44 protein-coding genes (2 of these 44 cut by a window edge) are annotated in these 57,671 nt (G+C 63.4%); 24 read left to right on the top strand and 20 right to left on the bottom strand.

The genetic code is table 11. The annotated features are described in order from the left end of the window. The 7 genes from EK16_RS08305 to EK16_RS08275 form a co-directional block, all read left to right on the top strand. A protein-coding gene (locus tag EK16_RS08305; RefSeq protein ID WP_038035811.1) for a 2-hydroxyacid dehydrogenase crosses the window boundary here: on the top strand, nucleotides 1–114 show its 3' portion. 879 nt of this gene lie to the left of the window's left edge; 114 of the gene's 993 nt are visible here — the last part of the coding sequence; its start codon lies beyond the left edge, outside the window; the stop codon is at nucleotides 112–114. Between the two features lie 599 nt (nucleotides 115–713). Next, complete coding sequence (locus EK16_RS08300) at nucleotides 714–1,283, top strand: hypothetical protein (RefSeq protein ID WP_038035810.1); 570 nt, start codon at nucleotides 714–716, stop codon at nucleotides 1,281–1,283. A gap of 213 nt (nucleotides 1,284–1,496) precedes the next feature. Next, nucleotides 1,497–3,299 (top strand): fatty acyl-AMP ligase, encoded by a 1,803-nt coding sequence (locus tag EK16_RS08295; RefSeq protein WP_081910385.1) that lies wholly within the window; start codon nucleotides 1,497–1,499, stop codon nucleotides 3,297–3,299. A 153-nt stretch (nucleotides 3,300–3,452) separates the two neighbouring features. Further along, on the top strand, nucleotides 3,453–4,484 hold the full coding sequence (locus tag EK16_RS08290) for an NAD-dependent epimerase/dehydratase family protein (protein WP_051929098.1): 1,032 nt from the start codon (nucleotides 3,453–3,455) through the stop codon (nucleotides 4,482–4,484). Nucleotides 4,485–4,498: 14 nt separating this feature from the next. After that, complete coding sequence (locus EK16_RS08285; protein ID WP_038035808.1) at nucleotides 4,499–4,741, top strand: acyl carrier protein; 243 nt, start codon at nucleotides 4,499–4,501, stop codon at nucleotides 4,739–4,741. A 45-nt stretch (nucleotides 4,742–4,786) separates the two neighbouring features. After that, entirely contained in the window at nucleotides 4,787–5,995 is a 1,209-nt protein-coding gene (locus tag EK16_RS08280; RefSeq protein ID WP_038035806.1) for a serine palmitoyltransferase, read from the top strand. Nucleotides 5,996–6,199: 204 nt separating this feature from the next. Then, entirely contained in the window at nucleotides 6,200–6,685 is a 486-nt protein-coding gene (locus EK16_RS08275; protein ID WP_038035805.1) for a tRNA (cytidine(34)-2'-O)-methyltransferase, read from the top strand. Here EK16_RS08275 and addA read toward each other — a convergent pair. The 6 genes from addA to EK16_RS08245 form a co-directional block, all read right to left on the bottom strand. Next, nucleotides 6,630–10,307 carry a double-strand break repair helicase AddA gene (gene addA / locus EK16_RS08270; RefSeq protein WP_038035804.1) on the bottom strand — a complete coding sequence of 1,226 codons (3,678 nt, stop codon included), beginning with the start codon at nucleotides 10,305–10,307 and terminating at the stop codon, nucleotides 6,630–6,632. The genes EK16_RS08275 and addA overlap by 56 nt on opposite strands. After that, entirely contained in the window at nucleotides 10,304–13,486 is a 3,183-nt protein-coding gene (gene addB / locus EK16_RS08265) for a double-strand break repair protein AddB (protein ID WP_038035802.1), read from the bottom strand. Before addB ends, addA begins: the two co-directional genes overlap by 4 nt. Further along, the gene (locus EK16_RS08260; RefSeq protein WP_038035801.1) at nucleotides 13,483–14,241 is read right to left on the bottom strand and encodes a nucleotidyltransferase family protein; all 759 of its coding nucleotides are present in this window, start codon (nucleotides 14,239–14,241) and stop codon (nucleotides 13,483–13,485) included. The genes addB and EK16_RS08260 overlap by 4 nt, the downstream gene beginning before the upstream one ends. After that, the gene (gene tsaE, locus EK16_RS08255; protein WP_081910422.1) at nucleotides 14,238–15,797 is read right to left on the bottom strand and encodes a tRNA (adenosine(37)-N6)-threonylcarbamoyltransferase complex ATPase subunit type 1 TsaE; all 1,560 of its coding nucleotides are present in this window, start codon (nucleotides 15,795–15,797) and stop codon (nucleotides 14,238–14,240) included. The genes EK16_RS08260 and tsaE overlap by 4 nt, the downstream gene beginning before the upstream one ends. Before the next feature lie 96 nt (nucleotides 15,798–15,893). Further along, complete coding sequence (locus tag EK16_RS08250; protein WP_197059655.1) at nucleotides 15,894–18,605, bottom strand: sensor histidine kinase; 2,712 nt, start codon at nucleotides 18,603–18,605, stop codon at nucleotides 15,894–15,896. 399 nt (nucleotides 18,606–19,004) lie between these two features. Beyond that, nucleotides 19,005–20,252 carry a penicillin-binding protein activator gene (locus EK16_RS08245; RefSeq protein WP_051929095.1) on the bottom strand — a complete coding sequence of 416 codons (1,248 nt, stop codon included), beginning with the start codon at nucleotides 20,250–20,252 and terminating at the stop codon, nucleotides 19,005–19,007. Nucleotides 20,253–20,807: 555 nt separating this feature from the next. On the opposite strand from EK16_RS08245, the gene rsmI reads away from it, so the two are divergent. Continuing rightward, nucleotides 20,808–21,755 (top strand): 16S rRNA (cytidine(1402)-2'-O)-methyltransferase, encoded by a 948-nt coding sequence (gene rsmI / locus EK16_RS08240; RefSeq protein WP_038035799.1) that lies wholly within the window; start codon nucleotides 20,808–20,810, stop codon nucleotides 21,753–21,755. A gap of 266 nt (nucleotides 21,756–22,021) precedes the next feature. On the opposite strand, the gene EK16_RS08235 is transcribed toward rsmI, so the two are convergent. Then, on the bottom strand, nucleotides 22,022–23,245 hold the full coding sequence (locus EK16_RS08235; protein WP_231573639.1) for an ammonium transporter: 1,224 nt from the start codon (nucleotides 23,243–23,245) through the stop codon (nucleotides 22,022–22,024). Between the two features lie 449 nt (nucleotides 23,246–23,694). Further along, nucleotides 23,695–27,150, bottom strand: coding sequence for an acyl-[ACP]--phospholipid O-acyltransferase (locus EK16_RS08230; protein ID WP_081910381.1), 3,456 nt, complete (start codon nucleotides 27,148–27,150; stop codon nucleotides 23,695–23,697). 627 nt (nucleotides 27,151–27,777) lie between these two features. On the opposite strand from EK16_RS08230, the gene EK16_RS08225 reads away from it, so the two are divergent. From EK16_RS08225 to EK16_RS08210, 4 genes are all read left to right on the top strand, one after another. Next, nucleotides 27,778–30,729 carry a TIGR02302 family protein gene (locus EK16_RS08225; RefSeq protein WP_197059654.1) on the top strand — a complete coding sequence of 984 codons (2,952 nt, stop codon included), beginning with the start codon at nucleotides 27,778–27,780 and terminating at the stop codon, nucleotides 30,727–30,729. A gap of 181 nt (nucleotides 30,730–30,910) precedes the next feature. Next, nucleotides 30,911–32,041, top strand: coding sequence for a Re/Si-specific NAD(P)(+) transhydrogenase subunit alpha (locus EK16_RS08220; protein WP_038035797.1), 1,131 nt, complete (start codon nucleotides 30,911–30,913; stop codon nucleotides 32,039–32,041). Nucleotides 32,042–32,048: 7 nt separating this feature from the next. Then, nucleotides 32,049–32,495, top strand: coding sequence for an NAD(P) transhydrogenase subunit alpha part 2 (locus EK16_RS08215; RefSeq protein WP_038035796.1), 447 nt, complete (start codon nucleotides 32,049–32,051; stop codon nucleotides 32,493–32,495). Nucleotides 32,496–32,505: 10 nt separating this feature from the next. Further along, nucleotides 32,506–33,903: an NAD(P)(+) transhydrogenase (Re/Si-specific) subunit beta gene (locus EK16_RS08210; protein ID WP_038035794.1), complete on the top strand. Its 1,398-nt coding sequence runs from the start codon at nucleotides 32,506–32,508 to the stop codon at nucleotides 33,901–33,903. Nucleotides 33,904–34,002: 99 nt separating this feature from the next. Here the strand turns inward: EK16_RS08210 and EK16_RS08205 are convergent, their stop codons facing one another. Further along, on the bottom strand, nucleotides 34,003–34,992 hold the full coding sequence (locus EK16_RS08205) for a threonine aldolase family protein (RefSeq protein ID WP_369793089.1): 990 nt from the start codon (nucleotides 34,990–34,992) through the stop codon (nucleotides 34,003–34,005). Nucleotides 34,993–35,131: 139 nt separating this feature from the next. Then, on the bottom strand, nucleotides 35,132–35,713 hold the full coding sequence (locus EK16_RS08200) for a hypothetical protein (protein ID WP_038035790.1): 582 nt from the start codon (nucleotides 35,711–35,713) through the stop codon (nucleotides 35,132–35,134). A gap of 253 nt (nucleotides 35,714–35,966) precedes the next feature. Between EK16_RS08200 and EK16_RS08195 the strand changes: the two genes are divergently transcribed. From EK16_RS08195 to EK16_RS08180, 4 genes are all read left to right on the top strand, one after another. Next, complete coding sequence (locus tag EK16_RS08195) at nucleotides 35,967–37,193, top strand: argininosuccinate synthase (RefSeq protein WP_038036345.1); 1,227 nt, start codon at nucleotides 35,967–35,969, stop codon at nucleotides 37,191–37,193. Between the two features lie 261 nt (nucleotides 37,194–37,454). Next, the gene (gene trxA, locus EK16_RS08190) at nucleotides 37,455–38,411 is read left to right on the top strand and encodes a thioredoxin (RefSeq protein ID WP_051929141.1); all 957 of its coding nucleotides are present in this window, start codon (nucleotides 37,455–37,457) and stop codon (nucleotides 38,409–38,411) included. A 21-nt stretch (nucleotides 38,412–38,432) separates the two neighbouring features. Then, nucleotides 38,433–38,669 (top strand): Trm112 family protein, encoded by a 237-nt coding sequence (locus EK16_RS08185; RefSeq protein ID WP_038035788.1) that lies wholly within the window; start codon nucleotides 38,433–38,435, stop codon nucleotides 38,667–38,669. Nucleotides 38,670–38,718: 49 nt separating this feature from the next. Beyond that, nucleotides 38,719–39,096: a gamma-butyrobetaine hydroxylase family protein gene (locus EK16_RS08180; protein ID WP_038035787.1), complete on the top strand. Its 378-nt coding sequence runs from the start codon at nucleotides 38,719–38,721 to the stop codon at nucleotides 39,094–39,096. A 51-nt stretch (nucleotides 39,097–39,147) separates the two neighbouring features. On the opposite strand, the gene ddpX is transcribed toward EK16_RS08180, so the two are convergent. Together ddpX and pncA are read right to left on the bottom strand one after the other, a co-directional pair. Further along, entirely contained in the window at nucleotides 39,148–39,759 is a 612-nt protein-coding gene (gene ddpX / locus EK16_RS08175; RefSeq protein WP_231573638.1) for a D-alanyl-D-alanine dipeptidase, read from the bottom strand. 25 nt (nucleotides 39,760–39,784) lie between these two features. After that, nucleotides 39,785–40,393, bottom strand: a complete 609-nt coding sequence (pncA, locus tag EK16_RS08170) for a bifunctional nicotinamidase/pyrazinamidase (protein WP_038035786.1) — start codon at nucleotides 40,391–40,393, stop codon at nucleotides 39,785–39,787. A 204-nt stretch (nucleotides 40,394–40,597) separates the two neighbouring features. Here pncA and EK16_RS08165 point away from each other — a divergent pair, with 204 nt between their 5' ends. Continuing rightward, on the top strand, nucleotides 40,598–41,314 hold the full coding sequence (locus EK16_RS08165) for an ABC transporter permease (RefSeq protein ID WP_038035784.1): 717 nt from the start codon (nucleotides 40,598–40,600) through the stop codon (nucleotides 41,312–41,314). A gap of 59 nt (nucleotides 41,315–41,373) precedes the next feature. Beyond that, nucleotides 41,374–42,201, top strand: a complete 828-nt coding sequence (locus tag EK16_RS08160) for an ABC transporter substrate-binding protein (RefSeq protein ID WP_038036340.1) — start codon at nucleotides 41,374–41,376, stop codon at nucleotides 42,199–42,201. Between the two features lie 12 nt (nucleotides 42,202–42,213). Here EK16_RS08160 and EK16_RS08155 read toward each other — a convergent pair whose 3' ends face one another. Together EK16_RS08155 and EK16_RS08150 are read right to left on the bottom strand one after the other, a co-directional pair. Continuing rightward, nucleotides 42,214–43,164, bottom strand: a complete 951-nt coding sequence (locus EK16_RS08155) for a hypothetical protein (RefSeq protein WP_038035782.1) — start codon at nucleotides 43,162–43,164, stop codon at nucleotides 42,214–42,216. A 50-nt stretch (nucleotides 43,165–43,214) separates the two neighbouring features. Then, entirely contained in the window at nucleotides 43,215–44,141 is a 927-nt protein-coding gene (locus tag EK16_RS08150; protein ID WP_038035780.1) for a prenyltransferase, read from the bottom strand. Between the two features lie 236 nt (nucleotides 44,142–44,377). On the opposite strand from EK16_RS08150, the gene EK16_RS08145 reads away from it, so the two are divergent. From EK16_RS08145 to EK16_RS08135, 3 genes are all read left to right on the top strand, one after another. Then, nucleotides 44,378–45,358, top strand: a complete 981-nt coding sequence (locus tag EK16_RS08145) for a DnaJ C-terminal domain-containing protein (RefSeq protein WP_038035778.1) — start codon at nucleotides 44,378–44,380, stop codon at nucleotides 45,356–45,358. A gap of 6 nt (nucleotides 45,359–45,364) precedes the next feature. Continuing rightward, nucleotides 45,365–45,694, top strand: a complete 330-nt coding sequence (locus EK16_RS08140) for a chaperone modulator CbpM (RefSeq protein WP_038035777.1) — start codon at nucleotides 45,365–45,367, stop codon at nucleotides 45,692–45,694. 198 nt (nucleotides 45,695–45,892) lie between these two features. Beyond that, entirely contained in the window at nucleotides 45,893–47,413 is a 1,521-nt protein-coding gene (locus tag EK16_RS08135) for an AMP-binding protein (RefSeq protein WP_038035776.1), read from the top strand. 33 nt (nucleotides 47,414–47,446) lie between these two features. Here EK16_RS08135 and EK16_RS11550 read toward each other — a convergent pair whose 3' ends face one another. The 4 genes from EK16_RS11550 to EK16_RS08115 form a co-directional block, all read right to left on the bottom strand. Next, nucleotides 47,447–49,600: a heme biosynthesis HemY N-terminal domain-containing protein gene (locus EK16_RS11550; RefSeq protein ID WP_051929094.1), complete on the bottom strand. Its 2,154-nt coding sequence runs from the start codon at nucleotides 49,598–49,600 to the stop codon at nucleotides 47,447–47,449. Nucleotides 49,601–49,777: 177 nt separating this feature from the next. Continuing rightward, nucleotides 49,778–51,475, bottom strand: coding sequence for a COG4223 family protein (locus EK16_RS08125; protein ID WP_038035775.1), 1,698 nt, complete (start codon nucleotides 51,473–51,475; stop codon nucleotides 49,778–49,780). Between the two features lie 417 nt (nucleotides 51,476–51,892). Then, nucleotides 51,893–52,546, bottom strand: coding sequence for a L,D-transpeptidase (locus EK16_RS08120; protein WP_051929093.1), 654 nt, complete (start codon nucleotides 52,544–52,546; stop codon nucleotides 51,893–51,895). A 139-nt stretch (nucleotides 52,547–52,685) separates the two neighbouring features. Further along, nucleotides 52,686–53,141, bottom strand: a complete 456-nt coding sequence (locus EK16_RS08115; protein ID WP_156098532.1) for a hypothetical protein — start codon at nucleotides 53,139–53,141, stop codon at nucleotides 52,686–52,688. A 441-nt stretch (nucleotides 53,142–53,582) separates the two neighbouring features. Here EK16_RS08115 and EK16_RS08110 point away from each other — a divergent pair, with 441 nt between their 5' ends. Beyond that, nucleotides 53,583–54,419 carry a DUF1223 domain-containing protein gene (locus tag EK16_RS08110; RefSeq protein ID WP_051929092.1) on the top strand — a complete coding sequence of 279 codons (837 nt, stop codon included), beginning with the start codon at nucleotides 53,583–53,585 and terminating at the stop codon, nucleotides 54,417–54,419. Nucleotides 54,420–54,466: 47 nt separating this feature from the next. Here EK16_RS08110 and gluQRS read toward each other — a convergent pair whose 3' ends face one another. Then, nucleotides 54,467–55,336 (bottom strand): tRNA glutamyl-Q(34) synthetase GluQRS, encoded by an 870-nt coding sequence (gene gluQRS, locus EK16_RS08105; RefSeq protein WP_038035770.1) that lies wholly within the window; start codon nucleotides 55,334–55,336, stop codon nucleotides 54,467–54,469. 130 nt (nucleotides 55,337–55,466) lie between these two features. On the opposite strand from gluQRS, the gene EK16_RS08100 reads away from it, so the two are divergent. Together EK16_RS08100 and ispG are read left to right on the top strand one after the other, a co-directional pair. Further along, nucleotides 55,467–56,033, top strand: a complete 567-nt coding sequence (locus EK16_RS08100; RefSeq protein ID WP_156098531.1) for an HNH endonuclease — start codon at nucleotides 55,467–55,469, stop codon at nucleotides 56,031–56,033. Nucleotides 56,034–56,241: 208 nt separating this feature from the next. Then, the gene (gene ispG, locus EK16_RS08095; protein ID WP_081910421.1) at nucleotides 56,242–57,480 is read left to right on the top strand and encodes a flavodoxin-dependent (E)-4-hydroxy-3-methylbut-2-enyl-diphosphate synthase; all 1,239 of its coding nucleotides are present in this window, start codon (nucleotides 56,242–56,244) and stop codon (nucleotides 57,478–57,480) included. Between the two features lie 163 nt (nucleotides 57,481–57,643). On the opposite strand, the gene acnA is transcribed toward ispG, so the two are convergent. Further along, nucleotides 57,644–57,671: the final stretch of an aconitate hydratase AcnA gene (gene acnA / locus EK16_RS08090; protein ID WP_038035767.1), read on the bottom strand. The gene runs 2,666 nt beyond the window's last position; 28 of the gene's 2,694 nt are visible here — the last part of the coding sequence; its start codon lies off the right edge, out of view — the gene reads right to left on this strand; its stop codon occupies nucleotides 57,644–57,646.

Here is a 57,671-nt window from a genome sequence, read left to right as displayed (position 1 = left end):
GGTTCGGCCACCATCGAAGGCCGCATCGACATGGGCGAGAAGGTCATCATCAACATCAAGACCTTCGTGGACGGCCACACCCCGCCCGACCGCGTTCTGCCGTCCATGCTGTGAGAGCGCATAGTGCCTGCGCGCTTCCGAAATGGAGCGATCCAAGCTTCGCGCATGCACGGGAAAACTATCAACTGCGCCCTTTTGAACGGTGGGCCCTGATCAACCACGGCTGTCAAGAATATTAGAATATTATCATATACTTGCCGCCATGCTCCTCTGATGACGTGCCTTTACCACCCGAATCGCAAAAACGGCGCGTGCTGTCCACGGATTCCTTAAGAGTTTGACATGACGCAAGAATCTTCATGAAGTTCCTGTAATGTTCGGAGCACATTGTCGCACCATCTCCCGGCCCGCTTGCAATTTATTCAAGAGCCTGCGAAATACGGCTCCGCAAGGCCGGAACGCACTTTTCCGTCCATGCAATGCCCTTCCTGGGCGTTTCCTCCCTAGACTTGGGCCGCGCCAACCAACGCGGCCCCTTTTCTTTTCGGGCGGGAGAACAGAACTTTCCTGCAACCGCACACCAGACATGACATCTGGCACAGATCCTGCTTTTCATTCACAACCGTAAACGGTTTTCATGCCCCGTGTGCCAGATCGAAACGCCGGGCATGAAGACCGCCCGTTGAACATGCACATGGGCCAGGGAAGGCAACGTGACACGGGCGAAGAGCGAAAGGGACATGGAACAGGTGGCACGCGAGGAACTGCGCCGCGCCCGCGAGGCCGAGGCCGCCTGGCAGGATGCCAGGCTGGCGGTGCAGGATGCCGCCACCTTGCGCCTGTTCTCTCTGGAGCAGGAGCTGCGCCCTTATGTCTCCGCCATGCCGGAAGCCAAAGGCTTTATCGACCTCTCCCTGGTGCCGTCTCATCCGCCTCGCCTGTGGATCGACCTGTCCTCTTACGTTCAGATGGACGAATCGGGACGGCAATACGAGCTGGTGCAAGAGACAATGGACAGCCGCAAGGTGCTGTTTTCCTCTCCGCGACTGGAGGACATGACCGCCTTCGTGCGCCGCTTCATCGCCCATCGCGTCGCCCGTCGTCACCGCTATATCGCCGAGGATGCGCCTCTCGTCGTCGAGTTCGCCTCGGCAGCACCAGAAAAACCTTCCCCGTCTTCTCCGGCGCCCGTGTGGCTTGCCTGGCTTGCCGGCCTGATCAGCGGCATTCTCCTGCTCGCTGCCTGGATTGCGGTCTTCGGCCTGCCCTCCTGGCTGCGTTGAAACCGCCTTTCATGTTCAAAACGGCTCTTGCGGCCTGATGTTTACAAAATGAAACACGGTTTGATTTGAGCCCTTTTTCCCTTGCTGATACAAATCCTCCCGCGGGATGAGGGGCGTAATGTCGCAACGCATGGGCGTTTTCGTTAACCCTTTGCTTACCTTCTCGCTGTTAGCGCCATGCAGGTGATTATCGGTCGGAGAATGACTAAATCCATGAACAGCCGGAGTGAGGAGACGGCGGAGGCGTCCTTGCCGGAAAAGGCGGCGCCGCAGGCGGTGGAAGGCCCGCGGCGCAATGGCGGTTTTTCCACCCTGATCGAGGGCCTGGAATTTGCCGCCCGCACTAATTCCGGCTATGTCTTTCACGCGCCGCGCGGCAAGGTGGAGCGCGTGCTGTCCTATGCCGAGCTCGCCGATGAAGCGCGCGCCATGGCCGGGCGCCTGAAGGCCGCCGGCCTTAAGCGGGGTGATCGCATCGCCGTTGTCGCCGAGACCACGCCGGCGTTCATGATCCTCTTCTTCGGCTGCCAGTATGCCGGCATGTTGCCCTGCTCCATGCCTTATCCCATGCACATCGGCGGCAAGGACGCCTATATCGAGCGCATCGCCGCCATGATGCGCGCCGCTGATGCCGCTGCCGCTGTCGGCCCTGCGGAATTGAAGGATCATCTGCAAAAGGCAGCCGAGCGCGCCGGGGTTTCCCGTGTCATCACCCATGAAGAGCTGGCCGCGCTCTCTCCGGCCGCCGATGCCCTGGCCCCCTTCTCCGCGGATGAAGCCGCCTACATCCAGTATTCTTCCGGCTCCACTTCCGCGCCCAAGGGGGTGCTCATCTCCCAGCGGGCCATCTGCGCCAACACCACCGGCATTCTCCGCCACGGGCTGAAGATCCGCAATGAGGATCGCGCCTTTTCCTGGCTGCCGCTCTATCATGACATGGGCCTCGTCGGTTTTTGCCTGGCGCCGATGATGGGACAGGTGCCCGTGCACTATCTGCCCACGCCCGCCTTTGCTCGGCGCCCTGCCCTGTGGCTGAAGCTCATGTCACAGTGGCGCTGCACCATCGCCTATGCGCCCTCCTTCGGCTACGATCTTGCCGCCCGCCGCATCAATGGCGAGGCAAAAACGCTGGACCTTTCCGCATGGCGCATCGCCGGCATCGGCGGCGACATGGTCCGCGCCGACGTGCTTGAATTCTTTGCCGAAAAGCTGGCTGTTGCCGGGTTCCGCCCCGAGGCCTTCCTGCCCAGCTACGGCATGGCGGAAATGTCTCTGGCCATCACCTTTTCCGATCTCGACAGCCGCTTTAGCACCGACACCGTGGATCGCGCGATGATGAAGCTGTGCCATCGCGCCGTGCCCGCCCGGAGCACCGATCCGCATCGCGCCCGCACCTTCGTCGTCTGCGGCCGCCCGCTGCCTGATCATGAGGTGCGCATCGTCGATGCCGAGGGCCGTCCGCTGCCGGAGCGTCACATCGGTCACATCTGGGTAAAGGGCCCCTCCATGATGGACGGCTACTATCGCAATCCCGAAGCCACGGCGGCGGTGATGCGCCCCGACGGGTTCATGGACACCGGCGACATGGGCTATCTCCTGAACGGCGAGCTTGTCATCACCGGCCGCGCCAAGGACCTCATCCTCTATCACGGCCGCAACATCTGGCCGCAGGACATCGAATGGGCGGCGGAAAAGGTTGCTCCTCTGCGCTCCGGTGATGTCTGTGCCTTTTCCGTGGAGAACGAGGACGGCAGTGAACGGATCGTCGTGCTCGCCGAATGCCGCCTCAACGATCCTGCAGACCGTGCCGATCTGAAAAAGCGCATTTCCGCCGCCGTGCATCAGGCCGCCGGCGTGGAATGCGACGTGGTGCTGGTGCCGCCGCATTCCCTGGCCTTCACCTCCTCCGGCAAGCTGGCCCGCGCCCGCACCCGCGCGCTCTATCTCGCCGGCGACATTGAGCCCCTGCCCGTGCCCACTGGAACGGAAACCATGGCCAGCGCCGCCGGGGCGTAAGCCTGGCAATGCCTGTGAGCGGTTGACAGGCCGGGGAAAACGAGGGCTTCCGCCATGCTGCCAAGATCTTCATGGGCATAACCAGCCTCGGCAGAACCAGGTCAGGCGCAAAAAAGTGTCTGGCTGCCAAAGCAGAAAAGACGACGAAAAACCGTGTCCCGCAAAACCTGCATCGCTCTCACCGGCGCCACGGGCTTCGTCGGCTCTCATGTTCTCGCCGCTCTCTTGAAACAGCATCACCCCTTGCGCCTCCTGGTGCGCAATCCGCAGAAACTGCGCCTGCCACAGGAGGCGAAAGGGCGGCTTGAGATCATAACCGGCGATCTCACTGACAAGGACGCCCTGCGCCGGCTCGTTGACGGCGCTGATGCCGTCATTCACATCGCCGGCGCCGTGGCCGCCGCCCGCCCCGCGGACTTCTTTCGCATCAATACCGAAGCGGCGGTCAGTCTGGCCGAATGCGCCGAAAGTTCGGGCGTGCGCCGTTTCGTGCACGTCTCCTCCCTGGCCGCGCGCGAGCCACACCTTTCCGCCTATGCCGCCTCCAAGGCCGAAAGCGAGCGCGCTCTTATCGCCCTGGCCCGGAGGGATGATGATGCCATGCGCATCGCCATCGTCCGCCCCCCCGCCGTTTATGGCCCGGGCGATCCCGCAACCCTTGGCCTCATAGATCAGCTCTCGCGCAAACGCGCCCTTTTGCCCGGACACGAAAACATGCGCTTCTCGCTCATTCATGCCGCCGATCTCGCCGAGGCGCTTGTGCGCATCGCCACGGATGAAGCAGAGCGCATTGTCCAGGGAGAAATCCTGGAAGTGGACGACGGCCGCCCCGGTGGCTATACGTGGCCGGACATCGCCGCCATCGTTTCAGATGTGATGCGGCGCCCGGTGCGGGTCATCCACCTGCCGAAAGGGCTCGTTGCCCTTGCCGGACAGGCCGCGAGCCTCTATGCACGTCTCACTGGCCGGGCCGTCATCCTCTCGCCCGGCAAGGTGCGCGAGCTTTATCATCACGACTGGCTGGCCCGTTCGCCCAAGGTTCAGGACCGGCTGGACTGGACAGCCCGCCGCCAATTTGCTGAAGGTTTTGCCGAAACCCTTTCCTGGTATTGCGCCGAGGGCTGGCTGCCGGCCAATCGCCTGCCCGCGCATCTGCGCAAGACCAGCGCTGCGGACCATCACTGAGGACGGGATGCGTCATGACCACGCGTGACGAAATCATCGCCAGGCTTACCGAGCTTCTCGCTCCCTTCAACAAGGAAGGCGTGCCCTTGACCCCGCAGACGGACATCGCCGCGGAGCTCAACATCGATTCCGCCGGCGTGATGGATTTCATCATGGAAGTGGAAGACACCTTCGATATCGACATTCCCTTGAATGTCCTTTCCGAGACACGCACCATCGAGGATCTCGCCCGCGTGGTCGAGGAACGCCTCGCCTGACATGCCAAGGAAAACGAACTTACGGACAAGACAGGACGCCCCCGCATGAAGGATCTTCTCGAAAAGCATCGCCCCGTCTTTGAGCGGCACGAAGTACTTGTGCAAGCGGGCGCCGATGCCGTCGGCCTCGTCAACGATCGCGTCCTCTCCCCCACCCGCGCCATCATCGGCGGGCGGGAGGTGATCCTGGCCGGCACCAACAATTACATGGGCATCACCTTTGATCCCGACTGCATCGAGGCCGGAAAGCGCGCTTTGGAGGAATACGGCACCGGCACCACCGGCTCACGCATCGCCAATGGCACCTATGCCATGCATCGCGAGCTGGAACAGGCCCTGGCCCGCGTTCTCAACCGCAAGCACTGCATCGTCTTCTCCACCGGTTACCAGGCCAACCTCGGCATGATCTCCGGCCTTGCCGGCCCGGAAGACACCATCTTCATCGATGCCGATTCTCACGCCTCCATTTACGATGGCTGCAAGCTCTCCGGCGCCCAGGTCATTCGCTTCCGTCACAATGATCCGGACAATCTCGCCCGCAAGCTCTCCCGCCACGATCCCGGCAAGGGCGGCCGGCTCGTGATCCTTGAGGGCATCTATTCCATGCTGGGCGACCGCGCGCCGCTTGCCGAGTTCATCGCGGTGAAGCGCGAATACGGCTTTCAGCTCCTGCTGGATGAGGCGCACTCTTTCGGCGTGCTGGGCGAACATGGCCGCGGCCTGGCCGAGGAAGCCGGCGTGGAAAGCGAAGTGGATTTCGTCGTTGGCACCTTCTCCAAATCCATAGGCGCCATCGGCGGCTTCGGCGCCGGCGATCATCCCCTCTTCGAGGCCCTGCGCTGGGCGGCCAAGCCCTACATGTTCACGGCCTCCCCCTCGCCCGCTTCCATCGCCACCTCCCTGTGCGCCGTGCACAAGATCGAAAACGAGCCCTGGCGACGGAAACAACTGATGGAGAATTCGCGCCGCTTGCATGAGGGCTTCAAGAAACTGGGGCTCAAGCTGGGCTGCGAGGAGGTTTCTCCCGTCATCGCCGTTCAGTGTCCGGACGAACCGTCCACGCTTGCCATGTGGAACGCCCTGCTCAAGGCCGGCGTTTACGTCAACATCGCCCTGCCGCCCGGCACACCCGGCGGCGTGCATCTGCTCAGATGCTCCGTATCCGCCGCCCACACCGAGGAGGACATCGACCGCATCATCGCGCTCTTCGCTCAGGTCGTTGCCGCCCAGCCGGGCATGGTTGCCGAAGCCTGATCCTCCTCTTATACCAGTTGCGCTAAGGCTGACCGGTAAAATCGCCCCGCGCCCCCGCCCAAGCCCTTGTTTATAATAATTGGGGGGTTGGGTGGGGGCGCGGGGCGGCGGGTGGTTCATTATGCAGATTGGTATTATGCCGGATACCGTGGCGCATACCCCTCGGAAGAACAGGCCTTTCCGTGCCGAGCCATGTCACCAGCAATGGAGAACGCAACCGCCGCTCCCATCGCCGTGGCGCTCTATCAGCCGGACATTCCGGCTAACCTCGGTGCCACCGCGCGCATGTGCGCCTGCTTCGGCCTGCCTTTGCATGTCATAGAGCCCGCAGGCTTTCCCTGGTCGCACAAGGCCTTGAAGCGCGCCGGCATGGATTATCTCGATCACGTGCGCATCATCCGACATGACAGCTGGCAGGCCTTTCTGAAGGCCATGGGCGATCGCCGCCTCATCCTCGCCAGCACGCGCGCCGCCTTTCCGCATCATGCCTTCTTCTATGCGCCGGGAGACATTCTGCTCTTCGGACGGGAATGCTGCGGTGTTCCGCAGGAGGTGCATGATGCAGCCCATGCCCGCGTGCGCATTCCGCTGCGGCCAGGCTTACGCTCGCTCAATGTCGCCATGAGCGCCGGCATCATCGCTGCGGAGGCTTTGCGGCAGCTTTCAGCCTTTCCGGAGGAATCTCGATAATTTCCGGCTCAGCCGTGTAAATGAGCAGGGCCCGCACCGGCCGATCCGGCCAGAGGGAGCGCATGGCCAGCGCATAAAGCGCAAGCTGCCGGATATGGTCCTCAGGCACTTTGTCGATGCTCTTGGGCGGCGGGCGCATGGTCTTGTAATCGGCAACGATCACCTCCCGCTCCGTCACCACCAGCCGGTCGATCTGACCGGCCACCATCATCTCCCCATCCGCGCTGGCAATCCGCGCCGCTAAGGGCACTTCTGCCCGGCTGTCCGGCCCGAAAAGCGCTGCATAATCTGGGTTATCAAGAAGCCGCTTCACTTCCCCCCAGATGTCCTGCGCCTCCTGATGAGAAAGCGACCGCGGCGGTCGCATCAGCCAGGCAAGCGCCCGCTCTTCGCGCGTTTCCGGCGCAATCTCCGGCAGAAGCTCCAGCAGCCGGTGAATGATGCGCCCGCGCCCGAAGCGGGCCTTTTTCTTCTGCTCGGCTTTCAAGGGGGAAAGCACGCGCTCTGTCTCAGAAACAGCGCCCGCCGCATCCTCCTCCATCCCCGCCGGACGCAGCGCCCGCGAAGGCGCCAGCCACTCCTGCGCCACCGGCTGCGCTACCGGCTGCATCGCCCATTCCGGCAAGGCCGCCTCGGCTGTCTGTTCCTGATCTGCGGTCATGGCCGAACGGAACATATCGCCTTCCGCCATGCGCCAGCCCAACAGCTGCCCCGCCGCATCGCGCAGCGCATGCGCGCTATTCGCCCCTTCGGAAAACAGGGCCTGCAGCATGATGCGATACCAGCTGTCGCGGGGAAGGCGCTCAATGAGTTTAAGCGCCCGTTCCTCATCGCTCAGGTCGCCATCTTCCTTCTTCGCGCGCTGGGAAGGCGCCGCTGCAATATAGAGCCGGTCCCGCGCACGGGTCATCGCCACATAGAGCAGCCGGTGATGTTCGGAAAGCTGCCGCCGCATCCAGGCATCGAACATCACATTCGCCTGTTCATTGCGGTCAGCCGAAGACAGAACCCAGAAGGGAATTTCCACCTGATGCTCCAGCTCCTCCGGCTTGAGCGGCACGCGAATGATCTTGGTCTTGCGCCTGTCAAAAGGATCATCACAGGTATCGGGCAGAAAGACCACCGGCGCCTCAAGCCCCTTCGCCCCGTGCACGGTCATCACCCGCACCTCGTCGCGACGCCCCTCGTCCGTATCCGTCTCGCGCCGGATCTCGGGCGCGGCCATCTCAAGCCAGTCGGCAAATCCGGCCGGCGCGCCGCCATGCTCCATCTCATAGGCCCGCGCCATATCAAGCAGCGCATCCAGCGGCTCCGCCGCCTCTTCGCCCAGCCGCTCAATGAAACGCCGCCGGCCGCCATCGCGCCCCAGGACCCGCGCCAGAAAGGCGAAGGGAGAGAGAAAGCCTGCTTCCGACCACCAGGCATCCAGCTGCGCCACCGCTTGAGTGTAAGGCCTGCCTGCCTTGGCCGCGTTCTGCAGCCGTCGCCACAGGCTCGCCTCCTCCGCCCGTCCCCGTTCACTCAAGGCAATGAGGTCATCGTCATCAAAGGGACGGCCGTCATCACGCGCCAGCAAGGGGCTTTTCAGCACGCAGGCCAGGGAGAGGTCATCCTCCCGGTTGGCGAGAAAGCGCAGAAGTGCCAGCATATCCTGCACCGCCAGATAATCCGGCAGCTTCAGGCGATCCGCGCCCGCCACAGGAATACCGCTCTGTTTCAGAACGCTGATGATCGTTTCCATGAAATCGCTGCGCGAGCGCAAAAGGATGAGCACATCGCCATAGCGCACCGGCCGATAGCTCTTCGGCCCCTCCCGCACCGGTACGCCCTCGGCAATGAGCCGGCGGATGGTCTGTGCCATGCGCCGCGCCAGCCGCATGCGCGCATTTTCCCTCACCCGCAAGGAATCGGGCGGCGCCCAGGGGCTGCGGGATTCTTGCGCATCCGCCACTTCCGGCAGCCACATCTCAACAAGCCCCGGCGCATCGCCCCAGGCGGAGCGATGCCCTTCGCCCCCTCCGCCATGATCGATCAGGGGCGGATCAAGGTGTTCCAGCACCGCATCCACCGCCTTGAGGATCACCGGTGCGCTGCGGAAGGAGACACTCATCTCCACCGCCTTGAAGGTCAGGCCCGCATCGGAAAAGCAGGCGCGATAATGCGCCTCCATCTCCTTGAAGACTTCCGGCTCCGCCCCCTGAAAGGAATAGATGGACTGCTTGTAGTCACCCACGGCGAAAACCGTGCGCGGCAGATGCGCCGAATTCTCCTCATAACGCCCCCGGCCTGCGCAGAATTCTTCCGTCAGGCGTTTGATGATCTGCCATTGCTGCGGTGAGGTATCCTGCGCCTCATCCACCAGCACATGTTCAATGCCGCCGTCGAGCCGATAGAGCACCCAGGCGGCATCGCCCCGCGCCGGATCCAGAAGATGCAGCGTGCGCGCAATAAGATCATCATAATCGACAACACCCATGCGCCGCTTCAAGGCGGCATAGGTCTCCATCACTGCAAGCCCCGCATTCAGCAGCGCCCGATTGGCATCGCGCACCACACACCCGCGCTCCTGTTGCGCAAACTCGTAAAACTGATCACGAAGATCAAAAAGCTCCTGTGCCAGCCCCGAATGATCATTCCGCACATCCTTGGTGAGCATGCTTCTGTCGGCACGCGGTTCCCCTTTCTGTGTGAGGAACAGACCATCAGCAAATTTCCACAGGAGCGAAACATCATCGCCCTCGGCCAGCGCAAGCAGCTGACGCAACTGTGCTTGCCGTTCGACATCGGTTTTCTTTGAATAACCATCGAGATGCGCAATCAGCTCATCCAGTGCATCACGCACCTTGAGCACCTGCGCCCGCCATGCCTCGCGAAGCTGCTGCTTATTCGTCGTGGCATCATCCACTCCCAATTGTGCGCTCAAGACCGCGTGCCAGGCTTCAAGCAGCGTCTCATTCTCCAGAAACGGCTGCAGCCTGTGGCGATGGCTCAGCAGCTCATTGAGCAGCTCATCCAGCGTCTCTTCCCGCAGCCGCAAGGAGAGCGCGGCCAGATCATCCTTCAGTTTCTCGAGCCGCACCGGATCAAGCGGCGCGGTGCCGGCCAGCACCATGTGCCGCGCTTCCGTGATCAGCTCGCGCGCGCCCTTTTCATCCAGAACCTCAAACCCGGGCGGCAGGCCGGCCTCCACCGGAAAGGCCTTCAGCAAGCGCTCACAGAAGGCGTGAATGGTCTGAACCTTCAGCCCGCCCGGCGTTTCCAGCGCCCGCGCAAACAGCTGTCGCGCCCGCACCAGCGAATCCGCCTCATCAAAGCGCAGGCTGCCGCCGGTGATGTCATAAATCGCCTGCCGCAGCCCCTCATCGTCGAGATCGATCCAATCGGACAGGCGCTTGAAAATGCGCGTTTTCATCTCCGCCGCCGCCGCCCGCGTGTAGGTCAGGCACAGGATGCGCTGCGGATCCACACCCTCCAGCAGCAGGCGGATCACCCGCCCGGTCAGGACATGCGTCTTGCCCGAGCCGGCATGAGCGGAAACAAAGGCGGCGATTTGCGGATTGGCCGCCTCCAGCTGCCGCAGTGTCGCCTCCCTGATTGGATCAGTCTGCCCCCGGGCGCTCATGTTCCGCGCTCCTCATCTTCGCCGGCTCTTGCGCCTTCTTCGGCCTCATCGGCGAGGCGATGCCGCCATTCCTGCCAGCGCGCCAGATGGGCAAACGGCACAAGATAGGGCTTCGCATCCTCAAACCCCACCGGCAGATAGGCCTGATCCTCACGGGCATAGGCACCCATCAGCTGCGCAAGCCCGTTCAGGGCCTCCCGCGCCCGATCATTCGCCTCGTCCGAGTTGCCAAGCCGCTTCACCTCTCCGGGCGGCACGCCACCGGTGAGCCGCACATAAGCAAGTTCCTCAATCGCCCTTGCCGGGCCGATGTCGGCAAAGCCGCCTTTGAGGGCCATGGCCCCTTCAAGATCCAGCTGCGGATCATAGTCGGAGGAATCCGGTTTCTTGCCTGGCGCCTGTCCCGTCTTGAAATCCAGAAGGCGCACCGCACCATTCTCAAGCAGATCAAGCCGGTCCGCCCGCGCCGTCAAGGTGAATGCGCCCCCGCCGTCAAGAGAGAGAACAAGCCGCCCTTCAATTTCCGCATGCACCCGCCGCAGGGATGCGCGCCAGCTTTTCTCCTGCTCCAGAATCCATGCTGCCATGCGCTCAAGCCGCGGCGACCACCAGTGCAGGCGCATCTCATCATCAACCGCTTCCAGAAAGGCCTCCTTGAGAAACGCAAACAGCTGTTCTTCGGCATTCTCCGGCAGATCGGGGCCGGAATGAGCCCTGAAAAACCGCTCCAGCGCCGCGTGAATGGCCGTGCCCAGCTCCCTTGCCCCCATGCGGCAGACAAGATCATCCAGCGGCTCAAGCCCCAAAACCTGCTGCGCGAAAAAGACATAAGGCGCGCGCATCAAAAGCCCCACCCGGGTGACCGACAGGCTGTCCGGCCGCAGGCGCACAGGCGGTCGCGGGCATGGCGGATCAACAGGCCGCGCTCTACCTTTCGGCCGGTCGAGCGCCCGCGCCCATGCAAGCAGATGGGGCTGGGGCCGATCCGCTGCTTCTTGTTCAAGGCTGGATCGCAGCGCCTCAAGACGCAGAATCCAGCGCGAGGGCACCGCCGGCTGCTGATCCACCCGCTTCGCCCAGGTCAGCCAGACCGTGCGGTTGCCCGCCGCCTGCACGAAATCATGTGCGGTCAGCCCAATGCGCCGCTCCGGCACCGGCAGGTCGATGCGCCTCTTGTCCGGCCGGTTGAGGAACGGATCCACCTCCGCCGCCGGCGGCCAGATATCCTCGTTCAACCCGCCGAGGATCTTCACATCCGCCGGCACCAGCCGCGCCTCCAGCAATCCGAGGATGAACAGCCGCACTTGCGCCTTCTGCGGCGGGCGCACCGGCCGCCCCGAAAGTTCCGTGATTAGATAGAGCGCCAGATCCTGCAGCGTCAGCCGCGGGCCGAGATCGGCATGATCGATCAGATCGGAAACCGCCTCCGCCAAAGCCTCGCCCGCCTCGCCTTCCCACAGCAGGCAGCGGCCTTCATCATTGGTGCACAAGCCTTCCGCCGTCTCGAACAGACACCGCAGAAGCGTGCCAAAGTCCACAGGCTTCGCCTGCCGCCCCGCCGCCTGCCGGGCAAGGCTCGAAAGCGCCGTGCTGAGCGCCCGCGCCACCTCGTGCATCGCCGCCCAGTCCTCCGGCGAGAGCGCCCGCACCGCCCTGTGCGCCTGAAAGGGTTCATTTTGCACCGCTTGCTTACGCTGTTGCACCAGCGCCTCCAGCCGCTCAATGCCGGGCCAGGAAGGCAGCGCGCGCAAAACGGCGTTTTCCAGATGGGTGAACCGCTCAAGAAACACCCCGCGCCCCATGCCGCAGCAAACGAAGGGATGCGCCGCCAGCGGCGCCAGCTTTTCCGGTGGAAAGCCATTGAGGGCGGCATCGAGCAACAGTTTCAGGAATACCCCGGGCGGCGCATCGGCCAGCGGCAGCCCCGCAGAATCATCAACCGCAATCCCCCAGCGCGTCAGCTCCTCACGCACCTGCTGCGCCAGCGCCCTGTCCGGCGTGATCAGCGCGGCCGTGCACGGCCGCTTCTCGCCGGTGAAGGCATCCACCACCTCCCGCTCCAGCGTCTCGCGCATGAGAAGCGCAATGGCGCGCGCCTCCTCATGCCGGTCATCGGCGTCGAGAAGATTGAGCCCCTCGCTTCCCTTGAGCAGCACATCGCGCTTCTTGCGCACGATGTTTGGCCATTGATCACTCGTCTCCGCCGGGCGCATCACTTCCGAGAGAAGAAACGCCCGCGCACAGCCCGTATCCGTCCGCCACTCGTCAAGCCCGGGCAGGTCCTCCACCTCCTTCCGGTCGGCGCCAATGGTCTTTAGCAGCCGCTTCATGCCATATTGCGGATGCCCTTCCGGCAGCACATCCCAGCTCTTTTCATCCATGTTCCTGTCAAGCCCGGGCAGGATCACGCAGCCGAGAGGCATATGGGCGATCACCTTCAGCAGCTGCGCCGTGGCCGGGATCGTGCCGGTGGAACCGGCGGCAATCACGGGTGCATCAGGCGGCGATGAGCGATAGCGTTCCGCCTGCGCTTCAATCAGCCGGCTGCGCCGCGCCGCGGCATCCATATAGCCGCGCTCGGCAAGCCGATTGGCATATTCGGCCCGCACATGCCGCAGAAGCGCCCGCGCCGCCAGCCTGTGCTGCGGCCTGTCGTCGTCAAGCAGCGCATCGAGAGCATCAAGGGGCAGATTCTCAATGGCGAAGGCATCGATCAGCCGCGCCAGCGCCCGCGCCATTTTCAACGCCTCGCCGGGATGGGTGCGGATCAGCTCGGACAAGGGCCATTCCCGGTCACTTTCCGCCCATTCCCGCACCAACTCCGCCAGCAGGAAATGCCGCACCACCGGCGGAATGGGCTGCGGCAGATCGGCAATGACCTCCTGCCCCGCCGCATCGAGAAGCGCAAGCTCATCCTCATCAACATCGCCCAGGGGATGAATGCGCGCCAGCACCTGCGCCCCGGACGGCGCCACCGTCATCAGCTCGGCGGCCAGCAGGCGCGCCGTGCGCCGCGTAGGCAGCCAGATGGTCCAGTTGACCAGATCCAGCGGCGAGGGCGGCGCGCCACCCGGCACCGGCAGATTGCCGGAAAGGATCGCCCGCGCCAGCGCCGGAAGAAAGGCGACATCGGGGGGGATAGTGTATACACGCGGTCTGCCGCGCGCCGTTGTCGTCATGCCGTTTGTTCAGTCCTGTTCCATCGGGCAAGCGCCGCTTCCGCCCCGGCGATGGCCTCAGGCGTGCCCACGTGCAGCCAGAGGCCGTCATGGAGAAGACCATACATCCTTCCCCGCGCCAAAGCGACATCGAACAGCACATTCATGGAAAAGGCAGGTGCATCCGGCGCCTGCGCAAACAAACGCGGATGCACCACATAAATCCCGGTAAACGGCAGGGCCTCGCCTTTCGCGCGCGCTTGCGCATCGGCCCGCGCAAGCCGCCCGTTATCGTCCATGATGAAATCACCCTGCCCTTCATAGCCCACGGCCCGCGCAAACGGCGCCAGAACGGCCAGACAGTCCATGCGGGCATCGTCCCAGGCCGCTTGCAGGCGCACAAGCAGCGGCTCCTGGCCATCACACCAGAAGCTGTCGGTATTGAACACGAAAAAGGGCGCATCCCGCTCCAGCAGCCCCGCATCAAGAGCCTTGCGAATGCCACCGCCCGTTTCCAGCAAATGCTCACGCTCATCAGACAGCAGGATCTCCGGCGGCGGCGTTCGCGCCTCTGCCCAGACCTCGATCTGATCCGCAAGCCAGTGCACGTTGACCACAACGCGCGCAACGCCATGCCGTCCGGCGGCATCCACCACCCGATCGAGCAGCGAGCGCCCGGCCACCTTGATCAGGGGCTTGGGCGTTTTCAATGTCAAAGGGCGCATGCGCGTGCCCAGACCGGCCGCCAGCGCCATGGCCGTCTTGATGCCCGTCATGCCCCGTTTCCTTCCGCGCTCTTCTCCGGCGTGATTGCTTCCGGCAGGTTCTGCTCCATCCATGCCCGCAGTTCGCCAAGCGCCGGATGGGCCAGATTGCGCGCAAGCAACCCCTTCACCCGCGGCAGATGCCGAAGATAGCCGGGCTTGCCATCCCGCAGCTTCAGCCGCACGAAAATGCCGAGAACCTTTGCCGCCCGCTGCGCGCCCATCACGGCATAGGCGGCCCGGAAGACCTCTTCGTCAAAGCCCGCCTCCTGCTGTCGCCGCAAGGCAAAATAGCGCTGCAACATGGCCTCCTCGAGCGCTTGCGGAATGCTCACCCGCGCATCCTGCAAAAGCGAGGCCAGGTCATAGGCCGCAGGGCCAAGCACGGCATCCTGTGTGTCGATCAGACCCACGCGCGCAAGCCCTTTTCGCTCAGGAAGCCAGATGAGATTGGGCGAATGATAATCCCGCAAGCACCACACCGGCGCGCCAGCCTGCGTCAGAGGCAGCGCTTTCGCCCAAAGCTTTCGGTATTGCGCCTTCGCCGCTTCATCCGCCGGCGTGCCTTTCACGAAGGGCCAGAACCAGTCCAGCAACAGCTCCGCCTCGATGAGAAAGGCCTCTTCGTCATAGGGCGCGATCACGTGCTCTCCGGCCGGAGTCGCGACCACCTGCGGCCAGGATTGCGCGGCCATCGCCGCCAGAACGTCCACCGCCGCCGCTAGGGGCTCTTCCATGATCCCTTCGGCATAGAGCCGGCCATAGACGGCATCACCCAGATCCTCCAGCACGAGCAACCCGTGCCTGAGATCCTCCGCCAGAATGCGCGGCGCGGAAAAGCCCCGCTCAGCCAGAACCGTATTGACCGCCCACACCGCCCGTGCCGAACGGGCGAGATGCGCGATTTCGTCATAACTCCTGCCGTCGCGGATTGGCGGACCATCCGGCCTTTCCGGCATATCCATGAGAATGCCCGCAGCCCGCCCCTCTTCCACGAGACGCTCATAGCGCCGCGCGGAGGCATCCCCCTGCAGGAAGCGCCTCTCGATCTTTCGCCCCTTGGCGAAACGCTCGACAAACTGTCGCGCCCTCTCCATGCGCGCAAGGCGCTCCGCCCATGCGCCATGCCCCGCAAGGTATGCGCTTCGTCCTGCCGCGACATCATCGCTCAGCGCAATCTCCAGTCGGTCGGCAGGCAGACGCTCCAGCCGGTCCGGCCATTCAACCAGCATGAGATGCGTGCGCGCCAGATCCTCCAGTCCCAGCTCGTCCACCTCATAGGGATCGGCAATGCGATAGAGATCCACATGCGCAACCGGAATGCGCGTAAAATCATAGGGCTGCACCAGGGTGAACGTGGGGCTGGGCACTTCGAAGGCACCATGCTCCGGCGCCAGAGCATGAATGAGCGCCCGCGCCAGTGTGCTCTTGCCCGCGCCCAGAGGACCGGACAGCAACAGCCAGTCCCCCGGCTTCACAAACAGGGAAAGCTCCCGGCCCAGCGCCACCGTTGCCGCCTCGTCGGGAAGGTCACGCGTAATCTCGTAAAAATCCTGCTGCTCGGTCATATTGGAAAGATGCCGCCATTCGATCGTTTCTGCCCCGTCCTCACGGGCAGGGCGAAGCGGATGTTTCCCTTGCATACCATCATTGAGATGACGGGCTCATGCCTGCGCCTTGCCATTGCGGCCGCTGGCGCGAATGATCACCTTCGGCCGCCCGGCCGCACCTTTGGCGCTTTTGGCAGGTGCTGATCTTTTTTCCTCGCCACCGCCTGCGGGCCGGATGGTGATGCGCGCCGCGGCGGAGCCGGCCTGCTCCCTTGCTGCTTCGGATGCCTCCCGTGCAGGCAAGGCTGTGGCCTCGCCCCGCACCGCGCCATCTTTCTTGCCAGCATCACCACCGCCCGGCGCGCCGCCCGCCTGTGCCGCGTCAGGAAAATGGCAGATCACCAGCGTGCCCTTGCCCTTGCGCGTTTCCAGCAGCACCTGCCCGCCATGCAGCTCCACCAGGCTTTTCACCAGAGGCAGCCCCAGCCCCGTGCCGCGATGACCGCCCGGTGCATGCCGGCTGGTGAAACGCTCAAAGGCGGTCTTGGCGAATTCCGGATCCATGCCGGGGCCTTCATCAGCCACCCAGATGTCCACGCCGCCTTCGCCGCGCCGCGCGCCCATGTGCACCTGTCCGCCTGGTTCGGAAAAGCTGATGGCGTTGGAGAGAAGATGATGCAAGACCTGCAAAAGCCGCCGCCTGTCGGCCCGCACCGTTTGCACATCCTCGGCAATATCGATGTGCAGCACCAAATCGCGCTCCTCCAGCCGCCCGGCCATGGCCGCCGCCGCCTCCTGCAAGGCATCCTCCACCGGCACCGGCTCAATGGCAAGCTCCATGCGCCCGGCATCGATGGTGGTGAGATCGAGGATGGTGTCGATCACCGAAAGCAGCTCCGAAGAAGACAGCCGGATATAGCCCACATATTCCTTCTGCTGCTCAGAAAGCGGCCCGGCCAGACCAAGATCCAGATATTCGGTAAAACCGATGATGGACGTCAGCGGCGTGCGCAGCTGATAGGAAATCGATTCCAGGAAGCGGGATTTCAGCCTGTCCGCCTCCATCAGGGCCTCGTTTTTCTCCTGCAGGGCGCGCTCCGCTTCCGCCTGCGCGGTCATGTCCACCCAGGTGAGCAGGGTATTGCCATCCGGCAGCGGCACTGCCACGTGATCATAGACCCGCCCGTCCTTGAGCATCTTGCGGCCGGAGAAGCGCTCGCGCCGCTCGCTCATGCCGGTGACGGTGTAGCGCACATCATCCCAGAAGGCCGGATCATCCAGCAGCCGGCTGGCCTGTTCAATGAAGGCGTTCACATGCGGCCGCCGCGCCAGCATCTCTTCTTCCACGCCCCACATCCTGGCAAGCATGGGGTTGTAAAGCCGCAGGCGGCCATCGGTGCCAAACAGCGCAATGCCCTGATGCAGATTGTCCAGCGTTTCGCGATAGGCGGCCATCAGCTCCTTGAAGCGCTGCTCCAGCCGCATCTTCTCGGTCAGGTCCTCGAAGATGTAGAAGACGCCGCCGTCGGCATGCGGTTCCGCAATCACGTGAATGGAGCGGCCGTCCGGCAAATGCCAGCGCTCCTCAAAGCCCTCCGGCGAGGTGTAAACGGCAAGGTGCTCCTCCCGCCAGATGGGATAGTCCGCCTGTTGCGGCAGCCGGCCAAGATCATGCAGGCGGTCCAGGATCTCGCCATCCTTCGGCCGCTGGCGCAGCCAGTCCTCATCCAATCCCCACATGCGCACATAGGCGCGGTTGAAATAGGCCAGTCGCTGATCGGCGCCGAAAATGGCCACCGGCACCGTCAGCCGGTCCAGCATGCCGATCTGGGTTTCCTGCTGATGCTTCAGCTCCTTCTTGAGCGCATCCAGCTCCGTGATGTCCCGCGCCCAGTAGGCCATACCGGATTCATGCGGCACGCCCACGATCTCAAGAATGCGGCGATCTCCGGCGATGACCGCCTTGGCCTGCCAGCGCCGGCAGCCGTCCTCTTCCGCAATGGGCGCCAGCTCATCGAGCGCCACCAGGCGCAGCCCCTCCCGCATTGCCGCATCCAGATCCTCGGCCTCCACCGCCTTCAGCCAGGCGCGATTGGCCCAGAGCAAGCGCCCGTGCTTCGATTCCAGCCATACAGGCTCCGGCGCATCATCGAGCAGCCCCGCCAGCTTCGACAGCCGCCTTTGCAGCCGCCGCACGGCATCGGCCGTGCGCAGGGCCGCCTCCCGCTCGCCGAAAACGGGGCGAATGCGCAGCGCCAGATGCGTGCCGGAAACCCGTCCGTCCGCTTCCAGCACCGTTCCGGAAAGGGTAATGATCGCGATGTTGAAGGCCTCGCCCCGCTCCTTCAGACGCGCGATCCTGCGCCGCAGACGCAAGGCGGAATCGCCCTGCAGCCAGGTTTCGAACTGCAAGAGCTCTGCCGCCACCCGCGGCACGTCCTCCACTTCCGGCATCATCACCGAGACATGCTGCGGAGCATCCGCACCCCCCTGCCACAGGATCAGCGCATGCGGCTCTGATGCCAGAAGCGCCTCCGCTTCATTCAGGCGCGCTTCCAGCGAGCGCGCGCGTGCCTTTAAGGACTCCACCTGACGCTTAAGCGCGCGATGACGCATGAACAGCACACCGCCGATGAGCCCGGCAATCGCAAGGCCGGAAAGGCCGACGGCGAGAAGGGAGACATCGAAAGCTCCGGCGTTCTCAACCGGCATCGCCTGCCCCCACGCCGGAGCCGCCGCCGCAACAGCGGACAGGCAGGAGAAAGACGCCACAGCAGGAACCGAATGCCGGCGCTTCATCGGCCCGCCCGCTGGCTTTCTGTCCATGTCGCCTCGCCTGCCCCGTTTCATGCCGTAAAAATCGCCTTTTGAAGCGCAAAAATGGCCCGATACGCCCTGAATCCGTCATCGACCCGTCCGCCCGCTGTGGCGACAGGTCCGTTCTTCTACGCGACGGCACACACCGGAAAGAAAAATCGCAAGGGAGGATCGGCCCCGGTTTGCGGCCCTGTAAAAGCCGGGCCGCCGGCCTCATGCCGGACGGGCTATCGAATCACCCCTCACCCCGTTGTGGGGATAGATTACCCGCAAATCGGCCAAATGCCCACATGAACAAAACCGGGCAATTTTTACGCAAACACCTCTTTACCGATCCGGGGCCCATCAAAAGGAAACGCCCCGCCAGAAATGAGAGCCGGCCGCATCGCGCATTCACAAGAGGCAGCTTCAGTAGCCGGCCTCAAAGCGCTGCGGCGCCGGCGCCACCACTTCCGGCCCCGTCGGCGTCACCTTCAGGATGGCAAGTCCGCGCTGGATAAGCCCGTTCTTGCGGAAGCGGAACAGGCCGTTCATGCCCTGATAGCCTTCGGGATTGGTGATCTGCCGCACCGAGAACGTGCCCTGCCCATCGCCGTGGCCAAGCGCGATGGCCAGCGAGGTGGCGTCATAGGCAAGCGAGGCGATGCGCGGCGGCTTGTAGCCATAGGACTTGCTGAAGTGATCGTTGAAGTAGTTCACAAGCCGCGGCTCCACGCCGGCATACCAGCCGCCAAAGGCCAGTTGCGCGGTGCGCATGCCCACATCATCCCACAGGCCGGTGCCGAGAAGCTGCACCCGCCCGGCTGTCACCCCCTCGCTGGCGAAGGCCTTGCCCGCAGCCTTCATCAGCTTCGCCCCTTCGGGGAAGAACAGGGCATCGATCCTCCGCGCCGGATCGGCCAGCTTGCGCGCCATGCGCCGCGCCGGCGTGGCAATTCCCACTGCGGTGCGCACATAGCGCTCCTCATCCACGATCTGCACCCGATGGCGCTTGGCGGAGGCCTGCAATGCGCGCTCCACGATCGTGCCATAGCTGGAGCTGGGAATGAGGGCGGCGATCCGCCGCTTGCCCACGCGCGCGGCATAACGGATGACGTTGTCCACCTCCTCCTCCGGCAAGAAGCTCATCAGGAACACGCCATTGCCCGCCACCGACGACATGGAGGAAAAGGCAATGACGGGAATGCCCGCCGCTTTCGCCTCCGGCGCCACCGCACGCACGCTGTTGGACAGAAGCGGCCCCAGGATCAGCCGCGCCCCTTCGCTCACCGCCGCCTGCGCCGCCAGCCGCGCGCCTTCCGGCGTGCCGCGCGTATCCTTAACCACAAGGGTGATGCCCGGCTTGCCGGCATCGATCATGGCAAGCTCCGCCGCCTGCTTCAGCGCCTTGGCCACGCGCCCCGTCTGCCCCGGCGCGCTCAGCGGCAAAAGCAGCGCCACCCGCGGCGAACCCGCCGCCGGCGGCTGCGTGGCGTTCAGGTTCGGCTGCTGCCCTGGCGTCTCTGCATCGGAGAACAGATCGCCCACGCCCATGCCGCCGGAACATCCGGCCAGCGCAAACACCACCGTCAGATACATCAGCGGCCGCAACAGATGCCGCAGCCGTTCCTCAATCCATTTCTCAAGCCGGAAAAGGGCAGCCACCACCTGTTTCACCGGACATTCCCTCCACTGGGCCTGTTTTGCCAACGGGGCATACAGCCGGATTCTTTCCTGCGCCCGCCGCTTCGATGGACAGAGGCTTGAGCGCCTGAACCGAAAAAGTATTACGGAAACGTTGACGGGCTGTTAACCTCAAGAGTTCCTGAATGCCCCTGAAAGACATCGAGAAGAAGCAAAAGGCCGCATCATCTGGCCGCGCCAATGCGGCAATTTTGCGGCCCGAAACACCCGACACGACCGCAACGAACAGACCTGCGGGCACAATCCGCAACCCGGGCGCAAATGGCATGATACCAGGTTGCGCAAAGGCTGACCGGTGAAGTCACCCATAGGACACGACACAACATTGCCATCTTCCTCGTCACCCCGGCGAAAGCCGGGGTCTCGTGCCATAATCTCATGAATTTGTGGTCTGAGATACCGGCTGATCTACGGTATGACGATGCATGTGTCATGTAGTATGGAAAATCGCTCCGCAGCACGATCAAGCCCTTTTTAATTTGGGGAGAGCGAGGGCGGTGGGTGGTTCATTATGCAGGCTGACATGACATGACGCACGACAACGAAAGCGAAAGACGTTTCATCATCGAGGGCTGTGCAATTCCGGCGCGGCCCATCCCTTCCGGCCTGCACATTGTGGCCACGCCCATCGGCAATCTCTCTGACATCACCGTGCGCGCGCTCGCCACGCTTGCCGCTGCCGATATCATTCTCGCCGAGGACACCCGTCACAGCGCCCGCCTTCTGCATCATTACGGCATCCATGCCCGCCAGCTCAGCTATCATGAGCACAACGCCGCGCGCATGCGCCCGCGCATTCTGTCCCTGCTTGACGAAGGCAAGGCCCTCGCCCTCATCAGCGATGCCGGAACGCCCCTCATCTCCGATCCCGGCATGAAACTGGTGCGCGAGGTTCTGGCCCGCGGTCATGCCGTCTATGCCATCCCCGGGCCGTCCGCCGCCATCACCGCGCTCACGCTCTCCGGTCTTCCCACAGACCGCTTCCTCTTCGCGGGCTTTCCGCCCGCAAGGTCCGGCGCCCGCCGCCGCTGGTTGCAGGAGCTGGCCGGCATTTCCGCCACCGTGATCCTTTACGAATCCCCGGCGCGCATCCGTGCCACCCTTGCGGACATCATCGACATCTTCGGCGACCGCCCCGCCGCCCTGTGCCGCGAGCTCACCAAGCTGCATGAGGAAGTCCTGCGCGGCCGGCTCTCTGAAATCGCAGAAGAATTGCACGCCCGGGAAGCCATCAAGGGCGAGATCACCCTCGTTATCGCGCCGCCGGATGAAAAGTCCGCCCCACTCATCCGGGAAAACGCACAAACCCATCCGGACTGGCGCGAGGCCTTGAAGGAGGCGCTGCAACATCTGCCGCCGGCCAAGGCAGCACGCGAAATCGCCCGCCGCTACGCCCTGCCGCGCAAGGAGGTTTATGATCACGCCGTCTCGCTGCAAAAAGACAGCGACCGCCCCAATCCCCCGAAAGACGGATAGCCTCACCAAAAAGGAGGCGACCCGGCCGGAAATGCCGGATCGCCCGTTTCGTTCTCTTGCCCTGTGAGTGTCCAACCGGTAATTCACTAAACTGCCCCGCGCCCCCGCCCAAGCACCCTGTTTGATGCATAATATCGGGTGGTTGGGTGGGGGCGCGGGGCGGCGGGCGGTGCTAAAATTCGCCTGCAGGCGAATTTTCGTTTGGGCTCTGAAGCCGGAAAAGCGCCTTTCAAGCCCCATGAGAGCAGAAAGGGCGCGCTTTTCTTTCAGAGGTTGTAGCCTGTCTCGCCGTGTTCGGCGTAATCGAGGCCTTCCGTCTCCGCCTCCGGCGGAACACGCAGACCCGTCACCGCCTGTGCGATCTTGCCGATGATGAAGGTGAGCACCGCGGAATAGGCACCAACGACGACAACCCCCAAAAGCTGCACGCCGAACTGGCCCAGCACGCTGTTGCCTTCCGACACCCCCGTGCCGCCCGGCAGCCCGGCGAGCAGGGCCACCAGGAGCGTGCCCGTGGCGCCCCCGACACCATGCACGGCGAGCACGTCAAGCGCATCGTCGATCCGCCAGCGCTGTTTGACCACTTCCACCATGAAGAAGCAGACAATGCCCGCCGCAATGCCGATCAGCAGCGCCGCCATCGGCCCCACAAAGCCGGAAGCGGGCGTGATCGTTGCCAGCCCGGCGATGGTGCCGGTGACGAAGCCGACGAGGGAAGGCTTGCCGTAGCGGGTGATCTCGATGATCATCCACACCAGCGAAGCCGTGGCCGCCGAAATGTGCGTCACCAGCATGGCCATGCCCGCATCGGCATTGGCCGCCAGCGCCGAGCCGGCATTGAATCCGAACCAGCCGACCCAGAGCATGGCCGCGCCCACCATCACCATCCACGGCGCATGCGGCGGATGCACATGATCGGGAAAGCCCTTGCGCGCCCCCAGCATTTTGGCGATCACCAGCGCGGAAACGCCGGCCGTGACATGCACGACAATGCCGCCGGCAAAATCCATCACACCTAGGCTGCCCAGCCAGCCGCCGCCCCACACCCAATGCGTCACCGGCACGTAGACCAAAAGCAGCCACAGGCCGGAAAAGAGCATCACCGCAGCGAAGCGCATGCGCTCCACCCAGGCACCGACGATCAGCGCCGGCGTGATGATGGCGAAGGTCATCTGGAACATGAAGAAAACGGTTTCCGGCAGCCCGGTGCCGTCACGCACCGCCCCGCGCGGCAAACTGGCGAGCAGCACCTGCGACAGCCCGCCGATGACGGCATTGCCCTCCGTGAAGGCCAACGTATAGCCGATCAGCAGCCACAGCACCGAGACCATGGCGGCAATCGCCGTGCACTGCATGAGCACGGACAGGAGATTTTTCGCCTGCACCAGCCCGCCATAGAACAGGGCCAGCGCCGGAATGGTCATGAACAGAACGAGCGCCGTGGAGGTCAGAATCCACGCGGTGTCGCCCGGATTGATACTCGCGGCCATGCCTCCCCTCCTCTTTTGCACAAAAATTAAGCAAAAGATGCCCATATGGGCTTATTGCTTACGTATTCAGCATCAAACGGAGGAGATGGCAAGAGACCAGCTCAAAAGTGCGCAGATTTTTCGCACGTTTTTCGTGCATCTGCCGAACGAATGAACACGATGCATGCACAACCATGCATCATTGGGCACACGACATGCCCCCATCGTCATACCGGCAAAAGCCGGTATCTAAGGCCACAAATTCATGAGTTTGCGGCCCGAGACCTAAAGCTTCCGCCGGAGTGATGAGGATGATGGCAAGTTGTGTCGTGGAGTGTGGTCCCGCCGTTCATGCATGAGAGGAAAGGCCACATTTCACGACACACATGCAGTCCTGCCGGCTGCTTTCCGGCATGACGATGTCTGTGTCATGCAAGGGCCGCATCTTTTGCGCGGTTAATGCCGTGCCCCTATTCGGGAAATGCCTCCCGCGCCATGGCAGCGATGGTCACGTAATCGGTCTTGCCCGAGCCCAGAACCGGGATCTGATCCACCACCAGGATCTCGCGCGGCACGAACAGCTCCGGGCTTCCCGCCTCCTTCATGGCCCGCGCCAGCGTCTTGCGGTCCAGATCCTTGCGGGTGGTGACGAGGATCAGCTTCTCGCCCTTCTTCTTGTCCGGGACATTGACCACCGCATGCCCGTCATCCGGCCACAGACTGTTGATGACATTCTCCACCGCCGTGAGCGAGACCATCTCGCCGCCAATCTTGGCAAAGCGCTTTGCCCGCCCGAGAATGATGAGGAAGCCATCCTCATCGAATTTCACAATGTCGCCGGTGTCATACCAGCCATCCTGCGGCGGCTCGATCACGCCGGGCGTATCCGCCCGCAGATAACCCAGCATCACATTGGGCCCCTTCACCACCAGCCGGCCGCCTTCCTCAATACCCTCCACCGGCTCCAGCCGCGCCCGCATGCCCGGCAGTAGCCGCCCCACGGTGCCGGAGCGGAAATGCATCGGCGTGTTCACCGAAATCACCGGCGAAGTTTCCGTGGCGCCATAGCCCTCGTAGATGCGCAGGCCGAACTTCTCCATCCACAGCTCGCGTGTTTCCTTCTTCACGCGCTCCGCCCCCGCCACCACGTAGCGGACATTATAGAAGTCATAGGGGTGCGCCTTGCGCGCATAGCCGTTGAGGAAGGTATCGGTGCCGAAGAACACCGTTGCCGAGGTGTCATAGACCAGCTCGGGGATGATCTTGTAATGCAGCGGCGAGGGATAGAGGAACAGGCGCGACCCCGCCACCAATGGCAACAGCACCCCGGCGGAGAGGCCGAGCGCATGGAACATCGGCAGGGCGTTGAAGACGAGATCGCTGGCGCCGAGGTCGATATGGGAAAGCACCTGATGCGCATTGGCCATGAGATTGGCATGGGACAGCGCAACGCCCTTCGGCACGCCTTCCGAACCCGAAGTGAACAGGATCACCGCCGGCTTGTCCGGATCGAGATCGGCACCGGCCAGTTTCAGCCCCGTGCGCCCGAGATGGGCGAGCATCAGGCCGCGCAGCTTGTCGAAGGCGCCGATGCGCTCGCGAATGTCCTCCAGCCAGAGGATGCGCGCCTGCTTGGAAAGAAAATCGATCACCTCTTCCAGCTTGCCCTGCTCCACAAAGCGACGGGAGGTGACGATGGTCTTCACCCGCGCCGCCTTGCACGCCGCGCCCATGTTCACCGCACCGGTTGAGAAATTCATCATCGCCGGCGTTCGCCCCGTAACAAGCAGGCCAAGCAGGGTGATAAGACACGCCGCCGATGTCGGCAAAAGCACGCCCACCGTCTCCTCGCCCGGGGTTGCATCCGCCAGCTTCCGGCCCAGCACATGCGCCCCCACGAGAACCCGGTTCAGGCTCATGGGCATGCGCTGCACATCTTCCAGCACCTTGCGCCGCCCGCCATGATCGCGCCGCGCTTCCAGAATGCCCTCCAGCAGATGCCGCCGCCAGGGCGAGGTGCAAAAGGCCGCCTCGTTCATCACGTCATAGAGGCGGTCGGCCATGGCCTTGCGCAAGGCCGGGCCCATGAGATCCCTGCGCGGCGGCTCCAGCCGCTCAGGCGGCAAAATGGTAAGGGTGATCTTCGGAAACAGCCGCAGCCGCTGCTTGCCCGCGGAAAGCTTGGAGAAGAACCGCGCCTTCTGCGCGCCGGAGATGCGCACCGGCACCACCGGGGCATCGGCCTTGTGGGCAATCATGCCCGGGCCTTCATAAATCTTCATCAGCGCGCCGGTGATCGAGATGCGCCCCTCGGGGAAGATCACCACCTTGCGATCCTCCTGCACTGCCTTGATCAGCGTGCGCGTGGCCATGGGATTAGTGGGATCAATGGTGAGAATGTCAAAGACCTTCCCCGCCAGCCGCAAGAGCGTGTCATCACGCGCCACGATGGTGTTGACCGCGAAGGTGGCATCCTCCGGCAGATAGCAGGCCAGCAGCGGCCCATCGAGGAAGGAGACATGATTGGGCACGATCACCGCCCGCTCGCCGGCCTTTTCCAGGTTCTCAAGCCCCTTCACCTCCACGCGATAGAACAGGCCGAACAGGAGCCGCCCCAGGGAGCGCAGGAACTGCCGCGGCATGCGCCAGATGATATAAACGGCCACCAGGGCATTGGCCGCCGCCAGAATCAGGAAAACATCAGGCAGCGCCGTTCCCAGTTTCAACGCCAGGGCCAGCAGGAATGACCCCACCGCCATGAACAGGGCATTGAGCACGTTGTTGGCGGCAATCACGCGCGCGCGTTCCGCCTCCTCGGAAACATGCTGCACGAAGGCATAGAAGGGAACGACGAACAGCCCGCCGAAGGCCGAGACCAGCACGAAATGCAAAGCAATGCGAAAGCCCTGCCAGGTGAAGAGAAAGTCCGACAAGGAGCGCAGCGCATCGCCTTTCGCAACCGGGGCAAGCCCGCGCGAGGCCAGCCACAAATCAAACAGCGCCAGTGTCATGAACAGGGCGGCCAGGGGCGCAAACCGCACCGAAATCTCGCCGTTGAGCAGCCTGGAGGCCGCAAGCGACCCCACGGCGATGCCAACCGTGAACAGGGCGATGAAGAAGTTCGTCACCTGCTCGTTGCCGCCGAGATAGGTCTTGGCGAAGGGCGGCACCACCGCCAGCAGCACCGCGCCCAGCATCCAGAACCAGGAAATGGCGAGAACCGCACCCAGAAGATCGCGCCGCGGCGCAATTACGCCGATGAGCCGCGCCGTTGCCTTGATGATGTTGGCGGACTTCTCCGGCTTCTCCGCCGCAGGCGGCGCCGGTGGAATGCGCTTCGCCGCCAGCCAGCCGATCACGGCAAGCGCAATCAGGGTGAGCCCCACAATCCACGCCCCCGCACCTGTGAGGATCAGCAGCCCTCCGAACAGCGTGCCCAGCAGGATCGCTAGAAAAGTGGCAATCTCGATGAAGGCGTTGGCATCCACCAGCTCGTCATCGGCCAGATGCTGCGGCAGGATGGCGTATTTGACCGGACCGAAATAGGTGGACTGCACCCCGGCCAGAAACAGCACCAGCAGCATCAGCGGCACCCATTCCAGAATGAGCGCCAGCATGGCCAGAAGCGCAATGCCGATTTCCGCAAGCTTCACCGTGCGCGCAATCGCCGCCTTGTCGTGCCGGTCGGCCAGCTCGCCCGCATGGCCGGAGAACAGGAAGAAAGGCAGAATGAACAGGCCGCCCGCCAGCGCCACAAGCGTGCCCGTATCCCAGCCCTGCTGATCGGCAAGCCTGTAGGTGATCAGGATGACAAGCGCGTTGCGAAAGACGTTGTCGTTGAAGGCGCCCAGCGCCTGCGCGATGAACAGGGGAAGATAGCGACGGGTTCTGAACAGGCTCAAGCGATCGACCAGTTTCCTGCGCATTGTTTTCTCCGCATTGGCCCCCGGCACGGGTCGAAACGGCGGGAATTTTCCGAAACGTGCGAAGTGTGTTCAAGAAGGGCCATGCCCGCAAAAGATGAAAAACGGGTAAGCACAGCGCATTTTTCTGAAAATCCATGAAGATCGAAAGTCAAAGGCCCGCACGCTTCCCATGAAGAAGCGGCGGGCCTTCGATCGGAATTTGCCACCCTGGTTCCGCTTGTGGCCGGATACGCAGTACCCGGATTCCGGCTCGTTCACGGCCAGAGGCGGTCCAGCTTTCCGGGCGAGGGCGAACGCGGGCGGCGCGCCCGGATCATGGTTGTTTCCGGTGATGATCTCCCGGGCCTTGCCGTGCCCCTCGCTTGTCAAGAAGAGTGGCAGAAAACCCTTTTCGCTTTGCTAAGGAAATCTTGTCGCTTTGCTAACGGCAGGCTCGAAACGGTGCAGGTTTGTGTCCCGAAATGATCCGGCCACAGCCTTTCCCTGCCCGCCTGCCACCTTTAGTCGTGCCGGGATGTAAAAAATCAGGGGCGTGTCTCCTCATGACGGGAAGTTCATCCCGACACCGCCACATTTTCTGCTAAGGTGGCAGAAGGCCGATGCATGCACCCTTTCAAAAAAGCGCACATGGGCAATCAGAGCACGGAATACGAACCGAAAGACGCCATGACCCGGCGCCATCAGGCGAAAAGCGGACAGGAGGGCCTGCGCGATCTGCCGCCGCCCTTGCGCCTGCGCCTGGCAGGCGCCGTCTTTCGTGCCCGTCTCGCCCTGTTCTGGGAACGGCTCTGGTCCCGCCTGTGGCCGCTTGTGATGATCAGCGGCGGCTTTGCGCTCTATCTGGCTCTCGGGCTGCCGCTGTATCTCCCCGGCTGGGCGCACCTGGCCGTACTCTTCTTCTTTTTCGGTCTGCTCCTGTGGGCCGTGAAGGAATTCGTGGCCCAATTCCCCGCCTGGCCCGATGAGAACGAGGCGATCGCCCGTCTGGAGCGGGAATCGCACCTGCCGCACAATCCCTTGCGGACCCTTGCGGACAAGCCGGTTGCTCCCGCCGCCGACGCCCGCGCCCAGACCCTGTGGCAACGGCATAGGGAAAGGCTGTTGCGCAGCATTACGCGGCTGCGTGCCGGTCTGCCGCGTTCGCAGGTGCCGGCCCGCGACCCCTATGCCCTGCGTTTCGCGCTTGCCCTGGCGCTCATCGCCGCCTTCCTGCTCGGCGGTGCGGAACGCATGCGCGCAAGCCTGCATGCACTGTATCCTCGCGGGCTGCCGCAGATGACCCTCACCGCCGCCACCACCATTGATGCCTGGCTCACGCCGCCAGCCTACACCGGCAAGCGCCCCATCGTTCTGGCTGCGGCCGGCCGCACCGCCGCACCAAAGGATGACATCGTGGTGCCGGAAAAATCCCGCCTCAGCATCCGCATCACCGGCGCGGATGATCCGCAGCTTGTGCTTTACGCCCTCAATCCCGACGGTTCCGCCGGCAAACGGCTTGCCCGCCTGCCTTTCAAACCGCTTGTGAAAAGCGAACAGGCCGGCACAGGCGCCAAGTCCGCAGATGATCGCCGCAGCTGGACACTGGAGCACGTCATCGACAGGCCGCTCATCGCCGCGCTCTCCGATGGCGGCGATGTCATCCGCTGGCGCATTGCCACCGTGCCGGATCTGCCGCCGGAAGTGCGGCTTGTGAAAACCCCGTCCGCCACCTTACGCGGCGGCCTTGTTCTTTCCTGGGAAGCGACGGATGATTACGGCGTAAGCTGCCTGCGTGCCCGCATCCGCCTGGATGAGTCCGCGCCCGAAATCGGGAAAAATGCGCCATCCCATCCCGCCGCGAGGAAAACCGCGGGCAAGGAGACCGAGAAAACCAACAAGGCCGGCACGGAAAAAACCGGGCTGCCCAAAGGCCCGCTCTCCTACCCGCCGCCGGATTTCGACATTCCCCTGCCCGCCGGCGTACAGCAAAAGGCCAAAGGCACCTACACCCGCATGCTCGCCGATCATCCCTGGGCGGGCCTGCCCGTCATCCTCACGCTTGAGGCCTCCGATCAGGCCGGCAATGTGGCCCGATCCGCACCTCATCGCTTCATCTTGCCGGGCCGTGTCTTCCGTCACCCGCTCGCCCGCGCCCTCATTGAGCAGCGGCGCCAGCTCGTGCGCCATCCGCGCAAGGCGCCTGAGATTGCCGTCATGCTCGCCGCCTTCACTCTCTGGCCGGAAGGGCTGATCGAGGATTCCGGCGTTTATCTCGGCCTGCGCCAGGCTGCGCTCAAGCTGCACACTGCCAAAAACGAGAACGACCTGCGTGAGATCGTCGCCGCCCTGTGGCATCTCGCCACCCGGATCGAGGACGGCGATGCCGCCAATGCCCTGCGCGATCTGCAGGCCGCCCGCAAGGCGCTGGAAGAAGCGCTGGAGCGCGGCGCCTCACCGGAAGAGATCGAGCGCCTGATGCAGAACCTGCGCGAGGCCATGAACCGCTATCTGCAGGGGCTGGCCGAACAGGCCCGTCGCCGCATGCAGAACGGGGCGCCGCCCATGGCCACGGCGCCCGCGCAACGGCTCTCGCCGGAGGATTTTCAGCGCATGCTCGACAAGCTTGAGGACCTGGCCCGCACCGGCTCCCGCGATGCCGCCCGCCAGCTGCTCTCCGAGCTGGATGCCATGCTGCAGAACCTGCAGCCCATGACCGGCAACGCCATGCCCTCGCCGGAACAGCGGGCCTTGTCGCAGATGCACAAGCTCATGCGCGAGCAGCAAAAGCTCATGGATGAAACCTATCAGGCCCGCCCGAACGAGGGCACCGGCAACCCCTTCCAGAGCGAACAGGAGCTCTACGAGGATCGGCCAAACCGCCCCGGAAACAGGCAGGGTTCCGCGCGGGAAGGCCGCAATCCCCCGCCAGGAGACTGGCTGGGGCAGCGCCCGCGCCTTCCTGACTTGCTGCCGCAGAACCCGCGCGAAGGCTCCAGCGCTGAGCGCGACCGTGCGCAAACGCGCCCCAACGGCGCCAGGCCTGAAAGGCCGGGGCCCGGCGGCCGCGGCCGCGATCAAGCCGCTCCGGGCAATCGCGCCGGCGGCGATGAGACCGCGCCAAGCCTGCCCGACCTTGCCGAACGCCAGCAGGATCTCGCCCGCCGCCTGCAGCAGATGATGGAGGCGCTTGGCAATCGCGGCCTGCCCGTGCCGGAGGCCCTGAAACGCTCCGGCCGCGAGATGGAACAGGCCGGCCGTGCGCTCAAGAACGGCCGCCGCGGCCGTGCCCTGAACCATCAGCGCCGCGCGCTCGATTCCCTGCGCCGCGCCGCCCGCGACATGGCCCGCCGCATGGCCCAGAGCCAGGGACGCGGCCAGCCCGGCCTGATGATGCCCGATGGCGTGGATCTCGATCCCCTCGGTCGCCCCATGCGCCAGTTTGGCGAAAGCTTTGGCCCGCGTCGCGACATGCTGCCGCCTGAAAGTGCCATCGAACGCGCCCGCCGCATTCTCAAGGCCCTGCGCGAGCGCGCCGCCCGTCCCGACCGCCCGCGCCGCGAGCTCGATTATATCGACCGTCTCCTGCGCGGCCTCTACTGAGCCTTCTTAATTCCTCTTTCGGCGCCGGGCATCATTCCGAGAATCAGAAAACATCCGCGCCTGAAATCCCCATGCGCGGGTCTGTTGACAAAAGCCCTCTTTTCCCCTGCCGGCAATGTCGCTAGAGTGCGCCGGACGAAAATGCACGGAAGGCCGACAGACCGGGATTGAAGACAAGACAATGAAGATCGCCATCCCAGCAGAAACCGCTCCGGACGAGACGCGCGTGGCCGCAACCCCGGCCACCGTGCGCGATTATGTGAAACTGGGCTTTGAGGTGGCCGTGCAGCGCGAGGCAGGCGCGCGCTCCTTCATCGCCGATGCCGAATACGAGGAAGCCGGCGCTGTCATCGCCCCGGACGCCGAAAGCACGGTGGAGAATGCCACGATCGTCCTCTCCGTGCGCCGCCCGGAAACGGCAACGCTCCTGGCCATGAAGGAAAAGGCCCTGCTCATTGGCATGCTTGATCCCTGGGCCGACGGTGACTTCATCGAGGTGCTCAACGCCCGCAAGATCGCCGCCTTCGCCATGGAGCTGATGCCGCGCATCACCCGCGCCCAGGCCATGGATGTGCTCTCCTCGCAGGCATCTCTTGCCGGCTACAAGGCGGTGATCGAGGCGGCCAATCTCTTTTCCCGCATCTTTCCCATGATGATGACGGCCGCCGGCACCATTCCGCCGGCCAAGGTTTTCGTCATGGGCGCGGGCGTTGCCGGCCTGCAGGCCATCGCCACCGCCCATCGCCTGGGCGCCGCCGTGTCCGCCACCGACGTGCGCCCGGAGGCCGGAGAACAGGTGCGCTCGCTGGGCGCCAAGTTCATCTTCCTCGAGGAGCTGGCCGCCGCCGGCGAGGGCGGCTATGCCAAGGAGCTCACCGAGGAGCAGAAGAAGCTGCAGGCCGAGCTCGTTGCCGAGCACATCAAGGACATGGACGTGGTGATCACCACCGCCAACATCCCGGGCCGTCCCGCGCCGAAGCTCATCACCCGCGAGATGGTGGAGAGCATGCGCCCGGGCTCCGTGATCGTGGATCTCGCCGTGGAACGCGGCGGCAACTGCGAACTCTCCCGCCCCGGCGAGGTGGTTGAACATGCCGGTGTCATCATCATCGGCCACACCAACATGGCCGGCCGTGTGCCCGGCAACGCCAGCGCCATGTATGCCAACAACCTGCGCAACTTCGTGAAGCTTTTGCTGAACGAGGAAGGCGCGCTCAACATCGACAGGGAGGACGAGATCATCGCCGGCACCCTGCTCACCTGGGAGGGTGAAACGGTGCATCCCGTCTTGAAGGCGAAGGAAAGCGAATGAGGCCGTCATGCAGGACGCTCAGGCTCTAGTCGAAAAGGCGAAACTGGCGGCCGAGACGGCGCGCCAGTCCGCTCAGGAAGCCGCCGAGGCCGCTTCCGCCGCGCAGAATTATGCCGATCAGGCCATTCAGGCCCTGCAAAATGCCGGAATGGCCTCAGGAACCGGCGCAGGCAGCGAGTTCGTCTATCTCCTCTCCATCTTCGTGCTCGCCGTCTTCGTCGGCTATTACGTGGTCTGGTCCGTGACGCCGGCCCTGCACACGCCGCTGATGTCCGTGACTAATGCCATTTCCTCGGTCATCGTCGTCGGTGCGCTGCTTGCCGTGGGCGCCAGTGCCGTTTCGGGCGCCGCCGTCACCTTCGGGTTCATCGCGCTTGTGCTCGCCGCGGTGAACATCTTCGGCGGCTTCCTCGTCACCCAGCGCATGCTCGCCATGTACAAGAAGAAGCAGTAGGAGGCAGGTCATGTCGCAAAACCTCATCCTCCTGCTCTATCTGGTTTCCGGATCGCTGTTCATTCTCGCCTTGCGCGGTCTGTCGCATCCGGATACCTCCCGCCTCGGCAACTATCTCGGCATGGGCGGCATGGCCCTCGCCATTTTCGCCACCTTCCTCGCCATGCCGCACATCGGTGCCCTCGGCTGGAGCCTCATCATCATTGGTCTTGCCATTGGCGGCGGCATCGGCGCCGTGATTGCCCGGCGCATTCCCATGACGCACATGCCCCAGCTCGTGGCCGCCTTTCACTCCCTTGTCGGCCTCGCCGCGGTCATGGTCGCCGCTGCCGCGCTTTATGCACCGCAGGCCTTCGGCATTGGCACGCCCGACAATATCCGCACCGCCTCATTGATCGAGATGTCCCTGGGCGTGGCCATCGGCGCCATCACCTTCACCGGCTCGCTCGTCGCCTTCGCCAAGCTGCAGGGGCTGGTTTCCGGCAAGCCAACCCTCCTGCCCATGCGCCATGTCATCAACGCAGGTCTGGGCATCCTGCTGGTTTTTCTGATCATCTCCTTCGTCATGTCCCAGAGCCACGCCACCTTCTGGCTCATCGTGCTCATTTCCTTCGCTCTGGGCGTGCTGCTGATCATTCCCATCGGCGGCGCCGACATGCCGGTCGTGGTCTCCATGCTCAACTCCTATTCCGGCTGGGCCGCCGCGGGCATCGGCTTTACCCTGCACAACGTGGCGCTCATCATCACCGGCGCGCTCGTCGGCTCCTCCGGCGCCATTCTTTCCTACATCATGTGCCGGGCCATGAACCGCTCCTTCTTCTCGGTCATCCTCGGCGGCTTCGGCACCGAGGCATCCGGCGCCGGCGCAGGCGGCGAACAGAAGCCGGTCAAGGCCGGCTCGGCGGAGGATGCCGCCTTCCTGCTCAAGAACGCGCGCAAGGTGATCATCGTGCCCGGCTATGGCCTCGCCGTCGCCCAGGCCCAGCATGCCCTGCGCGAAATGGCCGATCTGCTGAAGGAGAAATACGGGGTGGAGATCAAGTATGCCATCCATCCCGTCGCCGGCCGCATGCCCGGTCACATGAACGTGCTTCTGGCCGAGGCGCAGGTGCCCTATGACGAGGTTTTCGAGCTGGAGGACATCAACTCCGAGTTCGCGGACGCCGACGTGGCCTTTGTCATCGGCGCCAATGACATCACCAACCCCCTCGCCAAGGAGGATCCCAACTCGCCCATTTACGGCATGCCGGTGCTGGAGGTGTGGAAGGCAAAGACGGTGATGTTTGTGAAGCGCTCGCTCTCGCCCGGCTACGCCGGCATCGACAACCCGCTGTTCTATCGCGACAACACCATGATGCTCTTCGGCGACGCCAAGAAGATGGTCGAGGAGATCGTCAAGCAGCTTTAAGAGCGCTGACAATTCAGCCCCAACACTCCGTTTCGCCGGGCCTGCGCATACCCCGTCTGACATGCGCAAGGGCCCGGCGATTTTTTCTCCGCTCCTCCCTCAGCGCCCGGCAAGACAGCGTTCCATCACGGCAAGAAAAGCCTTTACCTCCTCCAGCCGCGTCGCCCAGGAGGTGACAAGGCGGATAACGCGCCGATCATGCCCTTCTCCCGCCGCGCCCCAGTCATAGAACACCGCGCCTTCTTCCCGCAAAGCGTCACACAACCCGGCCGGCACCTCCAGAAAAACCTCGTTGCCCTCCACCGCATGCACAAGCCGCACCTCGGAGAAGGCAGCGATCCCTTCCGCGATCGCAAGCGCCATATCGTTGGCATGGCGCGCAAGGCGCAGCCAGAGATCATCCTGCAGCCAGGCAAGAAACTGCGCGGAAACATAACGCGCCTTGGAAAGCATCTGCCCGGCCCGCTTGCGCCGATAATCGAAATCTGCCGCCAGGGCCGGATCAAAGAAGATCACCGCCTCCGCCATCATGGCGCCGTTTTTCGTCGCCCCCAGGCAGAGAACATCCACACCCGCCCGCCAGGTCATCTCCGCCGGCGTACATCCGGCGTGCACAAGCGCGTTGGCCAGCCGCGCGCCGTCCAGATGCACCTTCAGCCCCGCCTCTTTCGCCACCGCACACAGAGACCGCACCGCCGCCGGATGATAGACACATCCCGCTTCCGTGGTATTGCTCAGAGAAAGCGCCTGCGGCTTGACCTGATGCGGGCCATGCACGAAATGCGCAAGCGCCGCCTTTACCGTATCAGGCGTCAGCCGCCCGCCATCTCCGGACAGCGGGATGATCTTGGCGCCGCCGGTGAAGAATTCCGGTGCGGCGCATTCATCGGTGTTGATGTGGGCCTCCTGATGCGCAAGCACCCCGCCATAGGGGCTGACCAGCGCCGAGAGCGCCAGCGCATTGGCCGCCGTGCCCGTGGTCACGAAAAAGACGGCCGCATCCGGCGCCTCGAATGTCGCGCGCAAGGCCTTTGCCGCCCGTTCCGTGACCTCATCGGCGCCATAGGGCATGGCCGGCCCCATATTCACGTCTGTCAGAGCCTTCATTATCGCCGGATGCACAGGCGCGGTATTGTCGCTGGCAAAATGCATCGTCTCTCATCATGAAAAGAAAAGGCGGGCCGAAACGCCGGCCCGCCCAAAACACGCCTGACGTTTCAGCGCCACATCAGGACTTGTTGCCCTTCTTGGCCTTATCCTTGGCCTTCTTCTTGGCCTTGTCCTTGCTCTTGGGTTTGGACTTGCTCTTGTCCTTATCCTTGCTCTTGCTCTTGGATTTGGACTTCTTATCCTTCTCACCCTTCTCGGAAGACTTCTTGCTCTTGGACTTCTTGCCCTTCTTCTCCTCCTTGGACTTCTTGCCCTTGTCCTCGGAATCCTTGCCTTTCCTGTCCTTGGACTTGGATTTGGACTTGGACTTGCTCTTCTTGCCTTTCTTGTCCTTCTTGTCCTCGGAGGTTGTCTTCTTCTCGCCCTTTTCCTTGCTCTTGGACTTGGACTTCGACTTGCTCTTCTTCTCGCCCTTCTTCTCAGAAGAAGACCGCTTGCCTATCTTGCGGCAATAGGCATCCACCTTGATGCCGTCCTTGCGGGTATAGCCGCTCACCCACGTACAATCGTCGCGCCGCTCGCAGGCAGCCTTGCTCTCGATCTCCTTGCATTCCTTGGCGGCCTGAGACTCAGGCGCGGAGAACACCGCTGCAGCGACGATAAACAGGAAGGCCATCACGGCCGTCATGATGCGTTTCATGAGTCCTGCTCCCCTTGATGATGATCCTCATCCGGCGGGGCCGCAGCCGCATGACGGCCGGCCCCCGGTCGCCGCCTACTATGCCCATGCACTGCCGCACGTGCAAGAGGCGCCCTTTTTGGCAGGCTTTTCGCTTGCTCAAGCCCGCCCTTGCCCTGTAAACGGGCTGCGGATCATCAATAAACGCCGCCGGCAGCGAAGCGGCCCGTTCGGCCTTTCGCCAAAGGCACTTCAAGACGGAGATGAAAAAGCCATGGCTGAAAAGGGTTCCGTGAAAAAGGTGGTGCTGGCCTATTCCGGCGGGCTGGACACCTCCATCATCCTGAAATGGCTGCAGGAACATTATGGCGCCGAGGTGGTCACCTTCACCGCCGACTTGGGCCAGGGCGAGGAGCTGGAGGAAGCCCGCCGCAAGGCCGAGATGCTGGGGATCAAGGAGATCTACATCGAGGATCTGCGCGAGGAATTCGTGCGCGATTATGTCTTTCCCATGTTCCGCGCCAATGCCATGTATGAGGGTGTCTACCTGCTCGGCACCTCCATCGCCCGCCCGCTGATTGCCAAGCGCCTTGTGGAAATCGCCCATGAGACCGGCGCGGATGCCATCGCCCACGGCGCCACCGGCAAGGGCAACGATCAGGTGCGATTCGAGCTTTCGGCCTATGCGCTGGATCCGGACATCAAGGTCATTGCCCCATGGCGCGAGTGGGACTTCAAGAGCCGCTCCGATCTCATCGCCTTTGCGGAAAAGCACCAGATCCCGGTGCCGAAGGACAAGCGCGGCGAGGCGCCCTTCTCCGTGGACGCCAACCTCCTGCACTCCTCCTCCGAGGGCAAGATCCTGGAAGACCCGTGGCAGGAGCCGGCGCCATACGTGTTTCAACGCACCGTCTCGCCCATGGAGGCACCGGATGAGCCGGAAGAGATCACCATCGATTTCGAGAAAGGGGATCCGGTGGCCGTCAATGGCGAGCGCATGAGCCCGGCCACCCTGCTCGCCACGCTCAACGATCTGGCCAAGAAACACGGCATCGGCCGCGTGGACATGGTGGAGAACCGTTTTGTCGGCATGAAGAGCCGCGGCATTTACGAAACCCCGGGCGGCACCATCCTGCTGCCGGCGCACCGCGCCATCGAGTCCATCACGCTGGACCGCGAGGCCATGCACTTAAAGGACGAGCTGATGCCGCGTTATGCCACCCTCATCTACAACGGCTTCTGGTTCTCGCCGGAGCGCGAGATGCTTCAGGCCCTCATCGACAAGAGCCAGGAGGACGTGGAAGGCACCGTGCGGCTGAAGCTGTATAAGGGCAACGTCATCATCACCGGGCGCAAGTCGCCCAAGTCGCTTTATGACGAGTCTCTGGTCACCTTCGAGGATGATGAAGGCGCCTATGACCAGAAGGATGCGGAGGGCTTCATCAGGCTCAACGCCCTGCGCCTGCGTGCGCTGGCCAGGCGCCGCCGCGAACAGGGCTGACGTCCGCATGGTGCTTTCCCACGCCCTTTGTGACTTTGTAACTTGCCCCTGATCCGGCCGCGGGGCATTGCAAGTGCCCCTCCGATGGTCCATCTATGGGGAGAAACCGGTCCATGCCGGTCCGGATTGCGTGCATGGCCAGGCCACAAACTGGGCCGCTTTTACCCTTTGCGCGTCACGGACCGGCAGAAGGAACGTCACAGCAGGAATCACACGAAATCAGGAACATCGGAAAGAGCCATGACGGACAAGACCTTTTCCATGGGCACAAGCTTTTCTGCTAGCGGCGGGGCTGCCGGTGCGCCGGGGGGCAATGGCGCAGGCGGCAACGGCGCACGCCCCACCGGCGACATCATCAAGGATTCCGACACCGAACACTTCATCGAGGACGTGATCGAGGCCTCACGGCAGGTGCCGGTCATTGTCGATTTCTGGGCCACCTGGTGCGGCCCCTGCAAGCAGCTCAAGCCGGTTCTGGAGAAGGTGGTGCGCGAGGCCGGCGGCAAGGTGCGCCTGGTCAAGATCGACGTGGACAAGAACCAGGCCCTGGCCCAGCAGCTGCGCATCCAGTCCGTGCCCATGGTCTATGCCTTCGTCAATGGCCAGCCCGTGGATGGCTTCGCCGGCGCCCTGCCGGAAAGCCAGGTGCGCGCCTTCGTCAACAAGGTGGCCGGCATGGGCGGCCCCGGCAAGGCGGCGGAAGAGATCATGAAGCTGGCCGATGAGGCCTTGAAGCAGAACAACGCGCAGGATGCGCTTTCGCTCTATGCCCAGGCCGTGCAGGCCGATCCCGAGAACATGAAGGCCGTCGCCGGGCTTGTCCGTGCCCAGATCGTCCTGGGCGATCTCAACGGCGCCAGGGCCGTTCTCGATTCCCTGCCCGAGGACAAGAAGAACGACGACGCCATCAAGGCGGCGCGCGCCGCGCTGGAGCTTGCGGAAACCCCGGTGGACGAGGGCGAGATCGCCGAGCTGAAAAAGAAGATCGAGGAGAATCCCGACGACTTCGAAAGCCGCTTTGCCCTGGCGCAAAAGCTCAACGCCGCCAACCGGCGCGAGGAGGCCATGGAGCATCTGCTCTATATCATCCAGAAGGACAGGTCCTGGAACGATGATGCCGCCCGCAAGGAGCTTTTGAAGTTCTTCGAGGCCTGGGGCGATTCCGATCCGCTCACGCAAGAGGGGCGCAAGCGGCTGTCCTCGATCCTTTTCGCCTGACAAGAAAGCGGCAAGCGAACCATGAGCGAACGGCAAACATCACCGTCGCAGGAAACCGGCAGCGAACAGCCGGAAGCCGGCTACAGCGTGGACCGGCGCCTGCTGGAAATTCTCGTCTGTCCCAAGACACACACCGTTCTGGAATACGACGCCGAACGCCAGGAGCTCATATCCCGGGCAGCGAAACTGGCCTATCCCATTCGCGACGGCATTCCTATCATGCTCATCGAGGAAGCGCGCCCGCTTGATGCGGACTGAGCGTATACACAAAAGGATCAAGGCGACAAACAGGGATGGATGAAGCGCCATGAACGCCAACACTGATGATCTCGATGTCTGGCCGGAGGAAATCCGCCTCACCGATGAAGGCCGCAAGCTGATCGTGAAGTTCGAAAACGGCGAGCAGTTCGAATACACCGCCGAGTTTCTGCGCGTGACCTCACCTTCGGCCGAGGTGCAAGGGCATCATCCCTCGCAGCGCAAGACCGTACCCGGCAAGAAGAACGTGCGCATCACCAAGATCGAGCCCACCGGCCAGTATGCGGTCAAGCTCGTTTTCGACGACGGCCATGACACCGGCCTGTTCACCTGGGACTATTTCCTGGAAACCGGCCGCAACATGGACGTCCTCTGGCAGGACTACCTGCAGCGCCTGGAAAAGGAAGGCCTAAGCCGCGAACCCTGAAAAACCGGCCCGCGGGCCTCATCAGCCAACGTGTTCAAGAACGACGCGCTCTCACCCGTCGCTGATCACCAGCGGTTCGGGCAGGCTGCGCTCGTCGATCAAGGGCCAGGAGTCGGGATTAGGCAGCTGAAAATGCCACCATTCGGTGGGAATGCCCTCAAATCCCGCCGTGGTCATGATCCCGGCCAGCAGCATGCGGTTGGCAAGCGCGGTTTGTGAGACCGCACGGCAGGAGGGATGCGAGCGCGGGCTCATGTCGTCGAAATCCGTGCCCATGTCCAGAGGCTGCCCGCTTTCGGCATCGATGAGGGAGAGATCCACGGCGATCCCGCGCGTGTGCGTGGAGCCTTTCCACGGCGGAAAGACATAAGCCTCATCCGGGCAGGCCTGCCAGAGCGCCATTTGCCCGGCCACGGGCCGATAGCCGTCAAAAAGCAGAAGCTTCAGCCCCAGGGCATGGGCAAGCGCCGCTGCGTTTTTCAAGGCATCCGCCGCTTCCGGACGCAAATACACCCGCGCATGCCTGTAAAAGGCCCGGCCTGTGAGATTGTTCGCCGTCGCATAGCGCACATCAAGCGCAACGCCATATTCGGCCGCATCGATCTGCACCAGCGGTGCAATCACATGCTCCGGCAGCGGCGGCATGGATGAAGCTTCGGACATGATGGCGCCAGCCCTCCCCGTAGGCTCAGATTTCCGCGCTCGTGATCGTGCGCACACCCGCTTTTTGCCATTTCTCGCGCATGGCCTGAAGCGAGCCCTCAAGATCGATGGCCCGGCAGGCATCCTCGATCACCGTGGCCACAAAGCCGCACCGCACCGCATCCAGCGCCGAAAAGCCCACGCAGAAATCCGTGGCCAGCCCGGCCAGATGCACCTCATCCACGCCCCGGCTGCGCAAATAGCCCTCAAGACCGGTTGGCGTGGCGTGATCATTCTCGAAAAAGGCGGAATAGGAATCCACTTCGCGGCGAAAGCCCTTGCGAATGATCGCCTGGGCCGGACGCACATCAAGATCGGGATGGAATTCAGCTCCCTCGCTGCCCTGCACACAATGATCCGGCCACAGAACCTGTTCGCCATAAGCAAGCGTCACCGTCTCGAACGGCGCCTTGCCCTCATGCTGGCTGGCGAAGGATAAATGATCGGCCGGATGCCAGTCCTGCGTGAACACAACAATGTCATACCGCGGCATGATGCGGTTGATCACCGGCACCACCGCATCGCCCTCCGGCACGGGCAGAGCGCCGCCGGGGCAGAAATCCTTCTGAACGTCAATCACGAGCAGGGCGCGCATCCCTCATTCTCCCTCTCCATGCGACGGATGATCCGCAATCTCATCCCCGTCATGGTGCCGTGCAGACAGGCCGCAGGCAAGAGCTTCTCCCGGCGGCTCTTTTGCCCGGACCCAAAAGCCGCTAGGTTTTCTGGCAATGCGCTTAAATTCCCCGAAAGCGGCAATGTAAGGCGCGAGGATTGAACCGAAAGGGAACCAAGGCCGATGGACAACAGCTTCGCACAGGCCTTCGTGAAGGCGGCGCATCTTGTTGCCACCCTTGATTCGGAGCTTGTGGAGATCGTGCTGCTTTCCCTGCGGGTTTCCCTCACTGCGGTTGTGCTGGCCGCCCTCATCGGCTTTCCCATCGGGGCTGTGCTTGCGCTCTATCGCTTTCCCGGCAACCGCATCATCACCCTGCTGATCACCGCATTCATGGGCATGCCGCCGGTGGTTCTGGGTCTGATCGTCTATCTGCTGCTGTCGCGCTCCGGGCCGCTGGGTGTGCTTGGCCTGCTGTATACGCCTACCGCCATGATCATCGCCCAGACTCTCCTCGTCCTGCCCATCATCATCGCCCTGACGCGTCAGACCATCGCCGACATGTGGAAGGAATACGAGGAGACCATGCGCTCCCTGAACATCCGCGGGCTGAAGCTTGTGCGCACCATGCTCTTTGAAGCCCGCCTCTCCCTGGCCACGGCGGCGCTGGCCGGCTTTGGCCGCGCCATTGCCGAGGTGGGCGCGGTGATGATCGTCGGCGGCAACATCCGCCATGCCACCCGGGTGATGACCACGGCCATCGCGCTGGAAACCTCGAAAGGAGAGCTCGCTCTCGCCCTCGCCCTTGGCCTCATCCTTCTCCTGCTTGCCCTGACCGTCAATCTCGCCGTAAATCTTCTCTCCGCCTTCAGTGCCGCCCGCGGCTACGCCACATCTTGATGCAAGCAAACCCGTCCCATTCAGCCATGTCACAGCCGGCAATCATGAGGATCATGACCATGTTCCGCTCTTTTGCCCGCCTTGCCATTCTGGTCCTTATCCTTGCCCTTGGAGTTACACACGCAAGCCTGGCCGGCGAGAGCATCATCCTGCAGTCCACCACCTCCACGCAGAATTCCGGCCTGCTCGACTATCTCCTGCCGCTTTTCAAGAAAAAGACCGGAATTACGGTCAAGGTCGTGGCCGTCGGCACCGGTCAGGCCCTGCGCAATGCCCGCAATGGCGACGGCGATGTTTTGCTTGTGCATGCCAGGGATGCGGAGATGAAGTTTCTCAAGGAAGGCTGGGGCGTGGACCGGCGTGATGTCATGTACAACGATTTCGTCATCGTCTGCCCCAAAAGCGATCCTGCCGGCATCGCCGGCATGAAGGACGCCTCCGCTGCCTTGCGCCGCATTGCCGAAAAGCGCGTGCCGTTTGTTTCCCGCGGCGATGATTCCGGCACCCACAAGAAGGAGCGCGCGCTGTGGCGCAAGGCCGGCATCGACCCCACCCGCGACAGCGGCACCTGGTATCGCGAAACCGGCTCCGGCATGGGCGCCACCCTCAACGCCGCCGCCGCCATGAACGCCTGCACCCTCACTGACCGCGCCACATGGATCGCCTTTCGCAACAAGGGCGATCTGAAGATCGTCGTGCAGGGTGATCCCGCCCTGTTCAATCAGTATGGCGTCATGCTGGTCAATCCAAAGCGTCATCCGCACGTGAAGGAAAAGGCCGCCCGCGCCTTCATTGACTGGCTCACCGGCCCGGAAGGACAGAAGGCCATCGCCAGCTATCGGCTGCATGGTCAGCAGCTGTTTTTCCCCAACGCGCCCGTCAATTGACCGCAACGATCGTCAGTCATGCCAGAAGGCCGTGCCGCTGAGCAGCCGCATGCCGATTCGTGTATCGAGCAGGCTGAAGATCGCATCGCGCAAGAAGGGGCTGACACCCCAGGAGAGATCAAGCGCAATCCCTCCCGCCCACATCAGACAGTCATAAAGGCGCTCCCGCCCAAGGCCGCGCCCTTCCAGCAGCGCATCGATGGTATCCAGCGCCCGGTTCAGCCCCTGCCCGGTGTGCGGATGCACCCGCCGAAAGGCCTCTCCCACATGCACAACGCGCCCCTGCCGCATGATCAGGCCGCACCAGGTTTCAAGATGCAGTTCCATCGCGGGCGTCTTCATGACTGATTCACCAAGCAGCGCCCGCAAGGGAGTTTCATCCCCGCTGCTGACCACGGCCGCCTCATCCCCGAACGGGACAATGGCGGCATAACAGCCCGCGTCGTTGATCTGCAGCACCGCATCCTGCGCCACGTCTGTCTGCAGAAAGCGCATGCGAAACACCTTGCGATGCCGAAAGCGCAAACGCGGGCGATTGAAGGCGGCAATCGTGTTGATCACCATTTTTCGGGCCGAAAACGTGCGCCCATCCGCAAGGCGCACGCGGCCCTCCCCGTCGAGAGCGGCAACGCGTGCGGTAATCGTCTCCGCCTCATGCCACGGCCGCATCCACTCCAGCAGGGCCGAATAGCGCATGGCATGAAGCCTCAGCCCGTAATCGGCAAACGACAGAAATTTCAGCGGCTCAAGATGGCGATTGAGCACTTTCACCCCGGTCAGGGGATGCCCGGGCGCGGCCCCAAAGACGCGCTCAAGCCGCCTGAGTGCATTTTCATGCAGCAGCAGAAAACGATCGAAAGGCACACCTTCGCCGATCACCAGCGCCTTCTCGCCCTTCATCAGCGCCTTGCGCGCGGCAAACAGGGCGAGCGCCCCCTGCCCAAGAATGATGATGTCATGCATGGGTCATGTTCCCGAGGCCCGTGGTCAGAGCCGTGAGCGGGCCTGCGCCCTCACGGCATGAGCAGCACCCCGGCCGTGAGCAGCAGCGTGCCCGCGATGTTGACGATCAGCGTGCGCGCGCACAAGGCTTCCAGCCGCTCACGATGGCGCCATTGCCCCCTGCCCATGGCCAGGGCGTTGGCCAGCGCCAGAACGGCTGTGGGAAGCGCGAACAGAAACGGGCGCTCTCCGGCCAGGGCAAACAGCGCGACCACAGCCGCAAACACGACAGCCCCCGCCGCATAGAGCGCCGCGGCCCGTTCCCGCCCCAGGCGCACGACGAGATTGCGCTTGTTCATGCGCAAATCGGCCGGATAGTCGGGAAATTCATTGATGAGGATCACGAGAAAGATGGAAATGGCCACCGGCGCGCCATAAACGAGGATGGGCACCAGATCCCACATGCGCGCCTGGATGAAATATCCCACCGCCACCGGCAGCCAGCCATAGGCCAGCGCGATGAACACTTCGCCCAGCCCGCGATAGGCCCAGCGAAAGGGCGGCGTACTGTAGAAAAAGCCCATGGCGCCGCCGGCCGCGCCCGCCACGAACAGCGAGGAGCCATAGCCCATGCCCCAGGCCAGCCACACACCCACGGCAAGGGCCAGCAGGGCCGCAGCCCACGCCGCCTTCAGCACGTGTTCGCGGGCAAGTCCGGTCGTCTGCAACACAAGGGTGCCGCCCGAAAACCGGTTCTTCTCCAGCCGAGCGGAAAGGGCATCCACGTCGTAATCAAACACCTCACCCGTCCAGTAGGTGACGAGCATGATCAGCACCGTGGCCAGAAGGGCAAGCGCCAGCGCCACCGGCTCCAGGCTGCCGCTTGCGCGATAGCCTAGCGCCGCCCCCAGCAGCAGGGGAAAGACCCCGACGGTATGAAACTCAGGGCGAGAAAGCTTCAGCCAGCTCTTCCATGTCGATTCGCGCATATCGGGCATGGTGGGTTATCTGTTATCCTTGCGTGTCGTTCGCGAATGCTGCGTTTCATAGCATTCTCCGGGCCCGAAGAAACTTGATCCTGCTCAAGCGCCCGCCCGCAGAACGTGGAAAGACAGGGAAGAATGCAGGTGTTTCAGGGTGGTTCCCATCCACACGGTTGACACCGGCGCCTGCCCTGCCCATCTGTTGACCGATCCCATCGTTGACGTGACAACGCGTTCCGCAGGGCTTTTCCATGGAATTCAAGGACTATTACAAGATCCTCGGGGTGGAGCGCTCGGCATCCGCCGATGAGATCAAGCGGGCCTATCGCAAGCTGGCGCGCAAGTATCACCCCGACATCAACAAGGAGCCGGGGGCTGAGGAGAAGTTCAAGGAAATCTCCGAGGCCTATGAAGTCCTCTCCGATCCCGAGAAACGGGCGGCCTATGACAAGTTCGGCGCCAATTGGCAGCACGGGCAGGAATTCCGCCCGCCGCCCGACTGGGAGAAGGAGTTCCATTTCGCCGGCGGCGGCTTCACCGGCGCCGACACCTCCGGCTTTTCCGATTTCTTCGAGGAGTTGTTCGGCCGCGCCCGCCGGTCGCGCGCGGCAGGCGGCGGTTTTTCCGGCTTCGGTTTCGGCACGGGCTCAGGCGGCATCCGCATGAAGGGCGAGGATGTGCATGCCCGCGTCGTCATCGATCTTGCGGATGCCTACACCGGCGCGGAACGCACCATAACCTTACGCATGCCGGAGCAGACCGCGGACGGCCACATCACCTACCGTGAGAAAACCTTGAACGTGCGCATCCCCAAGGGGGTGAAGGAAGGCCAGCACATCCGCCTGAAAGGCCAGGGCGGCCCCGGCATTGGCGGCGGCCCCAACGGCGATCTCTATCTCGAGGTGCACTTCCGCCCTGACAGGCGTTTCCGCGTGGAAGGGCGCGATGTCTATCTCGACCTGCCCGTCGCCCCCTGGGAGGCGGCCCTCGGTGCAAAGGTGAAGGCCCCAACCCCCACAGGCGTTGTCGAGGTGAAAATCCCGGAAGGCAGCCAGTGCGGGCGCAAGCTGCGCCTGAAGGGCAAGGGCATTCCGGGCAGAACGCCGGGCGATTTTTACGTGGTCATCCAGATCGTGCCGCCGCCTGCGCGCGATGAAAAGCAAAAGCAGGCCTATGAGGCCCTGAAGGAGGCCTTCCCCGGCTTCAACCCGCGTGCCGGATTGGGAGTCTGAAGAACGATGCGCAAGGAACCGATCATCGTTGTTGATTGCGAGATCGTCGAGGAGCGCGAGGCCTTGAGGCTTCACGAGCTGGCGCGCATCTGCGGCCTGCCGGCGGAGCAGGTGATGGAATTCGTCGATCTCGGCGTTATCGAGCCCCTGGAACCCGGCAGCATTCGTCACTGGCGCTTCGCCGCCAGCGCCGTGCCGCGCCTGCAACGGGCCATGCGGCTTCAGCGCGATCTCGGCATCGAGCGCCAGGCCCTCGCCCTCGTCCTCGATCTGCTGGATGAAATGGAGCGCATGCGCGCCCGTCTCGCCCGCCTGCAAGGTCCCAGCGAAGCGTGAAGGAAAAACCCGTTTTGTGCGTCCCCTTTTGCCGGCCACACCGGACAAGCAAAGGCCGTTTGAGATTGCTGAAGACGCCTCGTCATTGAGGCGTAACGATATACGGTTTGAATGTGTCGGGCATAACGACGCCAGGTGTGCGCCCTGGATGTCACGAGCCCTTCTCTTGATGGAAAGCAGGCGGAGTTTTTGTCTGTCATGAGCAACCATCTTTTTGATGCGCTTTTTGCGCAGGGTGTGGATGAAACGCGGCCATTCATTACCGTTTCCGACGGCAAGGGCGGTGATGCGCGCACGCTGAGCTTTTCCGATATTCGGCGCATGAGCCTGCGCATGGCGCGGGCGCTGGCCAGGATGGGGGCGCGGCCGGGCGATCGCATCTGTGTGCAGGTGAGGAAAAGCCCCGAAGCGCTGGCGCTCTATCTTGCCTGTCTCGCCGGCGGCTATGTGTTTCAGCCGCTGAACATGGCCTACACGGCGGAAGAGGTGCGCTACTTCGTTCGGGATGCCAAGCCCCGCATTCTCATCGTCGATCCCGAACGCAAGGAGGCCCTGACCGATCTCGCTGAGGAGACGGGAGCGAAGCTTCTCACCCTTCGGGGGGACTGGCGCGGCAGCTTCTTCATGCTGCAGATGGTGCAGCCGGAGAACTTTGAGCCGGTGGCATGTGATGCCCAGGCGCCGGCGGCGATGCTCTACACCTCCGGCACCACGGGGCGGCCAAAGGGAGCGGTGCTCAGCCATGGCAATCTTTTGAGCAACGCGCGGGATCTCGTCTCCGTCTGGGACTTTACAGAAAATGATGTTCTCATCCATGCCCTGCCCATTCATCACGCACATGGGCTGTTCGTGGCGATCAACGTGCCGTTGCTGAGCGGCGCGCGCCTGATCTGGCATGAGCGCTTCGATGCGAATGCGATCGTGGCCGACCTGCCCCGGGCCAGCGTGCTCATGGGCGTGCCCACCTTCTATGCCCGGCTGCTGAAAACACCGGCGCATCGCCTGCGCCGGGCAGCGGCCAACATGCGGCTGTTCATCTCCGGATCGGCACCGCTTTCGCCGGCCCTGCATGCCGCCTTTGAGGAAGCGACGGGACATGCCATCGTGGAGCGCTATGGCATGACGGAAACGGGCATGATCGCCTCCCTGCCGCTCAATGGCGCGCGCAAACCCGGCAGCGTCGGTTTTGCCCTGCCGTCGGTGTCCCTGCGTATTGTGGACCGGGAAACGGGCGAGCCTCTCCCGCAGGGCGAGACCGGCATGGTGGAAGTGAAAGGGCCGAATGTCTTTTCCGGCTATTGGCAGCAGCCGGAAAAGACAGACGAAGCCTTTCGCGAGGATGGCTGGTTCATCACCGGAGATCTCGGCCGCATCGATGATCAGGGTTACCTGCATCTGGTGGGGCGGGCGAAGGATCTGATCATCACCGGCGGGCTCAATGTCTATCCGGCGGAGGTGGAAGCGGTGCTGGATTCCCTGCCCGGTGTGGCGGAGGCGGCCGTTGTCGGCATACCGGATGCGGAATGGGGCGAGAAGGTCTGCGCCATTGTCGCGCCGGACGGTTCGCGCCGGCTTGATGAAAAGGGGCTGATCGCCGCACTGAAAGAACGGCTGGCCGGTTACAAGGTGCCGAAACGGGTCGTGTTCGTCGATGCCCTGCCGCGCAACGCCATGGGCAAGGTGATGAAGGACAGCCTGCGCGATATGCTCCTATCCTGACGGCAGCGGGCCAAAGGCCTGATTCGCTTCCGGTCAGCCGAACAGGCGCCAGCGCTTGCGCGGCCGGGAAGAGGGCAGGGTCTCATCCTCTTCCTCCGCCTCCGGCGGCAGCGGACCGGGATCGTCCGGCAGCGGCGGCGTGAAGTGCTTGGCCTCGTCCTGTCCGCTCTCGGTGGCATCTCCCGCCGGAGCATCAGGCGGCGTTGCGGAAGAGGCGGCCTGTTCGTGATCCTCTGCTGTGGTCACGTCTGTCTTTTCAGTGTCTGCAGGAGCAGAGGCCGTTTTTGTGGCCTCGTCCTTTTCCGCCCTGGCAGCCGGGCGGGGCGCGCGCGGCGCAAGCGGGGCACGCCCGGGCGGCGGCGCGGCAGGTTCTTGCCCGGCGGCGGATTCAGGTTCAGCGGGAGCCTTAGCGGATTCCTCTTCGCTTCCGTTACGGGCTTCGGCCACCTCCTCTTTGCCTGCATAAGCGGCCTGTTCGGAGGGAGCCTTGCCGGTTTCGGCGTCCGCGGTGGTGTGGGGGCCTTTATCTTCGGCTGCAGGGGCGGCTTCAGGGGCCGCATCGCCTGTTTTCCCCTCCGTTTCGGAACCACGCTTTTCTTCCTTCACGGCCGCTATTTCTTCTTGCGCAACCGCTTCATCCGGGGAGACGGCAGAAGACGCTTCTTTCCCGTCATCGGCGGACTTTTCCTCGCCCTTATCCGTATCCTCGCCGCCTTCCTCGGTATCGGCCTTCTCCGGCTTGACCTCGATGACGGGCGGGGCGGTCTGTTCTTTGTCCTCAGGGTTAAGTGTTTCGTCCCTGGCCTTGGTGGTATCCTCGGCGTCCTCGCCGGGCAGGGCCTTCTGCACCGGCGGTTCCAGAAGCTCCGCTGGCACGGGCTCCGGCATGGCCAGACGCTCATCTCCCTTCACCGGCGTGCGCCACTCGAATACGCCAATCTGACCGGTGATGGGCGAAACCGGCAGCCATTCCGGCGCCACCATGCCGTCGGCGGTCCAGGCGGGATCGCGCCGGGCGCGCACGGCACGAGCCAGCCATTCGCGGGCGCGGCCATAGTCGCCATAGCCCTTTTCCTCGATCTCGGCGAGAAGCGTGAAAATGCGCGCAGAAGGGTTTTCGTTGAGCCACGGGCGCAGGGCACCGCGCGCGGTTTCCCACGCGCCGGCCTCGATGGCGGCCCGGGCGAGAGCGACAGCACCCTCCTCGCCGCCGGCTTCGATGCGCAACAGTTTTTCCAGACGCTTCAAGCGGTCCTTGGGCGAGTCGCCCGGGCGCAAGTGCGCATAGACCTCGGCAATGTCCGGATGGGGCGCAAGCTTCCAGGTGCGTTCCAGGATCTTTGCCGCCTTGCGCAGCTTGCCACGGGCGGCGAGCATGCCACCGGCGAGGACCGCAGCCGGAACCAGGGCGGGATCGAGCTTGTGGGCACGCTGGGCGAGATCAAGCGCGCGTTCGGGCTCGCGTTCCTCCAGTTCAAGGGCAAGGGCGGTGAGCGCGGCGGCCTTTTGCCGGGCATGGGCGGCCTTGTCGAGAAGACCGCGGTTTTTCATGTCATCCAGCAGGGTGAGAACGGCGTGCCATTCGCCATCGCGGGCCAGAAAACGCAACAGGCCGAAGCCGGCCCAGGGCAGGCCGGGAAAGCGCTTCCAGGCCTCGGCGGCAAGCCGGCGTGCGCGGGCAGCATCGCCCTCCTCCAGTGCCTGTTCATACAGCCCGTGCAGGGCGGCGGCGGCGGTGTTTTCATCGCGCAACATGTCCTCGAGCAGACGGCGCGCGAGGGCATCATCCCCCAGCTCCTGGGCGGCACGGGCCTCCAGCAGACGGGCGACCGGCTCATCCGGCACGAGACGGCTGGCCGTGCGCGCCGCCTTGCGGGCAGAAGCGGCATCGCCGGCGAGCAGGGCGACCAGCCCCTGGGAAATGGCATTCAACCCCTTGCGGCGGCGGCGCAGGCGAAACCAGTCACGCGTGGCTCCGGGGGCGGCAAAGATCAGGCGCACGAGCCAGACAAGGAGCCAGAGGAGCAAAAGGATAACGGCAAGCACGCCCAGCGCCAGCGCCACGGGCAGGTCCTCGATGTGCCAGCCCAGCCAGTCGATGGTGATGGTGCCGGGATGTTCCGCAAGCCAAGTGAGCCCCGCCACCGCAGCCACCATCACGGCAAACCAGAAAATCAGCCTCAGCATGTCTCGCCCCCGGGGTTCTGCCTCTTGCTCATCATCCTCGCGGTCTTTTCAGTGTCTCGCGCGCAATGCCCTCATGCGCTTAAAGGCCCATGCGCTTCTTTTGCCGTCCGTTGCCTTTCAGAGGCGGTAAAAAGTCCGCCCTCTCATCCGTTCGGATGCAGGCTGAAGCAGCCGAACTTACTGGCCTTTGCCGGCCTTTGCCGTGTTCTTCGCGCCCGTGGCAATCATGGCCAGCACCCGCTCCGACAACGTGTCGAGCGCAGCATCGGCTTCAACCCGCGCCTTTGCCGCCTGCAGCCAGGCGGCCACCTCCCTCGGCTTCTCGCCGGGGCGTGCCTCAAGGTCGCGCACGGCGGCGGCGAGCCCTTCTGTTTGCGCAAGAGTGCGCGCCTGGGCAAGGGCCTCGGCCCAGTCGGTGCTGTCGGCACGGCGGACCTTGACCACCTCGCCAAGCCGCGCCTTGAGATTGCCAAGCAGGCCCTGCTTGCGCGCCTCTTCAAGGGCCTGCCGGCGCTGGTCTTCAAAGTGCCTGGCGAGATCTGCAAGCTGCCGGATCAGCTCGGCTTCGGGCGCAAGCCCCTTGTCGGCATAAGCGCTGAGCGCGTCAAGAGCAGCCGTGCCGGGAAGCCAGCCTTTCATGCGCTCAAGCTCCGCGGCATAGGGCGCGCCGGAGAGCACTTTCTCCCGCAGTTGCGCAAAGGCAATGCCCACCGCGGGCGGTTGGGCACCGGCTTGAGCCTTCTTGAGCTTGTCGATGGCGGCAAGGGCATTGCGGGCGGTGTTCTGCGCGCTGCTGGCGGTGTCGGCAACGGCCTGCAGGCGCTTTTGCAAGGCATCCAGCCGCGCGTTGATGTCAGCCAGGCGCTTTTTCACATCTTCGGGTATGGTGGGGCTTGAAACCCTGTTCTCCACAGCGGAGAGCCGCTTTTGCAGCTCTTCCACGGCCTTTTCCAGACCGGCCAGCTTAACGGCGATAACGGCACTGGCGGCCGCTGTCGCCTGCGTGCCGCCGGCCTCTCCTTCCTGAGCGCCACCTGAGCGGGCCAGAGCATCAAGCCCGGCGGAAAGTGCGGCAAGGCGGGTCTGGACATCCTTGAGGGTCTTGTCCAGCGCGGCGATCCTTTGCGCATTGCCCTGACTGGTGCGCAAGGCCTTTTCGGACGCACCCTTGCCGCTCTCAATGGCGGCGGACAGCTCCTGAATGCGCTTTTCCAGGCTGTTCAGGCGCGCCGAAACTTCCGCGATGGCTTGCTTGCCGGTAGTGCCTGCCGCGTTGGTGAGGGCCTTCTGGCGTTTGTCGAGCTCGGCAACGGCCTTTTCCAGCGCATCGAGGCGGGCTTGCAGCGCATCCGTCTTGGCAGCTCCGGTGGAGACAGACTTGTCCAGGGCGGCAAGCTTGTCTTTCAGTGTCTCAAGTTCGGCAAGCTGCGCCTGCATGGCGGTGAGCTTCTTCATGGGGCCATATTCGTTCCAGGCCCAGATGCCGCCGCCGGCGGATGCGCCCATGAGGAGCAAAACGCCCAGGATCTTCAGACCGGTGCGGGACTTGCGGGGGGCAGGCGCAGCGGATGCGGCCTCATTCTCCTCAGCCCTGGCAGACGTGGCATCGGCCGCCTTGCCGCTTTCGTCATCAGTATCGGCTCCGCCGCCTTGCGTCTCATCGGCCCCGGAAGCGGCCTTGTCTTCTTCCGAGGCGGCTTCCGCCCTTGCCTGATCAGCGTTGTCCTCATCGGCGGCGTGGAGCGTTTCCGCCTTTTCGGTTTCGGCGGATTTTTCTGGCCCGTCTTCGTCCTTGGGCGTGATGTCCTGGGCCTCTCCCTCGATCACGGTCGGGCGGACGGGGCTGCGCTTGTCTTCCCCCCGGTCATCTGCCATCGCTGCTACCCCCTCAATCGATCTTGCAAAGAGGATTCGGTTCCGATTGCGTTTTTAGGCCAACATTGGCCGTTGTGCGAGTCCTGAATGGCTATACCGGCCCGTGCAGGGAAAGAAAAGGCGCAAGCGAGGTCTGTATCGCACACTCGCTTGCGCCGGGGACCGGCCATTTCACTGCCGGTGGGAGGGAGAACGGATTTTATGATGAGAGATGACACATTACACGACACAACGTTGCCATCTTCCACGTCACCCCGGCGGAAGCCTTAGGTCTCGGGCCACAAACGCGTGAATAAATGGCCTGAGATACCGGCTTCCGCCGGTATGACGATGCACATGTCGTGTAGTATGGGGAGGAGCGCTATCACCTTCGGGGCCTTTTGAAATGTCGCATCATATCCGTTTGGCCTTCTCTATTCATAGGACAACGACCTTGGTGCCGATGGGCACCTTTTCGTAAAGCTCGATGATTTCCTCGTTCAGCATGCGAATACAGCCGGATGAGACAGCGCGGCCGATGGTGGTGGGATCATTGGTGCCGTGAATGCGATAGAGCGTGTCGCGATTGCCCTGATAGAGATAGAGGGCACGCGCGCCTAAGGGGTTGTCGGGGCCGCCTTTCATGACCTCCGGCAGGCGGCGCTTGTAGAGCTTCCACTCGCGCTCGATCATCTCCTTCGGCGGGCGCCATTCGGGCCAGACGGCCTTGCGCCGGATCGTCGCCACGCCGGACCACTGAAATCCCTCGCGGCCGACGCCAACGCCGTAACGCTCCGCCTTGCCGCCCGGCAGCACGTAATAAAGGGCGCGCTCGCGGGTGACGATGACAATGGTGCCCGGTTTTTCCGGACCGGAATAGGGCACGATTTTCTTGCCGGTGTATCGGGCCGATGAGCGGCGGGCGGCAGCGTTTTCCGCTCTGGCGAGGGTGCGGAAATTGAAGCGCCGTTTGCGTTCTATGCCGGCGAAGGCCGTGGCAGACAGGGTGAGACCGGCGAGAGCGGTGAGCAGAAACGTCCTTCGGCCTGCATGAAAGACAGTGAGAGCCTTCGGTGTCTTTCGGTTGCGCATGATCCGTCTTCCTCCTTGCATGTCCCACGTTTTGTGAAAATTGCCGCTTGCGAATTCGACAGGGCGTGCAGACGATCGGCCGGCCGCACCGTCCTGAAGGGACAGCCGGTCCTTTCGCCCGCTCACGATGGGCCAGGCACTAGCGGAGGAGGCGGCAGAGCCTGTGCAGATCAGGCGGGGAAGAGCGATTTTCAGCGGCGATGCTGGTGCTGGCCGCCGCGTTCAGGTTTGCAGAAATGGGAGGGGCGGGCTGGGCCATGACAATCCGGGCCGGTGGTGTCAAAGCCTTGATCCGCCCAGAGGCCGGCACGGCGGTCATATGGGCGTTGCCTGCGTGATGACCGCGACAATGCGCCGGCGGCTGCGGGCAGGGATCCGTGTCCGCGACCAGGGGAAAGAACAAGGATGCTTCGGATGCTGGCTTGGTCACCGGCTCAATGGTGCCGGCATGGAAAGGAGCATGCTCAGGCGCGTTGGCCAGGGCATGGGCAGAGAAAAGCACGGTGCCCGCAATCCCAAGAAGACTGGCCATGATGAAAACGAAGCGCAGCAAGAGCATCCTGCGCCCGCCCGCAAAACCGGAAACGATGCGCATGCGCCCGCCCTTGATGCTTCTGCGCCGTTTCATGGTCATGGCCTGTCATGCCCCGATAAGGTCCATGGGCTTCTCGCAGCCCGTAACGCTTCGGCTCCATCCGGAGTGAGCCATGCTCACCGAATCTGCGGATATCATACGAAAAAGGGCGGTCCCGGCGCCAATCAACCGCGCGTGAGCTTTCTTACCGCCTGGTCATGAAGGAGTTTGAACACAAACGAAAATTCGCCCGAAGGCAAACATTCGCACCGCCTCGCCCCGCGCCCCCGCTTGGGCTTTCCTTCCTTATCCCCGCAATCAATACGAAGGACAGGGGGAGAGGGCGGAAATGATCCAGATCAGTGCACGAAACGGTCAAGACTCTGCACGATTGCGTGAAACGCCCGGTCTCACCGCATCGTGAGTCGTCTTCGCGCCTTCCGGGGAGTAAGTTTTCCGATCATGGCATGGACCCTGACACATAAGGCCGCGACACATAAGGCCGCGGAAAAGGCGGGGAAGGTGCGTCTTTCGCGCCGCCGGGCGCTGCAGGCGCTGATGACGGCGGGGCTTGTTGCCGGTGTCTCGCGGCTGCGGCCGGTGCATGCCGAAGAGATGAAAAAGGGCGAGAAGGCGGATGCGCTTGTCGTCGTTGAGCTGTTCACCTCGCAAGGGTGCAGCGCCTGCCCGCCGGCGGATGCGCTTCTGCGTGAGCTTGCGCGCCAGCCCGGCATTCTCGGCCTGACCTATAACGTGGATTACTGGGACTATCTCGGCTGGCGCGATACGCTGGCCTCGCCGGAATTCTCGCGGCGGCAGCGGCGCTATGCCCGCTTTCGCAAGGACACGAAGGTGTTCACGCCGCAAATGATCATCAATGGCCGCCACTCCGTCATCGGCAACCGGCGCGAGGAGGTCTTGCGCCTGATCGCCGAGGAGCGGGAACATGGCGACTGCCGGCAGGTGCCGCTGTCGCTGATGCAGAATGACGACATGCTGGAAGTCTTTCTCGGCGACAAACCGAAGAAACTGGACATCAGCGAGGCGACGCTGTGGATCGTCATGTTCAAGGCAGAAGAGCGCGTTGAGGTCACACGCGGGGAAAACCGCGGCAAGGTCTTGCACTATGCCAATGTGGTGCGCTCGATCATGCCGGCGGGCATGTGGCACGGCAAGGCGCTGACCCTGCCTCTGCCCGCGGAGGAGCTGATGGTGGAGGGCGCGGACAGATGCGCAGCCCTACTGCAGTCCGACGCCAACGGCGCGATCATCGGCGCCGCCGATATCGATATGTCCTAACCTGGTTATTTGGGCATTGTTGCGCCTTACAAGAAGCGCCTCGCAAATTAAAAGCCCAAGAGCCGTTTGATGCTTTGCGGCGAGACCCCTTCCTTGCGCAGGAATGAAAGAGCGCGGTCGCGAAAGCGCTTGGAGAGCTTGCGGCCGCCTTCATCCGTGATCAGCGGATGATGGACATAGACCGGGGCAGGCAGGGCGAAAAGTTCCTGCAGCAGGCGATGCAGGCCGGTTGCATGAAACAGGTCCTGCCCGCGGGTGACATGGGTTATGCCCTGCAGGGCATCGTCGTGAACCACGGCGAGATGATAGGATATGCCGATATCGCGCCGGCCGAGGATGACATCGCCGAAACGGGCGGGATCGGCGGGGATGCGCCCGCGCTCTCCATGAGGCCCTGAGCCTTCCTCCTGCCAGGAGAGCGTTTTTGCCCGCGCGCCCAGGCTGGCCAGAGCCTTTTTCATGTCAAGGCGCCAGGCCGGGCGTTCACCCCGGGCCAGCCGCTCTTGCCGTTCTTCCGGGCTCAATTGCCGGCAGGTGCCGGGATAGAGCGGCGCGCCCTCAGGCGTGCGCGGCCAGTCGGGATGGCGGCGGATGTGTTCGGCAATGGCCTTGCGCGAACAGAAGCAGGGATAGACAAGCCCGCGTTTTTTCAGCTCTTCCAGGCGCCTGTGATATTCGTCCATGTGGCGGGACTGCCGGCGCACCGGCTCTTCCCACTCCAGACCAAGCCAGGAGAGGTCATCAAATATGGCCTGCACGTATTCCTCGCGGGTGCGGGTGAAATCGATGTCCTCGATGCGCAGAAGAAAACGCCCGCCATGTCTTTTCGCCCAGTCCTGCGAGAACAGGGCGGAATAGGCGTGGCCAAGATGAAGCAGACCGTTGGGGCTGGGGGCGAAGCGGGTGATCACCGTCATGAGGAAATGCGCGGCTTTCTGTCGATCTGCGGTTGTTTTTTCATGAAAAACCTGCGGGAAATTGTCACGGCCATTTGCGATTCCCTCCTCATCCGGACTATAGTCCGCACAGCCGTTGTGAAGCGAGACGATGATGACGGAGGCGCTTCTACATCCGGACTGGCGCTGGCCGGCGCTGGTCCTGAATGCGGACTACCAGCCGCTTTCCTACTATCCCCTTTCCGTGTGGGACTGGCGGCAGGCGGTGAAGGCCGTCTTTCTCGATCGCGTCCATGTCTTAAGCGAATACGACAAGGTGATCCATTCGCCCTCCATGGCGATTCGCCTGCCCTCCGTGATTGCCCTGAAAACCTACATCGCTCCGCCGGAGCGGGCGGCGTTTACCCGTTTCAACGTTTTCCTGCGTGATGGCTTTACCTGTCAGTATTGCGGCTCGCGCGAGGATCTGACCTTCGATCATGTCATCCCCCGTTCCCGCGGCGGGCGCACGACATGGGACAATGTGGTGGCGGCCTGTTCCGCCTGCAACCTGAAAAAGGGCAACCGCCTGCCGGAGGAGGCGGGCATGACGCCGCGCCAGCCACCGAGGGAGCCAAGCCCGTGGGAGCTGCATGCCATGGGGCGGCAGTTTCCGCCCAACTATCTGCATGAAAGCTGGCTGGATTATCTCTACTGGGACGTGGAGCTGGAGCCCTGATCAAGCTTTCTTGTGTCCTGCGGATTTTTTCCTGATTTGTTGATGTGATCCTGCACGGTTCTGTGCTTTGCGCTTGCATGAACAGGCTGATGCTGTATCCATCGCAGGATCATGCATGAAACGGCAGGCCGCTTTGCGGAACCCGGATGAGGCCGGTATGGGCCGGTGTTTCCGCAGGCGGCGGGCAAGAACATGACAGATGCAGGCCATGAGCTTTTCCGCGCGCAAGCCCCGACACAAAACGCATGCGGTTAAGGTGGGCTCGGTGACCATGGGCGGCGATGCCCCGGTGGTGGTGCAGTCCATGACCAATACCGACACCGCCGATGTCGATGCCACGGTCAGGCAGATTGCCGAACTCTATGAGGCAGGATCGGAAATCGTGCGCATGACGGTGGACAGGCCGGAGGCGGCCGCCGCCGTGCCGCGCATTCGTGAGAAGCTGCTGGCCCAGGGGCTGGATGTGCCGCTGGTCGGCGATTTTCACTATATCGGCCATGTCCTGCTGCGGGATCATCCCGCCTGTGCCGAGGCGCTGGACAAGTATCGCATCAATCCGGGCAATGTCGGCTTCGGCGAGAAGCAGGACCGCAATTTTTCCATGATGATCGAGACGGCCCTGCGCCATGACAAGCCGGTGCGCATCGGCGTCAACTGGGGCTCGCTGGATCAGGCCCTGCTCACCAGGCTGATGGATGAAAACGCCCGCAGCCAAGCGCCGAAGGATGTGCGCGAGGTCATGCACGAGGCCATGGTGGTCTCGGCATTGCAGTCGGCGCAGCGGGCGGAAGAGCTGGGCATGGCGCCGGAGAAGATCGTCATTTCCGCCAAGGTTTCCGAGGTGCAGGACCTGATCGCCGTTTACCGCATGCTGGCACAGCGCTGTTCCTATGCCCTGCATCTGGGGCTGACGGAAGCGGGGATGGGCGATGCCGGCGTGATCGCCTCAACCGCGGGGCTGGCGGTGCTTCTGCAGGAAGGCATTGGCGATACCATACGCGTTTCGCTCACGCCCGAACCGGGCCAGCCGCGCACGCGCGAGGTGCACGTGGCGCAGCAGATCCTGCAGGCGCTGGGCCTGCGGGCGTTCACGCCCTCGATCATCGCCTGCCCGGGCTGCGGGCGCACCACCTCCACCCGCTTTCAGGAGCTGGCGCGCGATATCGCCGCCTTCGTGCGGGAAAAGACGCCGGAATGGCGCAGGCGCTATCCCGGCTTTGAACAGCTGCAGCTTGCCGTGATGGGCTGCATCGTCAACGGCCCCGGCGAATCCAAGCACGCCGACATTGGCATTTCCCTGCCCGGCACCGGCGAAACACCGGCAGCGCCTGTGTTCATCGACGGGCGCAAGGTCACCACGCTCAGGGGCGAAGACCTGGCCGGGCAGTTCCGCACCATCATCGAGGAGTATGTGGCCGAACGCTGGGGCCAGAAAGACGGCGGATGATTTTTTGCGTGCGCCATGGGCGATTATTGTTCTTCTTCCGAAGAGAAACGCCGGACGGCGCTTGGGCCGTCCGGCGTGCCATTTCTGGACGGGGAAGCAAATTCCGCCCAAATGGTGCGGACCGGGTGAGATTCCGTTCCGCACCGGGTTCAGCGCTGGTCTGTCAGGCCAATCCGGCGAGCTTGCGCAGC

It is taken from the genome of Thermopetrobacter sp. TC1 (genome assembly GCF_000746275.1).
GTDB lineage: Bacteria > Pseudomonadota > Alphaproteobacteria > Rhizobiales > Aestuariivirgaceae > Thermopetrobacter.
This window is presented reverse-complemented; position numbering and strand designations above follow the sequence as displayed.

Bases quoted from the DNA above. Each gene is read 5' to 3' on its own strand.
- EK16_RS08295 (WP_081910385.1), top strand. From the start codon at position 1,497: ATGAACAGCCGGAGTGAGGAGACGGCGGAGGCGTCCTTGCCGGAAAAG.
- EK16_RS08285 (WP_038035808.1), top strand. From the start codon at position 4,499: ATGACCACGCGTGACGAAATCATCGCCAGGCTTACCGAGCTTCTCGCT.
- EK16_RS08280 (WP_038035806.1), top strand. From the start codon at position 4,787: ATGAAGGATCTTCTCGAAAAGCATCGCCCCGTCTTTGAGCGGCACGAA.
- EK16_RS08275 (WP_038035805.1), top strand. From the start codon at position 6,200: ATGGAGAACGCAACCGCCGCTCCCATCGCCGTGGCGCTCTATCAGCCG.
- addA (WP_038035804.1), bottom strand. From the start codon at position 10,307: ATGAGCGCCCGGGGGCAGACTGATCCAATCAGGGAGGCGACACTGCGG.
- addB (WP_038035802.1), bottom strand. From the start codon at position 13,486: ATGACGACAACGGCGCGCGGCAGACCGCGTGTATACACTATCCCCCCC.
- EK16_RS08260 (WP_038035801.1), bottom strand. From the start codon at position 14,241: ATGACGGGCATCAAGACGGCCATGGCGCTGGCGGCCGGTCTGGGCACG.
- tsaE (WP_081910422.1), bottom strand. From the start codon at position 15,797: ATGACCGAGCAGCAGGATTTTTACGAGATTACGCGTGACCTTCCCGAC.
- EK16_RS08250 (WP_197059655.1), bottom strand. From the start codon at position 18,605: ATGGACAGAAAGCCAGCGGGCGGGCCGATGAAGCGCCGGCATTCGGTT.
- rsmI (WP_038035799.1), top strand. From the start codon at position 20,808: ATGACGCACGACAACGAAAGCGAAAGACGTTTCATCATCGAGGGCTGT.
- EK16_RS08235 (WP_231573639.1), bottom strand. From the start codon at position 23,245: ATGGCCGCGAGTATCAATCCGGGCGACACCGCGTGGATTCTGACCTCC.
- EK16_RS08230 (WP_081910381.1), bottom strand. From the start codon at position 27,150: ATGCGCAGGAAACTGGTCGATCGCTTGAGCCTGTTCAGAACCCGTCGC.
- EK16_RS08225 (WP_197059654.1), top strand. From the start codon at position 27,778: ATGGGCAATCAGAGCACGGAATACGAACCGAAAGACGCCATGACCCGG.
- EK16_RS08220 (WP_038035797.1), top strand. From the start codon at position 30,911: ATGAAGATCGCCATCCCAGCAGAAACCGCTCCGGACGAGACGCGCGTG.
- EK16_RS08215 (WP_038035796.1), top strand. From the start codon at position 32,049: ATGCAGGACGCTCAGGCTCTAGTCGAAAAGGCGAAACTGGCGGCCGAG.
- EK16_RS08210 (WP_038035794.1), top strand. From the start codon at position 32,506: ATGTCGCAAAACCTCATCCTCCTGCTCTATCTGGTTTCCGGATCGCTG.
- EK16_RS08200 (WP_038035790.1), bottom strand. From the start codon at position 35,713: ATGAAACGCATCATGACGGCCGTGATGGCCTTCCTGTTTATCGTCGCT.
- EK16_RS08195 (WP_038036345.1), top strand. From the start codon at position 35,967: ATGGCTGAAAAGGGTTCCGTGAAAAAGGTGGTGCTGGCCTATTCCGGC.
- trxA (WP_051929141.1), top strand. From the start codon at position 37,455: ATGGGCACAAGCTTTTCTGCTAGCGGCGGGGCTGCCGGTGCGCCGGGG.
- EK16_RS08185 (WP_038035788.1), top strand. From the start codon at position 38,433: ATGAGCGAACGGCAAACATCACCGTCGCAGGAAACCGGCAGCGAACAG.
- EK16_RS08180 (WP_038035787.1), top strand. From the start codon at position 38,719: ATGAACGCCAACACTGATGATCTCGATGTCTGGCCGGAGGAAATCCGC.
- ddpX (WP_231573638.1), bottom strand. From the start codon at position 39,759: ATGTCCGAAGCTTCATCCATGCCGCCGCTGCCGGAGCATGTGATTGCA.
- pncA (WP_038035786.1), bottom strand. From the start codon at position 40,393: ATGCGCGCCCTGCTCGTGATTGACGTTCAGAAGGATTTCTGCCCCGGC.
- EK16_RS08165 (WP_038035784.1), top strand. From the start codon at position 40,598: ATGGACAACAGCTTCGCACAGGCCTTCGTGAAGGCGGCGCATCTTGTT.
- EK16_RS08160 (WP_038036340.1), top strand. From the start codon at position 41,374: ATGTTCCGCTCTTTTGCCCGCCTTGCCATTCTGGTCCTTATCCTTGCC.
- EK16_RS08155 (WP_038035782.1), bottom strand. From the start codon at position 43,164: ATGCATGACATCATCATTCTTGGGCAGGGGGCGCTCGCCCTGTTTGCC.
- EK16_RS08150 (WP_038035780.1), bottom strand. From the start codon at position 44,141: ATGCCCGATATGCGCGAATCGACATGGAAGAGCTGGCTGAAGCTTTCT.
- EK16_RS08145 (WP_038035778.1), top strand. From the start codon at position 44,378: ATGGAATTCAAGGACTATTACAAGATCCTCGGGGTGGAGCGCTCGGCA.
- EK16_RS08140 (WP_038035777.1), top strand. From the start codon at position 45,365: ATGCGCAAGGAACCGATCATCGTTGTTGATTGCGAGATCGTCGAGGAG.
- EK16_RS08135 (WP_038035776.1), top strand. From the start codon at position 45,893: ATGAGCAACCATCTTTTTGATGCGCTTTTTGCGCAGGGTGTGGATGAA.
- EK16_RS11550 (WP_051929094.1), bottom strand. From the start codon at position 49,600: ATGCTGAGGCTGATTTTCTGGTTTGCCGTGATGGTGGCTGCGGTGGCG.
- EK16_RS08125 (WP_038035775.1), bottom strand. From the start codon at position 51,475: ATGGCAGATGACCGGGGGGAAGACAAGCGCAGCCCCGTCCGCCCGACC.
- EK16_RS08120 (WP_051929093.1), bottom strand. From the start codon at position 52,546: ATGCGCAACCGAAAGACACCGAAGGCTCTCACTGTCTTTCATGCAGGC.
- EK16_RS08115 (WP_156098532.1), bottom strand. From the start codon at position 53,141: ATGCGCATCGTTTCCGGTTTTGCGGGCGGGCGCAGGATGCTCTTGCTG.
- EK16_RS08110 (WP_051929092.1), top strand. From the start codon at position 53,583: ATGGCATGGACCCTGACACATAAGGCCGCGACACATAAGGCCGCGGAA.
- gluQRS (WP_038035770.1), bottom strand. From the start codon at position 55,336: ATGACGGTGATCACCCGCTTCGCCCCCAGCCCCAACGGTCTGCTTCAT.
- EK16_RS08100 (WP_156098531.1), top strand. From the start codon at position 55,467: ATGATGACGGAGGCGCTTCTACATCCGGACTGGCGCTGGCCGGCGCTG.
- ispG (WP_081910421.1), top strand. From the start codon at position 56,242: ATGAGCTTTTCCGCGCGCAAGCCCCGACACAAAACGCATGCGGTTAAG.